This window comes from Gammaproteobacteria bacterium (assembly GCA_030680605.1).
GTDB lineage: Bacteria > Pseudomonadota > Gammaproteobacteria > SURF-13 > SURF-13 > JAQBXX01.
The window spans coordinates 115,344-172,278 of the sequence record JAUXUQ010000002.1 but is presented as its reverse complement, the minus strand read 5'-3'; the positions used below and the strand labels follow the sequence as shown (position 1 = coordinate 172,278).

The window sequence follows — 56,935 nt, the reverse complement described above, 5'->3', positions numbered from 1 at the left end:
AACACTTCCGTGTTTGAAAAATGGCGGTGCATCCCTGCACCGCAGGAACCTCTGACTTAATCAGAGGTTCCTTAATTATAATTTGGAGGGTTTCACCATGAATCAACTTAAATATGTTTCTACTTTCTTCCTCGTCATTCTGCTGGCTCCTATGCTCGGATGCACCTCGACGGCAAAACATGAAGGAGCCGGAGAGCATACGGTAAAACATGAAAGCACCGGAGAGTATATTGACGACACCATCATTACCACCAAAGTGAAGGCGGCAATTTTCAATGAACCTTCCCTGAAATCGGCCGAGATCAACGTCGAAACCTTCAAAGGCGTGGTTCAGTTAAGTGGCTTCGTCCATGACAAGGCCGACATTAACAAAGCGGTCGAAGTTGCGCGCCATGTCAAGGGTGTGAAATCCGTTAAGAATGACTTACTGCATAAACACTAAATCGGTCGGTCGCGACTCTTGCTGGACATAATGTCCAGCAAGAGTCGCTATTATTCGACCACTGGGCGGTTTCATACAGTAGTTTCTTGAAGGAGAAATGTCATGGGTAAATATCTGATTGCGTGGCTGCTCGGTGTTCCGGCGTTTGTGTTGGTGATTATTTATTTCTTTATGAACTAAACAAACGCTCAATGAACTTTGGCCTGTATAATCGCATGCTGAGGGTGAAGGCTTGACTCCAGCATCGGTGGGTTTACGCCTCGCTAATCCACGCTACTCTGTCCAAGACAAGACGCCATGAATATCACTGCTGTTTCATCTGTCGCACCCGTGAATCCTGAAACCCGGGACGGCGCAGAAAATCACGCTGAAGAACCCCTGGCTGGCCAGGGGACGGCCACGCCGGGCACTGCGGAGCAACCCACTACTGTCAGCATACCGGTTGACGTGCGCAGCCTGTCGCTGGTGCTGCTCACAGTGCTTGCGATTATCTTCACACTGCATTGGGCCAGTGCGGTTTTCATCCCGCTGATGTTTGGCGTGATGATCAGCTATGCTCTTTCTCCCCTCGTTGACTTGATGCAGAAACGGCGGATTCCTCGCGCCATCGGCGCCGCCGTATTGTTGATGGGTATCGTCGGTGGGATAAGCTCTCTGGCTTATTCTCTGAAAAATGAAGCCGCCGAAATGATAGCCAGCTTGCCTGAAGCGGCGCAGAAATTTCGCAAGACGCTGCGTATAAATCGGGGAACGTCCGAAAGTGCGATCGAAAAAGTGCAGAAAGCCACCACCGAGCTGCAGCAAGCAGCGAGCGATACACCAACCCCGCTGCCTGTCGCCCCGCGGGGGGTAGCCCGGGTACAAATCGAAAAGCCAAAATTTAATATCCAGGACTACCTTTGGGGCAGAACGATGAAGGCACTCGAGTTTGCTGCCAAAGCCACCATAGTGATGTTTCTCGCATATTTTCTGATGGTTTCAGGCGACAGTTTCAGGCGCAAACTGGTCAGAATCAGCGGCCCCACCTTTAGAAGAAAAAAAATCACCCTCCATGTGCTGGATGAGATCACCGGCCAGATTCAGCGTTATCTGCTGGTGCAGGTATTCACCAGTATTCTTGTGGGGGTGGCCACCTGGCTTGCGTTTATGTGGATCGGCCTGGAGCATGCCGCGATCTGGGGGATCGCCGCCGCGATATTAAATACTATCCCCTATCTCGGTGCACTGATCATTACCATCGGCACAGCACTGGCCGCTTTCCTCCAATTCGGAACAATAGGCATGGCGCTCTCGGTCTCCGGTATTGCACTGGTTATCACCAGTCTCGAAGGTTTTTGGCTGACGCCGTGGCTTACCAGCAAGGCCAGCCAGATGAATGCAGTAGTGGTTTTCGCAGGCGTACTGTTTTGGGGTTGGTTGTGGGGCGTGTGGGGTTTATTGCTGGGCATACCCATCCTCATGGCCATCAAGGCGGTATGCGACCATGTAGACGACTTGAAACCTGTCGGAGAGCTGCTGGGAAAGTGACCAGCGTACCTGGGTAACCCGGGCGGAGTGCGCGTGAACCTGCAGGGTGGATTTATAAGAATTTCTATGGATCAATGATTTTCAGGAACCATGGGGGTGGATCGGCTCGAGCGCCGGCCGGGACTTAGATTGAGAGTTGATGATGTTGTTATGTGAATGGCGACACAATCGCTGTTTTTATCAAACCTGAAAAAAAGACATAAAGGAGCAAGCGATGGCTACTAAAAAACAACCGATGGCTAATACAACACAACCTGCAAGGGATAGGCTGATCAAGGATTTCAAAGCGGTTATGCATGACGCTGAAGAACTGCTTAAGGTAACCGCCAACCAGGCCGGAGACAATATCGGCGCAGTGCGCGCACGGGCCGAGGAAAGCCTGCAAGCAGCGCGACGCAAGCTCGACGAAGTAGAGAACGACTTGGTTGACCGAGCCAAGGCGGCGGCTGAGACGGCCGATGAACTCGTCCATGAAAACCCCTGGCAGGCGGTTGCCATTGCCACCGCAGCGGGCTTTCTGCTCGGCATGCTGATCTCTCGGCGCTAGCCTCATGGTGCACGACGACGCCAGCCCAGAACCGGCACCCGGCAACACGACCGGGCTACTGGCCGCGTTGCAGCGGTTGCTGGCGACATTTACCGAGATACTGCATACCCGGGTAGAAATCCTTTCCACTGAACTGGAAGAAGAAGGAGAAAGGATCCGACAGCTATTCATGTACGGACTGGTGTCGGTATTTTTTCTCGGACTGGGCCTGCTGCTCTGTACCGCGTTCATCGTGGCGGCCTTCTGGGAAACTCACCGGCTGTATGTGCTGGCCGGCTTCACTGTCTTTTACCTGGGTATCGGCGCCATCGCCGCACTGGTGGTGCGTCACAAGATCAAGACCCGGCCACGGCTGTTTTCCGTCACCCTGTCGGAACTCAACAAGGACTGTGAACGATTGACATCCCGGCCATGAATACGCGTATGAAATTTCTGCGACGGCGGCGCGAGCTCCTGGTGTCGCAGGCGGCAGCCCAGCGCAGCGAAGTATCCTATGTCGCATCCAACCTGCAAAAATGCTTGTGGTGGCTGGACATGGGATTTGCCATCGTGCAGGCGGTGCGCATCCATCCGCTGCTGGCGGTAACAAGCGCCACACTGCTGTTGCGCGCACCCCGGAACAAGCTGCTGCTCTGGGCTGGCCGGCTGTTTACCACCTGGGAATTATTCGAAGCGGTGCGCAAGCAGTGGCCTCGGCGCCAGGCCTAGATCAAAATCAACCCCTGCCCAAAAAGATCGCGCCATTTCCCGCGTCGTAGCCTGGCAGGGTCGAACACTGCTGTGGCCGTTTAGCCGCAAAAAAGTACAGGCCTGACACCAAGCTCGCCGCAATCTTCACATTTCAAACGCCTTCAGCACTTCGTCTTTTGAGCGAGCGCTTCATGTGCTCCGGCAAGCTGGCGCACCAAGCTCGATTCACGCTTATAAAAACCCTCGGTGTGCAGTGAATCTGTGAGCTTGAGCCACTCGTAGTCCAGGTGGTGACAGAGCTCGTGGATCAGGGTTCGAAAGAAGGTGCGAAAGGCCACTACCTGGCGGCGTTCGACGGTACGCATCCACAGCTTGATGGTTGCCTTGGCGGTATCCGTACGCTCATAGATGCCGTGCAGCTCCCCGCCCTGCAGCTTGGGCCGCCGGGCAAGAACTTTTATCCGTAGCGACGTAACATTTAGCCGCTCGGCAATCCCGTCGGCAATACGTTGGCAGGTGGATTCTGCTGCAGCACGATCCTCCAGCTCCAGCGCTTGCGCCAGCGCTGCCGTTACGCTCTGCAACCCGGCACCCTCCGGCAACACGATGACGCTGATAGCGTCACTGCGCTGGTATACCTGCTGTTGACGCTTGCTTAAGCGATGATAATAGGAGAACACCATAGCCGGTACCGTATCTGAACCACCCTAGTCTTCGAGATAGGTATAACCGCTCAACCCCTCACGCAGTTCGTGCAAAAACAGTTGCCGCTCGTCCGGCGTCAGCTGCGCCGTCTCAATCTGCTTGCGAAACTTCTGTAACAGGTCTTCTGCATCGAAGTTAACATAGCGTAATACTGTCTCGGCCGTATCCCCCCGCAAGGGCTCCGCCAACCGATAGCCTCCATCAGCCGCCAGCTCGACATGTACTGAGTCAGTATCGCCAAACAGGTTGTGCATATCGCCCAGGATTTCCTGATAAGCACCCAGCAGAAAAATACCCAGCAGATAGGGCTGATCACTGTGCAAGGGGTGCAGCAACAGGCTGGTCTCCACCCCTTCGCCATCGACATACAAATCGATGCGCCCATCGGAATCACAGGTAATGTCCTGCAGCGCAGCGCGGCGCGTCGGGCGCTCATCCAGCCGGTGCAGCGGCATAATGGGGAATATCTGGTCTATTGCCCATGAATCGGGCATGGACTGGAACAGGGAAAAGTTGCAAAAGTATTTGTCGGCGAGCTTTTCGTTCAGCTCATCGAGCAGTTCGCGCTGCATGCGTGAACCGGCCTGGAAGAAATCACGTGCCCGCCAGCAGATGGCAGAGTATATCTGCTCAATACGCGCACGTTGCGCGAGGTCAAGCGTGCCCTGACTGAACATGACGTTGGCCTCGGACAGCCTGTGCACGGCGGCATGATACGCCTCAGCCGCACTGCGCGCGGATATCCGGTCCAGGACGCGCCACAACTCCTGAATCAGCGGATGCTCGTCGGCGGTGGCGGCCGCTATCTGCGCGGGTTGCGGCGCCTGCTCTACGTCAATGACATTGGTGATCAGCATGGCGTGGTGCGCCGTCATGGCGCGGCCAGATTCTGTAATAATGTTTGGCTGGGGAATATTCTGCTCGGCACATATCTCATGCAGCGCATGCACCACGTTGTCGGCATACTCCTGCACGCTATAGTTCATTGAACAGAAATTGCGCGAGCGGGTGCCATCGTAATCCACGCCCAGCCCACCCCCCACATCCACACAACGCAGATCCACACCTATATGCCGGAGTTCAGCGTAGTAACGTGCGCATTCGCGCATGCCGAGCTGGATGTCGCGGATGTTGGCGATCTGCGACCCGAGATGAAAATGCATGAGCTGGAAGGCGTCGAGCATACCTGCCTGCCGCAGCCGCTCAGTCACCCGCAGCACCTGGGTAGCGGAAAGTCCGAATTTTGACTTCTCACCCCCGGTGTTCTGCCACTTGCCCGCGCCGATGGAGGCCAGCCGCACACGCACGCCAATGAGCGGTGCAATATTCAGGGCACGCGACTCCGCTATCACCAGATCCAGTTCTGACAGCCGCTCGACCACGATATACACCCGGTGGCCCAGTTGTTTGCCGATCAGTGCCAGCCGGATATATTCACGGTCCTTGTAGCCGTTGCAGATTACGATACTGCCCTTGGCACTATTCATACCCGAGAGCGCAAGTACCGCCATCAGCTCGGGTTTACTGCCTGCCTCCAGCCCTACACGGCCGCCACCATGCCGGACAATCTCCTCTACCACGCGTCGCTGCTGGTTGACCTTGATGGGATAGACGGCTGTGTAGTCCGCCTTGTAGTTATCCGCCGCCATCGCGCGGGCAAAAGCCTCACATAGCGTGTCTACACGCTGGTGCAGAATGCCCGAAAACCGTACCAGTACCGGAAGAGAAAGTCCGGCCGCCCTGATTTCATCGCTCAGACGGTAAAGATCAACGCCCGCCCCTGTCCCAGGCTGTGGCAGAACCACCACATGGCCCTCATCATTGATATCAAAATAGCCACTGCCCCAGTAGGCGATGTTGTAAAACTCGCGCGCTTGAGCCACAGGCCAGGTCTCTTCCTTGCCCAAAAAATTTTCCGTGTGCGTAGTCATTTTGCTATTATCTCTGGTGTCCCCCACTATCCACAAAAGGACTTCACATTATGACGATGGACGGTCTCTGGTACACAGAAGTATGGGCGGGACAAGGATCGGCCATCTCGCTCAAGACCGCACGCAAACTGCATGACGAGCAATCCCCCTATCAACGCATCGAGATTTACGAAACCGAGGGATTTGGCCGGCTGATGACCCTCGATGGCCTGGTGATGGTAACTGACCGGGACAACTTTATCTACCACGAGATGATGTCGCACCCGGCGCTGTTTTCTCACGCCCAGCCCAAGACCGTGCTCATCATCGGCGGCGGCGACTGCGGCACGCTGCACGAGGTGCTGAAACATTCCGTAACCGAAGTCGTCCAGGTCGAACTCGACGAGCGCGTTACGCGCGTCGCCGAGCAATACTTCCCCGCGCTTACCGCCTCCAACCACGATGAGCGGGCCAAACTCCTGTTCGCCGATGGCATCGCGTGGGCAGCCGATGCCGAGGCTGGGCGGTTTGATGTGATTATCGTCGATGGTACGGATCCCATTGGTCCGGCCGCCGGCTTGTTTTCCGAGGACTTTTATAAAGACTGCTGGCGTGCGCTGCGACCCGGCGGCATCCTGGCGGCACAAAGCGAGTCGCCGCTGTTTCATGCCGACCTGATTTGCGCCATGCATGGCGCACTGCGGGCAGCGGGCTTCAGCGACGTGCGCACTCTGCCCTTTCCGCAGTGCACCTACCCATCCGGCTGGTGGAGCGCAACGCTGGCAGGCAAGGGTGCAGCACTCGACACCCTGCGCGAGCAGACCCTCCCCACGCGCTACTACAACCCTGCCATCCATCGGGCAGCCTGCGCCCTGCCGCAGTTCCTGCGCGAGCGACTGGATGCGCCGGCAGTCGCAGCATGAGGCCTGTCATTATTATTGGCACGGGCCTGGCCGGCTATACCCTGGCGCGCGAGCTGCGCAAACTGGATACTGATATCCCTCTGTACATCATTACCGCCGATGACGGGCGCTTCTATTCCAAGCCGATGCTCTCCAATGCGCTCAGCAAGGGCACACAGCCCGAACAACTGGCCACCGCAGACAACGCCAGGATGGCAGCAGACCTTCATGCCACCCTCTGGACCGAGACCCGCGTCACCGCCATTGACCCGGTCGCACACACCCTCCGGGCGCGCGATGAAACCCTGGCCTACAGCACGCTGGTGCTGGCACTGGGTGCCGACCCGGTGCGTCCACCCCTCGCGGGTGATGGCGCAGCGGACGTCTATGCCGTCAACGATCTCGCTGACTACACACGTTTCCGGCATGCGCTGACCGGCAAAAAACGGGTTGCCATCATCGGCGCCGGGCTGATCGGCTGCGAGTTTGCCAATGACCTGCAGGCTGCGGGCTTTCAGGTCGACGTCATCGGTTCCGGCAAGATGCCGCTGGATCGCCTGATACCGGAGCAGGCCGGACGCGCGCTGGAAAAGGCGCTCGCCGGGCTGGGCGTGAGCTGGCACCTTGGCAACACGGTGCAGGCCGTGGCCAAGCACGACACCGGATACCGTCTCACACTGGCAGACGCCTCCGTGCTCGAGGCCGATATCGTGCTTTCCGCTGTGGGCCTGCGCGCGCGCACCGATCTGGCCCAGGAGGCTGGGCTCGATGTGAACCGCGGTATCGTGGTGGATCGCCAGCTGCTCACCAGCCAATCCGATATCTACGCACTCGGGGACTGTGCGGAGGTAGCAGGGCTGGTATTGCCGTTCGTGATGCCGCTCATGTCCTGTGCGCGCGCACTCGCCAAGACGCTGGCCGGCGTGCCCACAGAGGTCAGTTACCCTGCCATGCCGGTACTGGTGAAGACACCGGTGCATCCGGTGGTGGTATCACCGCCACCGCACAGCGCGCAGGGACAGTGGGAGGTAGAGGAACTCGGCGATGGTGTGCGTGCGCTTTTTTATAGCGCCGATCATGCATTGCTCGGCATGGTGCTCACCGGCGCGGCCACAACGGAAAAAAATACCTGGCTCAAACAGCTCCCGGCGGTGCTGGCGTAGGGAGCTATTTTGTCGGTTCCGCCTTCGGCTTGAACCGATCTACTCACTAGTGGCGAGTAGCGAGTGGCGAGTAGCCAGGAACTACCATTAAGCAGGGTTATGAGTTGCTCGCCACTAGCAACTGATTCTAAATCAGCACCAGATTGTCGCGATGGATAAGCTCGGGTTCATCCACATACCCCAGCAGCTCCGCGATCTTGTCGCTGGGGTGACGCATGATTTTACGCACTTCGTCGGCGCCATAGTTCACCAACCCACGGGCGACCTCCTTGCCGTCAGGCGCCAGGCAGGCCACCGCCTCACCGCGGGCAAATACACCCTCCACAGCGACTACACCCACCGGCAGCAGACTCTTGCCCGCCTCGCGCAACACCTTGGCTGCACCTGCATCCAGCGTAAGCCGCCCGCGCAGTTGTAACTGCCCGGCCAGCCACTGCTTGCGCGCCGCCAGCGGATCCTCGCTGGAATAAAGCAACGTACCTCTTTCCTCACCCTGAACGATACGCAGCAGCACATTTGTCTCGCGTCCAGAGACTATCAGGGTAGAGGCCCCGGAACGCGCTGCCTGCGCTGCAGCCCGCACCTTGGTCAGCATGCCGCCACGCCCCAATGCCCCTGAGCCACCCCCCGCCATGGATTCCAGGCTGGCGTCCCCCGCCCGGGCCTCGTGGATGAGCTTGGCGTCCGGTTGAACACGTGGATCGGCCTCAAACATGCCAGGCTGATCGGTAAGAATCACCAGCAACTCCGCCTCAACCAGATTGGCTACCAGTGCCGCCAGGGTATCGTTATCGCCAAAGCGGATTTCCTCTGTCGCCACCGTATCGTTCTCATTCACCACCGGCACCACACCGAGTTTGAGCAAGGTTCGCAGTGTGCTGCGCGCGTTGAGATAACGCTTGCGGTTAGAAAGATCATCATGGGTCAGTAGTATCTGGGCGGTGTGCATGCCATGGCGCTGGAAGCAGGACTCGTAGGCCTGTACCAGCCCCATCTGTCCCACGGCAGCGGCGGCTTGCAGCTCATATAGCGCGCTCGGGCGCTGACGCCAACCCAGCCGCTTTACCCCTTCGGCCACTGCACCTGATGACACCAGCACCAGCTCGACATCTGCGCGCCTGAGTGCAACCATCTGCTCCACCCAGGCGCCGATGCCGGACAGGTCGAGTCCACGCCCCTCGTTGGTCAGCAGCGCACTGCCGATCTTGACCACCCAACGGCGTGACCGACCAAGTTGTTGCCTCTTTAACATAGGGACACGATACAAGGGAAAAGATACAAGATACAAGTCAAAGAGCAATGCAGGGCTGTGATTTTATCCCTGCACCTTGTCACTTGTATCTTGTATCCGCTTTTCCAGATACACCATCACTGCCTGTGCCAGTTCGCGGCAACCACCACCGTTAATGGCGGAAATCGGGTATGCTGGCCCCTGCCACCCGAGCTGCTTGACGACTGCGCGCACACGCCCAGCACGCTCATCCTCCGGCAGCATGTCGACCTTGTTCAATACCAGCCAGCGCTCGCGCGCGGCCAATTCGGGGCTGAATTTACTGAGTTCGGCCTCCACTGCGCGCACGGCCTGAACCGGGTCATCCGTGTCCGTCAACGGGGCAACATCCACCACGTGCAGCAACAGGTGCGTGCGCGACAGGTGGCGCAGGAACTGCAACCCCAGCCCGGCACCCTCGGCCGCACCCTCAATCACGCCGGGTATGTCGGCAACCACAAAACTCCGGTGCGCTTCTACACTGACCACCCCCAGGTTTGGGTGCAGGGTAGTAAACGGGTAGGCGGCCACCCTGGGCCGGGCCGCAGACACCGCACGGATCAATGTGGATTTGCCCGCGTTCGGCAGCCCCAACAAACCAACGTCCGCCAACAGCTTAAGCTCCAGGCGCAGCTTCCGCACCTCCCCCGGCGTACCCGGCGTGAACTGCCGTGGCGCCCGGTTGGTGCTGCTCTTGAAGCGGGCATTGCCCAGACCATGAAAGCCGCCGTGCGCCACGCACAGCCTCGTACCGGGCTCCGTCAGATCACCGATTTCCTCTCCGGTGTCGGCATCCATCACCAGGGTACCAGGCGGCACCTTGATCAACAGGTCGGCTCCACTCCTGCCGGTACAGTCGCTGCCCATCCCGGCCTGGCCACGCTCAGCGTGGAAGACACGCTTGTAACGGAAGTCGACCAAGGTGTTGATTTCCGGCGCAGCGACCAGATAGACGCTGCCGCCATCCCCTCCATCTCCGCCGTTGGGCCCGCCGAAGGGGATAAATTTCTCACGCCGGAAGCTCACACAGCCGCCGCCGCCGGCACCGCCCTCTACATGGATATAGGCTTCGTCAGTGAATTTCATGATCAGCAATGGTCTCGGCGCGCAGAATGCACGCCCACGCGACTCTCAAGCGGAGAATGGGTTAATACTGTGGGGGGAGATACGATCAAAAGCAAGGGGGTGGATCAGCCACCCCCTGACATGCAGGACAGCTGATACTGTTACTTCTTCGCGGCAGCCTTCTTCTTTGCGGCCGGCTTCTTCTTTGCAGCAGGCTTCTTCTTGACGGCAGCCTTCTTCTTCGCAGCTGGCTTTTTCTTTGCCACTGCCTTCTTCACGACCTTCTTCTTGGCTACCTTCTTGGCAGCAGGCTTCTTGGTTGCTTTCTTTGCAGCAGGCTTCTTGGTTGCTTTCTTCATTGATATCTCCTTTTTTGGTGTTGCCTTGATTGCAGTTGCTCTCTTGGGTACTGCCTTCTTCGGTACTACCTTCTTTGGAGCCGACTTCTTTCTCGCCACCGCTTTCGGTGTTATCGTCCTGGACGGATTTTTCTTTACTGCGCTCCGCGCACCAGACTTCTTAACACCTGCTTTCTTCGCCGCCACCTTCTTCGGTGCCGCCTTATCGCCCGCCTTCTTCTGCGCGAGCTTCACAGATACTTTTGCACCCGGCGAAATCGCTTGCGTCTTTCTTGATGCCGGCATTCTGCTCGCATCAACCTGTTTAGGCAAGAGTTTATTTTCGCTTGCTGGCACCTCTGCCATACCCTGCTTCAGCGTGCCGCTCTTCGCCCCCGCCTCAGCATCATCAAGAATCTTGCGCATGGCAGTGCAGATATCGTTGATCTCGCCTACGCCTTGCACCGTGCGCAGCTTGCCCTGATTGCGATAGTAGACAATCAATGGGGCAGTCTGAGCATCATAAACACGCAGTCGACTGCCAATAGTTTCCTCGTTATCGTCTGCACGATGCCGCAGATTCCCGCCGCACTTGTCGCACTTGTCGTCGAGTCTTGATGGCGAGGTATAGACATTGTAGGTCTCACCGCATAACTCACAGGTGCGCCGACCCGTCAGCCGCTGCATGAGGATGTCGAAGTCCACCTCAATAAGTAATGCAACCTGCAGGGGGTGCTCCAGTTGCGCGAGCATGGTATCGAGTGCCTCGGCCTGTGGAATATTGCGCGGGAAACCGTCCAGAATGAAGCCATTGCGGGCGTCCGGGCTACTCAGCCGTTCGGCGATCATGCCAAGCACGATATCGTCCGAGACCAGTTGTCCGGCATCCATAGCGGCACGCGCCTGCCTACCCAGTGGTGTACCCGCAGCAACTGCGGCCCGCAGCAGGTCGCCGGTCGAGATTTGGGGGATCTTGTATTTCTGCACCAGCAGCTTGGCTTGTGTCCCTTTGCCCGAGCCGGGTGCTCCTAACAGGACTATTCTCATGGCCTTCCTCGCTCTTGTTGTGGTGTCGTTATTGATCTTTTCCACCATGCTTATCCGCCATCCTTCAGTGACGATGAGTTTCGGCAAGCGTTAAGCTACCCTCAGCCTGCATCTAAGTCAACGTATCAGAAGAAAAAGTTAGCGCCCGCATCACGGCACCTCGGGCACTCAATGAGCGGCCTGCACATACCCGCCTCACACACAATTGCACCATCATGTTTTTAACAGCACCTCTTTGCCCAAGATGCATGATGCGTTACACTCTGGCGCGGTTTACTCAAAAAATATACGTGAGGGAGCATGCCAAAAAAAAATGCCTTTTACGCCCAGTCGGGCGGGGTCACTGCGGTAATCAACGCCTCTGCCTGCGGAGTGCTCGAAACCGCACGTCAGCACAAAGACAGGATGGGCAAGGTCTACGCGGGCCGTAACGGCATCATCGGCGCTCTCACAGAAGACCTGATCGACACCAGCAAGGAATCAGCCAAGGCCATCACGGCGCTGCGCCACACCCCCGCCGGGGCCTTCGGCTCCTGCCGTTTCAAGCTCAAGGGCCTGGAGCAAAGCCGTGCCGAGTACGAACGCCTGATCGAAGTGTTCAAGGCCCACAACATCGGTTATTTCTTCTATAACGGCGGCGGCGACTCCGCTGACACCTGTCTCAAGGTCTCGCAGCTCTCGGAAAAACTGGGCTATCCGCTACAGGCCATCCACGTGCCCAAGACCGTGGATAACGACCTGCCCATCACCGACACCTGCCCGGGCTTTGGCTCGGTGGCCAAGTACATCGCCATCTCTACCCGCGAGGCGAGCTTCGACGTGGCCTCGATGTGCAAGACCTCAACCAAGGTGTTCGTGATCGAGGTCATGGGCCGTCACGCGGGCTGGATCGCTGCAGCAGGCGGGCTCGCATCGAGCAAGGACTGCGATATTCCTATCGTCATCCTGTTCCCGGAGGTGGCCTTCGACCAGACCAAGTTCCTCGCCAAGGTGAATACCCTGGTAAAGAAGTTCGGCTACTGCTCGGTCGTGGTCTCGGAAGGCGTGAAGGGTCCGGACGGCAACTTTCTCTCTGACCAGGGGCTACGCGATGCCTTTGGCCATGCCCAACTCGGGGGGGTGGCACCGGTCGTGGCCAACATCATTAAAGAAGGTCTGGGGCTCAAGTATCACTGGGCAGTGGCAGACTATCTCCAGCGCGCTGCCCGCCATATCGCCTCCAAAACCGACGTGGCACAGGCCTACGCCATGGGCAAGGCGGCGGTGGAGTTCGCCCTCAAGGGCCACAACGCGGTAATGCCCACCGTGGAGCGCATCTCCAGCACACCCTATAAATGGAAGGTCGGCATGGCGCAACTGTCCAAGGTGGCGAACGTGGAAAAGATGATGCCCAAGAACTTCATCAGTCCGGACGGTTTTGGCATCACCGACAAATGCCGAGCCTATCTGGAACCGCTGATTTCCGGCGAGGACTATCCGCCATATAAAAATGGCCTGCCCCAGTATGTGCGCCTCAAGAATGCGGCCGTACCAAAGCGACTGAAAACCAGCTTCAATATTAAAAAGTAACCCTGCACCTTTAAAAAGCAGATGGTACGGGGAGTTTTACAGCTTTATATGCCAGATATACCAGGAGCTTCATTTCGTCCGACGGATCGGTAACTTTTGTTGACAACTATCCAAACCTTTAGGGAGAAAGTCTAATGTCAGCAGCACTTGTCATCAGTATTGTGTGCGCATTCGCCGCCATCGTTTACGGTGTGTGGTCGATGCAATGGGTACTCGCAAAATCCGACGGCAACGACCGCATGCGCGAGATCGCAGCCGCCATCCAGGAAGGCGCCATGGCCTACCTCAACCGTCAGTACAGCACCATCGCCCTCGTCGGGGCCGTATTATTCCTCGTTATCGGCTTTATACCGCTACTGGGATGGCAGACCGCCATCGGTTTTGCCGTCGGCGCCATCCTGTCCGGCCTCGCAGGCTATGCCGGCATGATCATCTCGGTGCGTGCCAACGTACGCACGGCCGAGGCGGCGCGCAGTGGTCTCAACGCCGCATTACAGGTCGCCTTCCGTGGCGGCGCGATCACCGGCATGTTGGTGGTCGGCTTCGGACTGCTCGGCGTGGCGGGTTATTACTCCATTCTGCAGTACATGACGCCCGCGGGTGAAGCGGTTAGTCTCGCACCGCTGGTGGGCCTTGCCTTCGGCGGCTCGCTGATCTCCATCTTCGCCCGTCTCGGCGGCGGTATCTTCACCAAGGGCGCGGACGTGGGCGCGGACCTGGTGGGCAAGGTCGAGGCCGGCATCCCCGAAGATGACCCCCGCAACCCGGCCGTGATCGCCGACAACGTGGGCGACAATGTAGGCGACTGCGCCGGCATGGCCGCCGATCTGTTCGAGACCTACGCCGTGACCATCATCGCCACCATGCTACTGGGCGGTCTGCTGTTCACTGGCGAGGCCGGCGTCAATGCCGTGCTGTATCCTCTGGTCATGGGCGCGGTGTCTATCATCGCCTCCATCATCGGCACCTTCTTTGTGAACGCACGCGAAGGTGGCAAGATCATGAACGCGCTCTACCGTGGCCTGATCGTCGCGGCCGTCCTGTCCGCAATCGCCTTTTACTTTGTCACCGACTGGCTGATGGCCGGTAACGGCAGCTACAGCGTACTCAACCTCTACGGCGCCGCCATCATCGGGCTGCTGGTGACTGCGGCACTGGTCGTGATCACCGAGTACTACACCGCGACCGAATATGGCCCGGTGAAGTACGTGGCCGAGGCCTCCACCACCGGGCACGCGACCAACATCATCGCGGGACTGGCGATCTCCATGAAGTCCACCGCACTGCCTGTGCTCTCGATCTGCCTGGGCATCTGGGGCGCCTATCAATTCGCCGAGCTGTACGGCATCGCGGTGGCTGTCACCTCCATGCTGTCGATGGCGGGCATCATCGTGGCGCTCGACGCCTACGGCCCCATCACCGACAACGCGGGCGGCATCGCGCAAATGGCGGGGCTACCGGAGGAGGTGCGCAACATCACCGATCCGCTGGACGCCGTGGGCAACACCACCAAGGCCGTGACCAAGGGTTACGCCATCGGCTCCGCCGGTCTGGCCGCGCTGGTGCTGTTCGCCGACTTCACACACGAACTGAGCAAGCACTCGGGCGGCATGCTTACCTTTGACCTCTCCAACCACATGGTCATCATCGGCCTGCTGATTGGCGGCCTGGTGCCTTATTTGTTCGGCGCGCTGGCGATGCAGGCCGTGGGGCGTGCGGCCGCGTCGGTGGTGGTTGAGGTGCGGCGTCAGTTCCGCGAGATCCCCGGCATCATGGCAGGCACCGCAAAACCGGACTACTCACGCGCGGTGGACCTGCTCACCAAGTCGGCGATCAAGGAAATGATCGTGCCCTCACTGCTGCCGGTGCTGGTACCGGTAGTGGTTGGTCTGGTTCTGGGCCCGCAGGCATTGGGTGGCTTGCTGCTCGGCACCATTATCACCGGACTGTTCGTAGCCATCTCCATGACCACCGGTGGCGGTGCATGGGATAATGCCAAGAAGTACATTGAGGAAGGCAACTGCGGTGGCAAGGGCTCTGAGGCGCACAAGGCAGCTATCACCGGTGACACCGTAGGCGACCCCTACAAAGACACCGCTGGCCCCGCCATCAACCCGATGATCAAGATCATCAACATCGTGGCGTTGTTGATTGTGCCACTGCTGTAATCCTACAGAGCTTTCTGCAGGCAAAAAAACGGGGGCTTTAAGCCCCCGTTTTCATTTGTGCCTTAAGTGACGTTACAGATTGTAGCCACGCTCCTCGTGCTGCGTGAGGTCGAGCCCTTCCGACTCTTCCTCTTCACTGACGCGCAGCCCCATCACCGCATCCAGCACCTTGAGGATGGCGAAGGTGACGATGGCGCACCAGACCACGGTCATCAGCACGCCTTGCGCCTGGATAAGCACCTGGCTACCAATGCTGAAGTCATCGCCCTGAGTACCACCCAGGCTCGCCGCCGCAAACACGCCGGTCAGCAAGGCGCCGACGATGCCCGCCACCGCATGCACGCCGAACACGTCCAGCGCGTCGTCATAGCCCAGCGCACGCTTCAGGCTGGTCGCCGCCCAGTAGGAGACCGCACCTGCGACAGCGCCGATGGCGATCGCACCCATGGGGCCCACGAAGCCAGAGGCCGGAGTGATGGCGACCAGGCCGGCCACCGCACCCGTGACAATACCGAGCACGGTGGGCTTGCCGCGCACCATCCACTCGGTAAACATCCAGCCCAGCGCCGCCGCCGCCGTCGCGATCTGTGTCACGGCCATGGCCATGCCGGCCGTACCGTTGGCAGCCACCGCACTACCGGCATTGAAGCCAAACCAGCCGACCCAGAGCAGACAGGCGCCGATCACCGTCAGTGACAGGTTATGCGGGGGCATGGCGACTGTACCGTAGCCCATGCGCTTGCCCAGCACCAGAGCCGCCACCAGGCCCGCAACGCCGGCATTGATGTGCACCACCGTACCACCGGCGAAATCGAGCACACCCCAGTCCCACATCAGGCCACCGTCACCGCCCCATACCATGTGTGCCATCGGTGCATACACCAGCGTCAACCACAGGGCTGTGAACCACAGCATGGCGGAGAACTTCATCCGCTCGGCGAACGCACCCACAATGAGTGCCGGGGTAATAATGGCAAAGGTCATCTGGAAGGTCATGAACACCGTCTCAGGCACAGTGCCGACCAGCGAGTCCACGCTCACACCGCTCAGAAAGGCCTTGCCCAGCGAGCCGAAGAAGGAGTTGAAGTTAGTCACCCCTTTTTCCATGCCGCCGGTATCAAATGCCAGACTGTAGACATACAGGGCCCACAGCACCGAGGCCAGGGCCGTGATGGCGAAACACTGCATCAGCACCGACAGGACGTTCTTGGAACGTACCATGCCCGCGTAAAACAGTGACAAGCCCGGAATGGTCATCAGCAACACCAGGGCGGTTGCAGTCAGCATCCAGGCGGTATCGCCTGAATCAAGGCTGGGCGTTTCTGCCGCCTCAGTGACAGCCTCGACTACCTCGCCAGCCAGCGCACCTATCTCCTCAGCCGCCACCAGCGGTGAGAACCCTACGCACGCCCCGAGCAGCAGCGCGCCCAACATCTTTCTGTATTTAAAAATCGTCATGGTGATAGTCCCCTTGATCACAGCGCATCCGGACCGGTTTCGCCGGTACGGATACGAATGACCTGTTCCAGGTTATAGACAAAGATCTTGCCGTCGCCGATCTTGCCGGTATTGGCCGACTTTTCGATGGCCTCGATCACGCGCTCCAGCACGGCGTCATCGACAGCGGTTTCGATCTTCACCTTGGGCAGAAAATCCACCACGTACTCCGCACCCCGGTACAGCTCGGTGTGCCCCTTTTGCCTGCCAAACCCTTTCACCTCGGTAACAGTGACGCCCTGCACCCCAATCTCGGACAGGGCCTCTCGCACGTCGTCGAGCTTGAAGGGCTTGATAATTGCGGTTATCAATTTCATGTCATCTCCTTACATTATAAATAAGTGCGGCGATGCAGTGATCGCATGAGTCATGCCTCTGTTAAAAGGTCTTACCGACAGACAGGAAGAATTTCTCGTCAGATGCGTCCGAGTCATAGTCCGTGTCGGTGTAGGCCAGACTAAAATCAAACCCGCCGAGCTCCTTGGACAGGCTCACTTTATAATCGGTATAGTCCGCATCACTCGAGTTCTTCACCTTCTGGTGACCGACGTGCAGTCCCAGACCGAAATCCTGCGGGAGATCAAAGTTGGCGTTGGCCTCCAAATAGCCCGAACCTTTCGAGTCATCGACTCCGAAGTAATCGGTAAGGGTGTGAGAGTATTTCACGTTCAAAAACTTGAATGTCGCTCCCGCATAGGCTTCCGAGGTATTGAACTCAGAACCGCCTGGGTAGTAGTACTGCAGCAACCCAACGTTGTAACTGAGATCATCATTGATCGTGCCGTTGTACCCGGCGTAGACATCCCATTCCATATTGGCACCCGTGTAGACGTCGCCCGATACATTCGACGCCCAAGTACCTAGGTAAACTCCGCTCTCGTGTGCATAATCAAACCCACCCTGGATGGCGGGATCATCTGTGGTCTGCGAGAAGCCGCGGAAGACATAATTGCTGGTAAAGCTGAGGTTACCGGTAACGCTATGTGGCGAGGCCGGCTCATCGGCCAATGCCAGCATCGGGCTGATCGCAAGCACGCCTGTCATCAGAGTCGTTGTTAGGCCTTTCATTAGCAAGTCTCCCTATATAAAGTATATAAATGAATGCGCCACAATAGCCTTGACCGAATTTTGAGCCAGATTATTGAGCCACACGATATAATGCAGTTCCCGTGCCATGCTATTATTTGCTTTTATTATCATATAGTTATATTGATGAATTAGTAAAAATGCAGTGCAAAGCGCACTATAATCAGGCTGATTTTGAATTTACGCACCATCATGGTGCCATTTAAAGGAAGGAACTCAGATGAGCGGGGCAACGACACTGGACGAGCTGGTGCGACGATTGACGGGCATTATCCCACCCGGCCTACACGAGACGCAGCGTGACGTGGAAAGAAGTCTGCGCGCCGCACTGAACAGCACCTTCGCCAAACTGAATCTGGTCACGCGCGAGGAATTCGACGTACAGACTGAAGTGCTGTCACGTACGCGTGCCAAGCTCAAGGCGCTGGATGATAAAGTGGCGGCGCTTGAGTCCGAATTGCTAAAACTACGTACGACAGAATAACGCCCCCGCATGTCGCTCGCTGTGGCCTACAGCCGTGCACAATCCGGCATTGATGCCCCACTGGTCACGGTGGAGGTACATCTCTCCAACGGCTTACCCAGCCTTTCTATCGTTGGCCTGCCGGAGGCGGCGGTCAAGGAAAGTAAAGACCGTGTGCGTAGCGCCTTACTGAACGCGCATTTCGACTTCCCCACACGCCGCATCACCATCAACCTCGCGCCCGCTGACCTGCCTAAGGAAGGCGGACGCTTTGATCTTGCGATTGCGCTTGGAATATTGGCCGCTTCGGGGCAAATCCCAAAACAAGCACTGGAAAACTACGAGTTTATCGGGGAATTGGCCTTGACGGGCGATCTGCGTTCGGTGCGCGGTGCGCTACCGGTGGCACTGAAGGTGCGCGAGGCAGGCCGCATGCTGCTAACGCCAATGGAAAATGCCGATGAAGCGGCTTTGGTGACGGGAGTAACGGTGATTGGCGCGCGCCACTTGCTGGAAGTGTGCGCGCATTTGACTGGAACCCAGGCGCTCACACCGCACGTGTTAAATGCGGCGCAGCTTGGAGAGGAGACTGGCGAGGATTTAGCGGAGGTGCGCGGTCAGCAACATGCCAAACGCGCGCTGGAGATAGCTGCGGCCGGAAGCCACAGCCTGTTGATGATCGGCCCACCCGGCACTGGAAAAACCATGCTGGCGAGCCGCTTACCGGGAGCACTACCGGAGATGACGGAGGAAGAAGCCCTGGAGTCGGCGGCGTTGCTGTCCGTCAGCGATCAAGGCTTTGCCACCCGGCTATGGCGCAAACGCCCGTTTCGCGCGCCGCATCACACGGCATCGGGCGTGGCGCTGGTGGGCGGAGGAAGCGTGCCGCGTCCGGGCGAGATCTCGCTCGCTCATCACGGCGTACTGTTTCTGGACGAGCTGCCCGAGTTCGACCGGCGCGTACTGGAAGTCCTGCGCGAACCCTTGGAATCGGGCCGCATCACTATCTCACGCGCTGCGCGCCAGGCCGAATTTCCTGCGCGTTTCCAGCTCATTGCCGCCATGAACCCCTGCCCCTGCGGCTATCTTGGCGACAGCAAGGGCCGTTGCCATTGCACCTTGGAGCAGGTGCAACGCTACCGCGCCCGCGTCTCCGGCCCGTTGCTTGACCGCATCGACATGCATATCGAAGTACCCAAGCTGCCGGAGGGAGGCCTGCGCGCCGCACCAGACGAACAAACCGAGACCAGCGCAACGGTGCGCCAGCGCGTGGAAGCCGCACGCAACCAGCAGATGCTGCGCAGCGCCAAACCCAACGCCGCCCTCAAGAACAAACAAGTGGAAAAATTTTGCCGTCTCGGCGACGGTGATCAACACCTGCTGGAGCAGGCCATAGAGCGCTTAGGTCTCTCAACCCGTGCCTATCACCGCATTCTCAAGGTCGCCCGCACCATCGCTGATCTGGCAGGCAGCGAAGACATCAAAACCGTCCATCTCACCGAGGCCATCTCCTACCGGCGCCTTGACCGCACACCAGGCCGCTAACCCTTGATCTCCACCCTGCAACGACAGCAGCATATCAGCCGGGCAATGTGCCAGCTTCATTACGGACCCCGATAAAGAATTTCGCCAAGGACGCGTCCACCATCCTCCCGATCGTTAGATAGCACTAGAAGCTATCGATCCCGGTATGGCTAGAAAATACCCTGCCGCTCCCATTGCGACATTCCAGCGAAATTTCATGAAAATCCTGCACACCGTTCCATGGTGCAAGTCTCGCACTGACGGGGAACGCCTACCGGCAGCACATGTCGACCTTACGGGAAACCATACTGCGGCAACGCTGACACCTTTGGTATAATGGCAGTTCATTCAGCACCCCATACCGCATGAAAAAATACACCCTTCTCTTCAGCACCCTTTGTCTGTTCGGGGCCAGCGGGCAGAGCGCCGCTGAAACCCGGCAGGACGCCTGCGCGCCTGTTGCCACGTGGACATCACTACAACACCCGCAAGGGGCGACCTTGCTTGCGCCCGCCTTCATGGAAAAACTCAGCCGTCGTCAGGTGGTACTGCTGGGCGAGAATCACACCAGCTTCGAGCACCATCGCTGGCAATTGCAGACTATCGCGGGGCTACACACATGGCGTTCTGATCTGGTGCTGGGATTTGAAATGTTCCCGCGCCGCACACAGGCGGCACTCGACCGCTGGGTGGCGGGCAAGCTCTCCGAAGCTGAATTTCTGGAACAAACCGAGTGGTACAAGGTATGGAGTTACGACCCGGCCCTCTACATGCCGCTGTTCCATTTCGCCCGCATGAACCGCATTCCGATGGTAGCACTGAACGTGGATCGCAGCTTTACCAGTGCCGTCCGCAAAGGCGGCTGGGATGCCGTGCCCGAGAGTCAGCGCGAAGGCGTATCGCGCCCGGCGCCCGCGAGCCCGGGTTATCGGGAAGAACTCACCGAGGTCTACCGCGCCCACAGCAAAGCTCGCACCGAGGCGGATCACGACAAGACCGCAGATGCCACGCCCGATCCCGATGACGCCGGGTTCCGTCGCTTCAGTGAAGGCCAGTTGACGTGGGATCGTGCCATGGCCGAAGCCATCAACAGTGCCGTGCGCCAACCAGGTGCGCCGCTGGTGATCGGCATTATGGGCGCCGGCCATGTGATGAACCGCTACGGCGTACCGCACCAGTTGGCCGACCTTGGCGTACACGATGTGGCCGTATTGCTCGCTTGGGATGCCGGGCAGGCTTGTGACGCGTTGACATCCACCATTGCGGATGCCGTGTTTGGTATAGCAACGCCGGCTGTCGCGGCCAATAGCGACAAACCACGGCTGGGCGTGCAGCTGCAGGATGACAAAGACGGCGTACGCATCGCTGAGGTCACACCAGCCAGCATTGCCGAAGACACGGGCCTGCGTAATGATGACTTGCTGCTGGAAGTGGCGGGCGTAACGGTAAAAGCCGCCGCTGAGGTAAGCAAGATCATACAGCGCCAGGCACCCGGTACGTGGCTACCCATCAAGATCAGACGCGGCGCGCACACGCTTGAGGTGGTCGCCAAGTTCCCCGCGCAGCAATGAGGACACTCACCGGGCTGCTGCTGTGGTGCACCATCACGGTTACGGCACAGGCAGGCGTCACGGACATCCACCATGACCTCGGCATCGAGCTCGACCCTGCGACGCGCTTACTGAAGGCCACGGATACCATCACCCTCACGGGCACACCTGACGCTGGGCCACGAGTTTGTGCTGGAGTATCTGGCGCTCAACGGTCGCGAGCTGCCTAACACGAGCGCCGGCACGACAGATGGCCTGTCACACTGGCACATCCCGCTGGGCAAGCAAGCTGCGCCGCATGTCATCACCGTGCGCTACACGGGCACATTGGCGCCCCTCAAGGCGACGGCTGACGAGCGTGATGTGTTACAGCGGCTGCCTGCGATGGCGGACAGCAGCGGCAGCTATCTGCCCGCCTCCAGCGCCTGGTACCCGCAACTGGACGATGTGCCTTTCACCTACACACTTACACTCGACCTCCCCGACCCGCAGCGCGGCATCGTGCCGGGCACGCTGACGGAAGAGACACTGCGCCAGGGGCGTTACCGGGCACGCTTCGCCTTTAACCATCCCGCCGAAGGCATCACCCTCATGGCCGGTCCATATCGTATTGAAGAGCGCATTGAAAACGGTCTGCGCCTGCGCACTTATTTCCACCCCCCTGTCGCAGAGCTCGCACAGGATTATCTGGACTCCATCAATGCTTACATCGACTTGTACAGCACATGGATCGGGCCCTATCCGTTCAGCGAGTTCAGCATCGTCTCCAGCCCGCTACCTACCGGCTTTGGCATGCCCACGCTTACCTATCTTGGCAGTAATGTGCTGCGCCTGCCGTTCATCCGCTTTGGATCGCTCGGCCATGAAATATTGCACAACTGGTGGGGCAACGGCGTCTATGTGGACTGGCAGCGCGGCAACTGGTCAGAGGGGCTCACCACCTTCATGGCCGATTACACCTACAAGGAGCGCGCTGACGCAGACGCAGCGCGCACGCTGCGTCTTTCCTGGCTGCGTGACTTCGCCGCGATACCGCAAGGCCAGGATATTGCCTTGAGCGATTTCACTGCACGCCACCACAGCGCCTCACAAACCATCGGCTACCACAAGGCCGCCTTCCTGTTTTTGATGCTACGCGATCAGATTGGCACGGCGGCCTTCGATACCGGGTTGCGGCAGTTCTGGCAACAACATGCCTTCACCACGGCGGGCTGGGACGAGATGCGGCATGCCTTTGAGCAAAGCTCCGGCAAAAATCTCGCGACCCTGTTTCAGCAATGGCTCGATCGCACGGGCGCACCCCGGCTCGCGCTGCAAAATATTGAAACAACCGCATCAGGTGCCCGCCACGCCGTCAGTTTTACCTTGCGCCAATCCGCACCGGCATACACCCTGCGCGTACCTGTACTCGTCAATACCGAACGCGGAGTAGAGCATCACATGCTCGAGCTGGCGGAGATGAGTACCGATTACACACTGGAAACCCTTGCCCCGCCGATCTCGCTGGTACTGGATCCCGATGTCAGGCTGTTTCGCCGGCTGGCGCCTGCCGAGGCACCCCCTATACTGCGTCAGGTCATCAACGACCCGGCGACGCAAACAGTGGTACTCACGGCAGATCCATCACTACGCCAACCCGCGCTGGCGCTCGCCGGAAAACTATTAGATCACCCGCCGCAAATCGCAACCGCACTGCCTGCCACCGCATCTGCGCTGGTGATTGGACTGCACGCTGACATCAATCACTTTCTCAGCGCGCAAAAGCTCGCCGAGCGTCCACCGAACCTGCGCAACAAGGGCACTGCACAGGTATGGGTCACGGAGCGCAACGGCAAGACCATCGCCATTGTGTCCGTGACTGACACGGCCGCCCTGCAACTACTGCTCCGTCCGCTGCCACACTACGGCACGGCGAGCTTTCTGGCCTTTGACCACAACACAGTAATCGAGCATGGCGTGTGGCCCGCGCAAAGCCCGGAATGGAAAATACCGGCACCCGGATAACGGCATGGACATCTCCGTCACACCCCGCCTTGACAACATCGCCGCCGCCGCATGGAACGCTCTCGCCGGCAACGACAACCCGTTTTTACGTCACGAATTTCTGGTTGCGCTCGAACGCCATGGCTGTGTCGGGCGACATGCCGGCTGGGTGCCACAGCACATCACCGCATATGACCGTGGCCAGCTGGTAGGTGCCGCGCCGATGTATCTCAAATACAATTCTCACGGCGAGTTTGTGTTCGACTGGGCGTGGGCAGAGGCCTACGAGCGCAATGGCATGCCCTATTACCCCAAGCTGGTCGTCGCAGTGCCCTATACCCCTGCCACCGGCCCCCGGTTGCTGCTGGCAGATAGCATCGATCAGGAGGTCGTGGCTGGCGGACTGGTGGAGGCTATACTCGACCATGCCCGCCGCCTCCAGACTTCCTCAGTACACTGGTTGTTCACCACCGAACACGACACTACACTGCTTGAGCGGCATGGCTTCATGCGCCGCAGCGGCTTCCAGTTCCACTGGCACAATCCGGGTTACCGGGACTTTTCCGATTTTCTTTCCAGCCTCAGCGCCGAAAAGCGCAAAAAGATCAAGCAGGAGCGCCGACGCGTGCGCGAGGCCGGGATTGAGATTGAGATACTGAGTGGCCACCAGGTCAGCGCTGAGCAGTGGAAACTATTCCATGCTTTCTATTGCTCCACCTTCGACAGGAAGGGTGGCAGTGCATCACTGACACTGGAGTTTTTCATGGAGATCGGGCGCTCACTGGCAGAGCACGTTGTGCTGGTGCTGGCGCAGCACGATGGAAAGTACGTGGCCGGCGCGTTCAATCTGCGTGGCGGCGACACACTGTATGGCCGCCACTGGGGCTGCGCCGCCGACTTTCACGGCCTGCACTTCGAGTGCTGCTATTATTCACTTATGGAGTACTGCATCAGTCACAGGCTGGTCCGTTTTGAGGCGGGGGCGCAGGGCGAACACAAGCTCGCACGCGGGTTTCTGCCTACGCCCACCTGGTCGGCGCACTGGTTCGCGCACCCGGCATTCAGCGCTGCGGTACAAGACTTTCTGACGCGTGAAACATTTGCCCTCCAGCCTCATCTTGAGGAGCTGCACGCACACTCGCCATTTAAACCGGTCTGCCGCTGATGCAGACTCCCTATTATATTCAACCTCACGACACCGGCTTTCCTGACGCAACGTTGGCGCTACGCGATCCTGACGGCCTGCTCGCCGTAGGCGGCGATCTCGCGCCGCAACGCCTGATCGAGGCCTATCGCAATGGCATCTTTCCCTGGTATGCAACAGGCCAACCTGTGCTGTGGTGGTCACCTGACCCACGGGCGGTATTGTTCCCGGAGCATTTCAGGATAGCGCGCAGCCTGCGCAAGCTGTTGCGGCAGCACCGCTACAGCGTCACGTATGACACCTGCTTTACTGCCGTGATGGAGGCCTGTGCCGCACCGCGCAATGCAGACACAGACACGTGGATTACAGTGGACATGATTGATGCCTACAGCGAACTACATCGGCTTGGCCATGCCCACTCCACAGAGGTCTGGCACCGGGGCGAGTTGGTGGGCGGCCTCTATGGCGTGGCGCTGGGGAGGGTATTCTTTGCCGAGTCCATGTTCAGCCGTCACGCCAATACCTCCAAAGTAGCGCTGGCACATCTGACTGCACGCCTGCACCAGCAAGGCTACCGATTGATCGACTGCCAGATGCACACACCACATCTTGCCAGCCTGGGCGCGGAGAAATTGCCGCGCCATGAATTCATCCGCTTGCTGCAACAGTGGCGCGATATGCCGCCACTGGCAACCCCCTGGGATAACCCCGGTTACCGACCTCATGAGCACGCTTGATTTTTACCTGACGCCGCCTCACGCCTGCCCCTATCTCGCCGGACGCAGCGCAAGCCTGCTGTTTGCTGATCCTGCCCACACCCTCACCAGCGCCCTCTACGGCAACCTGATTGAGAAGGGGTTCCGTCGCAATGGCCCACACCTGTATCGCCCGCATTGTGACGCGTGCGAGGCCTGCATCCCGGTACGCGTACCCGTCAATGAATTTCAGCCACGTCGACGTCACCGGCGGGTCTGGCAACGCAACCGGGATATCGAGGTCGGCTGTCTCAGCCCGCTGTATGATGCCAAGCACTTTCAACTCTACCAGCACTATCTCGCCCACCGGCATGCTGATGATCACACAGGCCCATCGACGCCAGAACAATATCAGGAACTGTTCAACGCCCCCGGCATCGACACCCGCCTATACACCTTGCACCGCAGACAGCAACTGCTTGCCGTCGCCATCACTGACCATCTGCCACAGGGGCTTTCGGCCGTATATACATTTTTTGAGCCGGCAGAGAGTGCCCGTAGCCTCGGCGTGTATGCCGTGCTGTGGCAGATACAGGAGGCGCGACGCCTCGGACTGCCCTGGCTCTATCTCGGCTACTGGCTCAGGCAGTGCCGCAAAATGGACTATAAAGGCCAGTACCGACCGCTGGAGATATACCGCCACAACCGCTGGCTGCGGCTTACAGGAGATGACCCATAGGGATACGGCTTTTGTAGTATAATGGCCGCGCTTTGAACGCTGCTTGCAGCATCAGTCACGGGTAAACGAACGGCATGGCAAAAGAAGAGCACATTGAAATGGAAGGCACGGTAGCAGAGACGCTGCCCAATACCATGTTCCGCGTCAAGCTGGATAACGGCCACATGGTGACCGCACATATCTCCGGCAAGATGCGCAAGCACTATATTCGCATTCTCACCGGTGACCGGGTAACCGTGCAACTCACGCCGTATGATCTTACCAAAGGCCGCATCAGCTTCCGCGCACGCTAGTCCCTGCCAGCCCCGTCCCAACCGGCCGTTCTCCGGCACCCCCGGTACCACAGAAGCCCGCATACAGGTCAGCGCACCTTACCCTACTGCTTCAACCTGTTCGAGATTCTCCTTTGCCGCAACCGAAAAGACCAGTTCGCCGTCCTTCTCGCTGATGTACACATGGCCCCCACCGGCCAGCTTTCCGAACAACAGTTCCTCGGCCAGCGGGCGCTTGATCTTCTCCTGAATCAGGCGCGCCATGGGGCGCGCGCCCATCACACGGTCAAATCCGTGAACGGCAAGCCATGCGCGTGCTTCATCATCCACGTCTATCGTCACATGCTTATCTTCCAGCTGGGCCTCGAGCTCCAGGATGAATTTATCCACCACGCTGGCGACTGTCATGCTCCCCAGCGCCTTGAACTGAATAATGGCATCGAGGCGATTACGGAATTCGGGGCTAAACGTGCGCTTGATCACCTCCATACTGTCACCGCTGTGATCCTGCTCGGCGAAACCGATGGAGGAGCGGCCAACCTGATCCGCACCCGCGTTGGTGGTCATCACAATTACCACGTTACGAAAGTCGGCCTTGCGCCCGTTATTGTCGGTCAGCGTGCCATGGTCCATCACCTGCAGCAGCAGGTTGAACACATCGGGATGCGCCTTTTCGATCTCGTCCAGCAACAGCACGGCGTGCGGATGCTTGGTAACCGCTTCGGTGAGCAGGCCACCCTGGTCAAAGCCGACATAGCCGGGCGGCGCGCCTATCAGGCGTGACACCGTATGTCGCTCCATGTACTCCGACATGTCGAAGCGAATGAGTTCCACGCCCATGACTTTGGCCAGCTGACGCGTCACTTCGGTCTTGCCAACACCTGTCGGACCGGAAAACAGGAACGATCCGATCGGCTTTTGCGCATGACCCAGCCCCGAACGCGCCATCTTGATCGCAGCGGCAAGCCCCTCTATCGCCTCGTCCTGGCCAAACACCATGAGCTTCAGGTTTTTTTCCAAATGGCGCAGCATGTCCTTGTCGGAGGTCGACACCGTCTTGGGCGGAATGCGTGCCATCTTGGCCACCACATTTTCAATCTCCACCACACCGATGGTCTTCTTGCGCTTGGAGGCCACAATGATGGCCTGGCTGGCACCCGCCTCATCGATCACATCGATGGCCTTGTCCGGCAGATGGCGGTCATTGATGTAGCGCTCTGCAAGCTCGGCCGCCGTGCGCAATGCCTTGTGCGAGTATTTCACCTTGTGATGCTTCTCGAAGCGAGACTTGAGGCCCTCCAGAATGGCCACAGTTTCGTCTATGCTGGGCTCGTTGACCTCAATCTTCTGGAAGCGGCGCGCCAGTGCGCGGTCTTTCTCGAAGATGCCGCGGTACTCCTGATAGGTGGTAGAACCGATACAACGCAATTCGCCTGATGCCAGCATCGGCTTGAGCAGGTTGGAGGCATCCATCACCCCTCCGGAGGCCGCCCCTGCGCCAATAATGGTGTGAATCTCGTCAATGAACAGTATTGCGCCGGGCTCCTTGTGCAACTGGTTCAGCACCGCCTTGAGGCGCTTCTCGAAATCGCCTCGGTATTTGGTACCCGCCAGCAGAGCGCCCATATCAAGCGCGTAAATGGTGCTGTCTTCCAGCACCTGCGGTACATCGCCGTCTACAATCATCTTGGCCAGGCCTTCGGCGATGGCGGTCTTACCAACACCGGCCTCGCCCACGTAGAGCGGATTATTCTTGCGCCGGCGGCACAGTATCTGGATGGTGCGCTCGACTTCATTTTTGCGTCCGATCAGCGGGTCGATCTTGCCCTGACGCGCAAGCTGGTTGAGGTTGGTGGCAAAATTCTCCAGCGCAGTACGGGCAGGCGCTTCGGCACCCGTCTCGTCGTCGGCTGCCGGAGGTGGCACCTGCGCATCATCATCGCCATGCACCTTGGAGATGCCGTGGGAGATGTAATTCACCACATCAAGGCGGCTGATGCTCTGTTTTTTCAGGAAATACACAGCCTGCGAGTCCTGCTCGCCGAACACTGCCACCAGCACATTGGCACCGGTGACCTCTTTCTTGCCGGAGGACTGCACGTGCAATACCGAGCGCTGCAGCACACGCTGAAAACCGAGGGTGGGCTGGGTGTCGCGTGCATCCTGCATCGGCAACAACGGCGTAGTCTCGGTCAGGAAACCGTTCAGATCCTTGCGCAATCGGTCCACGTCAGCACCGCAGGCCCGCAGCACCGTAACCGCAGTAGGGTTGTCGAGCAAGGCCAGCAGCAAATGCTCCACGGTCATGAATTCGTGCAGTTTCTCGCGTGCCTCGCGGAACGCCGTATTGAGTGTGACCTCGAGCTCCTTGCTTAACATGCTGTTACCCTCTTGGTGTCGCTGTATGCAGCCGCATCTGGTCAGTGAGTAGCAATATTCAGGCCTTTTCCAGGGTGCACAGCAGGGGGTGCTGATTACGCTCAGAGTATTCATTCACCTGAGCCACCTTGGTTTCCGCAATGTCGCGCGTGTACACCCCACATACCCCCTTGCCGCGCGTGTGCACATGCAGCATGATCTGGGTCGCCTTTTCCAGGCTCATGGCAAAAAACAGCTCCAGCACCTGCACCACGAACTCCATCGGCGTGTAATCATCATTCAGCAACACCACCTGGTAGAGCGGCGGCTTGGCAAGCTTGGGCTTCGCCTCTTCCAGCGCTACGCCATCATCCCTGTCCTCATCCGGAGTGTACGCCATAACTGTATATCGGTCGAAATAGCAGAAGTGGGCATGCCTGCTAGCCATCCAGCGGCAAGAGTTGCCGCATTTCATGCCTCATGAGACCTAGGTTAGGCAGTTACAGTTCAATTTTCAATAGCTGGCCTGCGCCACCCCAGCCGCCACGAAAAACCTGCCTTGAGCAACGGAATATGGGACAATGATCTGCTACATTCACCCTCACCTGATGACCCGCACAGCACCGGAAACAGCCTTAGTGGCGGCAGACGCCGTGCCCGCACTGAATGTGCTGCTGCATGCGCCACTCCCTGCGGAGGCGGGCGCCTGCACGCACTGGGCGCAACTGGCCGGCAGCAGTCATGGGCTGGCCCTCTGCGAAGCCGCGCGACACCACCGCGGGCCACTGCTGGTCATCACCCAGGACAGTCAGCACGCCACCCGGCTGGAGCATGAGGTACGCTTCTATGCCGGAGGGGCGCAGACCGGATTCCCCGTGCTCACCTTTCCCGACTGGGAAACATTGCCGTACGACACCTTCTCGCCCCATCAGGACATCATCTCGCAACGTCTGACCACGCTCTACCAGCTCCCCACGCTGGAGCGCGGCGTCCTGATTGTGCCGGTAGAGACGCTACTGCACCGCACCGCACCGTCTGAGTATGTGCAGGGGCATAGCCTGCTGCTCGAAACCGGCGCGCGCTTCGATCTCGCGACCATGCGCACCCGACTGGAGGCAAGCGGTTATCGCTGCGTATCTCAGGTCATGGAGCATGGCGAGTTTGCCGTGCGTGGCAGCCTGCTGGATCTGTTCCCCATGGGCAGCAGTCAACCCTATCGCATCGATCTGTTTGATGACTGCATCGACAGCCTGCGCAGCTTCGATGCCGAGAGCCAGCGCTCCAATGGCACGGTGCCGTCCATCCGCCTGCTGCCCGCGCGCGAATTTCCGCTGGATGAAAAGGCGATCACCCTCTTCCGCCAGAACTACCGCACCCGCTTCGAGGGCGACCCACAGCAAAGCCCTCTGTATCGTGATGTGAGCAGCGGCTTTGCACCGCCCGGCATCGAGTATTACCTGCCGCTGTTCTTCAACCACACCCATAGCCTGCTCGACTACCTGCCGCCGGCCAGCCGTGTATTCATCATGGAAGGGGTGGAGCAGGCGGCACACGCCTTCTGGCGCACAGCGGGCGAGCGCCATGAACAGCGCCGCCACGACCGGGAACGCCCGCTGCTGACGCCGGAGTCGATATTTATCCCGCCCGAGGTGTTACTGACGGGACTACAAAATTTCCCGCAGATACAGCTGCAAGCTGCGCCACACACTGCTGCGCTCAATTTCCCCACCGCCAGCCCCCCGGAGCTCACGCTTGATGGGCGCGCCGCACAACCCGCCGCGCGGTTACTGGAGTTTCTGGCTACATTTTCCGGCCGCGTCCTGCTGGCCGCCGAGACTTCAGGCCGACGCGAGACACTGGTCGACCTGCTGAAAAACGCCAGCCTGCACCCCGCCTTGTTTCCCGGCTGGCACGACTTTCTCGCCGCCGATGCGCCACTCGGTATCACCGTGGCGCCACTGGAGCATGGCCTGCTGCTGCCGGAGACGCACATCGCGGTCATTGCCGAGCAACAACTCTTCGGCGAGCAGGTATTGCAACGCCGCCGCCGCAAGGCACGCACCCGTGACGCCGAGGGGCTGGTCCGCAACCTGGCTGAACTTTCGCTAGGCAGTCCGGTGGTGCATGAAGATCATGGTGTCGGTCGCTACCTCGGCCTGCAAATCCTCGACGTCAGTGGCCTGCAAATGGAGTTCCTCGCCCTGGAATATGCGGGGGGTGACAAACTCTATGTGCCAGTGGCCTCGCTGCATCTCATCAGCCGCTACACCGGGGCTGCACCGGAGCAGGCGCCGTGGCACAAACTCGGCGGAGAACAGTGGGCGCGCGCCAAGCGCAAGGCGGCAGAGCGAGTGCGCGATGTTGCCGCCGAATTACTCGAGATACACGCCCGGCGCGCGGCACGTGAAGGCCACGCCTTTACGCTCGACGCCCATGATTATCACGCCTTCGCCGCCGCGTTCCCATTTGAAGAAACCCCCGACCAGCACGACGCCATCGACAGCGTGCTTGCCGACCTGCAAAGCGGCAAACCCATGGATCGGCTGGTCTGCGGCGACGTCGGCTTCGGCAAGACCGAGGTCGCCATGCGCGCGGCCTTCGTCGCAGTGCAGGGTGGACGTCAGGTCGCCATACTGGTGCCGACCACCCTGCTTGCCCAGCAGCATTACCAGAACTTCAAGGATCGCTTTGCTGACTGGCCGGTACGCATCGAGCCCATCTCGCGCTTCCGCTCCAAAAAAGAACAGGATGCCGTCCTCAAGGGGCTGGATGAAGGCACGATTGACATCGTCATCGGCACCCACAAACTGTTGCAGGAAGGCATCACCTTCAAGCGCTTGGGGTTAGTCATCCTCGACGAGGAACACCGCTTCGGCGTGCGCCAAAAGGAACGCTTCAAGCAACTGCGGGCCGAGGTCGACGTGCTTACCCTCACCGCCACACCCATCCCGCGCACGCTCTCGCTCTCGCTCTCCGGCCTGCGTGATCTCTCCATCATCGCCACCCCGCCTGCGCGCCGGCTCGCGGTCAAGACCTTCGTGCGCGAATGGGACAAGCCACTGATACATGAAGCCATGCTGCGCGAGATCAAGCGCGGCGGCCAAGTCTATTTTCTGCACAACGATGTCGATACCATCGAGAAAATGGCACGCGACCTCACCGCACTGGTGCCGGAGGCCAGCGTGCGGGTAGCGCACGGACAGATGCGTGAGCGCGAACTGGAACAGGTCATGCTCGACTTTTATCATCAGCGCTTCAATATTCTGGTGTGTACCACCATCATTGAGACCGGTATCGACGTGCCGAGCGCCAATACCATCATCATCAACCGCGCCGACAAATTCGGTCTGGCACAGCTGTACCAGTTGCGCGGCCGCATTGGGCGCTCACACCACAGCGCCTATGCCTACCTCATCATCCCACACCGCGACGCCATCAGCGCCGATGCGCACAAACGGCTGGAGGCCATCGAATCGATACAGGAACTGGGTGCGGGCTTCACTCTCGCCACGCACGACCTCGAAATTCGCGGCGCAGGCGAGCTGCTGGGCGAAGACCAGAGCGGGCAGATGCAGGAGATTGGCTTTACTCTCTACAGTGAATTATTGGAGCGCGCCGTGGCCTCACTCAAGGCCGGGCGGGCGCCGGAACTGGATCGCCCGCTCGACCACGGTGCCGAGGTCGAGCTGCGCCTGCCCGCACTGATACCGGACGACTACCTGCCCGACGTACACGCCCGCCTCATGCTTTATAAACGCATCGCCAGCGCCGTGACCGAAGACGAGCTGCGCGAATTGCAGGTAGAGATGATCGATCGCTTCGGCCTGCTGCCCGAGGCCGCCAAGAACCTGTTCGCCCTCACAACCCTCAAGCTCAAGGCGCAACCACTCGGCATCCGCAAAATTGAAGCCGGTGAAAATGGCGTACGCGTGATCTTCAATGACCAACCCGCCGTCGACCCCGGCCAGATCATCGCCTTGATCCAACGCGAGCCAAAAGTGTATAAACTGGACGGGCAGAACAAGCTGCGTATGATTAAACCACTGCCGGAGGCTGCTGCGCGCATTCACGCTGTCGAGCAGTTGTTACAGACATTAGGATAAGTTTCGCAGATTGGGACAAGTGCGTCGTTGGATCCGTCGCTTCGCTCCTTGATCCAACCTACTCCACTGACAGATGATCCGCCGCGTCGACAGTATTTTGCAGCAGTGTCGCGACTGTCATCGGGCCGACGCCGCCGGGCACCGGGGTAATCCAGCCCGCACGCGCTTTCGCCGTCTCAAACTCCACATCGCCGCAGAGTGTACCGTCGGGCAGACGGTTGATGCCGACGTCAATGACAATGGCACCGGGTTTGATCCATGCACCCTGTATCAGGCCGGGCTTGCCGACGGCGGCCACCACGATGTCGGCGCGCGCGACGTGCGCATCAAGGTCTTCGGTAAAGCGGTGACAGAGGGTGACCGTACAGCCCGCCAGCAGCAGCTCCAGCCCCATTGGCCGACCGACGATGTTGGAGGTGCCCACCACCACCGCATGCTTGCCCCGCAGCGCCACCCCGGTGTGCTCCAGCAGCGTCATCACCCCGCGCGGTGTACAGGGCCGCAAACGCGGCATGCGCAGGGCAAGCAGACCGACATTGCAGGGGTGAAAGCCATCCACGTCCTTGGCCGGGTTGATGCGCTCAATCACGGCATCGGCCAGGATGTGCTCCGGTAGCGGCAATTGCACCAGGATGCCGTCCACGTCGGTGCGTGCGTTCAGTTCATCGATGAGGGCGAGCAGTGCCTGCTGGGACGTGGCAGCGGGAAGATCGTACGCCAGCGAGCGTATCCCGGCCTCCTCGCAGGCCCTGCGCTTGCTGCGTACATAGACCTGGGACGCAGCCCCCTCACCCAGCAGGATGACTGCCAGCGCCGGCGCACGCCGTCCTGCCGCCAGCCGTGCCTGTACGCGCTGCTTCACGACCTGCTGCAGGCCCGCAGCAAGGGTCTTGCCGTTGATGATGTGTGCGCTCATGGTGGGGAAGCGAGTGATCCCAATAAGGGTTCAATGATCGCATGCCCAACGCATTTCACCAAGCAGGGGGCGGGGGGATTATAATTGACCCTCGCCGGTGTGGCGCGTATCATCGCCAACCTTGTGCTGGAGTCCGGTCCAGGTGTAGCGTCTGGCGAGTGCGAGGGACTTTCGGGGTATAGCGCAGCCTGGTAGCGCACCTGCTTTGGGAGCAGGGTGTCGGGGGTTCGAATCCCTCTACCCCGACCATTTCGCCGGGAACGGAACAGGCCTGCGGGACACCCCAAGGGCACCCGCGCAACCCACTGCCCGCGCCCGTAGCTCATCCGGATAGAGCACCGGCCTTCTAAGCCGGGGGTAGCAGGTTCGAGTCCTGCCGGGCGCACCAGACTATGCAGGAATGTAGTACAATAGCGACCAGTTATGGTGGGCGTAGCTCAGTTGGTAGAGCCCCGGATTGTGATTCCGGTGGTCGTGGGTTCGAGCCCCATCGCTCACCCCATAATATAACCAGCGCTGGCCGGTGAAACAGGCACATACAGCCAAATCGACAACGTGACTACCAGACCAGGCATTACAGCAAACCAGTTTAGTACCGGGCCGTTAGCTCAGTTGGTAGAGCAGCTGACTCTTAATCAGTAGGTCGTAGGTTCGACCCCTACACGGCCCACCACTTCCCTCCACCACGCCGGTCACGCGGCGTGGGCAACTCCTCTGTCTACTCTCTGCGCTCAGGCGTTGTGCGTGTCGCGCACGGGCTGCGGCTTGCCTGCCAGGTGCACCAGCCTGGTGAGCGGAAAATCACAGTGGAAGGTGCTGCCATTGCCCTGCTCGCTCTCAATCTGTAACTGTGCAGCATGCCGGTTGAGCACGTGCTTGACAATGGCCAGGCCGAGGCCGGTACCACCACTCTGGCGGGAGCGGCCCGTGTCCACACGGTAAAAGCGCTCCGTCAGGCGCGGGATATGATGCTCGGCGATGCCCATGCCGGTATCACTCACCACCAGATGGGCGCCCGCCGCATCGCGAAACCAGCGCACCCGGATAACGCCATACTCCGGCGTGTATTGCACGGCGTTGAACACCAGATTGGAAAATGCGCTGCGCAACTCATCTGCATTGCCACTCAGGCCAAGATCCGGGTCGGCATCAAGCTGGATATTGTGGCTACGTGCACCACTCAACCCACGCGCCTCCTGCACCACATCCTCCAGCAACCCCGGCACCTCCACATCGCCCATCAGCGACGGCTGCTCCATCTCCAACCGTGACAACAACAGCAGATCCTGCACGATGTTCTGCATGCGCTGCGCCTGCTGCCGCATCAGCTGCAGCGGACGCTGCCAGTCGGGCGGGCACTCCGGCGCTGTTTCGTTCGCCGTTTCGAGAAAACCATTGATTACGGTGAGCGGCGTACGCAGCTCATGCGACACATTGGCAATGAAATCGCTGCGCACCTGCTCAAGGCGGCGAATATGCGTGATATCACGCGCCACCAGCAGGCGCCGCTCATTGCCATAGGGGACGATCAGCGCCGCCAGCATCACCTCGGCGTTCGCGGGCGCCGCCAGCTCAACCCCGCCAGAGTAGTCGTTGGCGGCCAGAAACTCGATAAACTCCGGGTGCCGCACCAAATTGGTAATGCGCTGCCCAACGTCTTGTGGCCAATGCAGGCCCAGCAGATTTTGCGTGGCATCATTAAACCATTCGATTTCGTCATGCAGCCCCAATATCACCACCGCATCGGGCAGCGCGGCAGCGGCATCTTCAAAGCGGGTGAGGATGCGCGTCAGTTTGCGTTTGCGCTTGCGATTACGTGCCTGCAACCGCCCCAGATCGTTAAAGGTCGCATCCCATATTCCGCTGGCCAGCGGAGGGTAAGCATCCTCACCCTCTGTCAGCCAGCGCTGCAGGCGCCGTAAATTAATGAAATGCCAGCCGAGATAGCCCAGCGTCGCGAGCAACAGCAGCAGCAGGACGCTGTCCGCAATCAGCCCGATCACGAACGCGACGAACGCAATTCCGGCAAAACGCCATAATTCGCTTATCCAGACCTGACGCACATGTCGCTCCAAAATATTCTGCCCAGGCTGCGCCCAACCAAGGGCCTAATATAACCTGTGGGCGCAGTTGATTCCTAGTTTGCTACACTGGGCATGATGCGCCAGAAACGCCAACTGCTGGATTTGCTGCGTGACGGTCATTTTCATTCCGGCACTGCGCTGGGGCTACAACTGGGCATAAGCCGCAGCGCAGTCTGGAAGGAAATCCGCCAGCTTGTCCGTCTCGGCCACGAGATACATGCCGTGCCCGGTCGCGGCTATCGGCTTGCCCACCCCATCGAGGCACTGGACGAGGCGGCGATCCGTGCGGCGCTCAGCCCGGCGACACTGAAACTACTGGGCAACATCGATATTCTGGACGCGACCGATTCCACCAATTCCTACTTACTGCATCAGGCCAACAACGGTGTGGCGAGTGGCACGGCCTGCTTTGCCGAGCAGCAACACGCCGGGCGTGGCCGGCATGGGCGCAACTGGATATCCCCACCGGGTGGGAACATCTACCTCTCACTGCTGTGGCGCTTCAGTATGGCGCCGACGGCCGTGGGCGGCGTCAGCCTCGCCGTGGCCATAGGCGTGATGCGGGCATTGCGTGCCGCCGGGCTCAAAGATGCCGGGCTGAAGTGGCCCAATGATGTGCTGTGGCAGGGCCGCAAACTGGCGGGCATCCTGCTCGACATGGCGGGTGAAGTCACCGGCCCCTGCCATCTGGTCGCAGGCGTTGGCCTCAATGTCGCCATGCCTGCACAGGCAGCCACTGCCATTGAGCAACCCTGGGTAGATTTGCGCACAGCGCTTGATACTGTGCCGTCACGCAATCTGCTCGCTGGCCTGTTACTGCAACATCTGCTGCTGGCCTTGCACGAATTCCAGCAGCGCGGTCTCGCACCTTTTATGCAGGAGTGGGAACAGCTTGATCTCATCAAGGGCACCCGCGTCACACTGAACCACGGCGGACAGCCTGTGCATGGCGTGGCCCAGGGCGTCGCGGCCGACGGTGCGCTGAATCTGTTGGTGAATGGCGTGACCCGGCGTTATTATTCCGGTGAAGTGAGCCTACAGAAATCAACATGAATCGTGACAACATCCTGCTGCTCGACATCGGCAACACGCGCATCAAGTGGGCGTGGCTATCCACCGCCGGGCTGGAGCACACCGGCAGCGTAGTACATGCCGGGCTGGATCTGCGTGCACACGCAGACGCGGTCTGGGGCAAGGTCGCCACACCCGCACGCATTGTGGCATCGAATGTGGCTGGCGCCGAGGTGCGGGCACGCCTGTCGGAAGTCACTCAGGCCCTGTGGCAACGGGAGCCGGAGCTCGTCTGTGCACAGGCCAGCGCCTGTGGCGTCAGCAATGGCTATGCCGAGCCCGGCACGCTGGGGGCGGACCGCTGGCTGGCGCTGATCGCGGCACGCAGCCATACCTCCAATGCGGTGTGCGTGATTGATTGCGGCACCGCCATCACCCTGGATACCCTGATGGACGATGGTGATCACGTGGGCGGCATCATACTGCCAGGGCTGGCTCTGATGCAGCGCGCCGTGTGCGATCACACGCAGCTCATCGCGACTGACGTGGCTCAGGCCCCCTACCCGCTCACGCCGCATGCGCGCTCAACCCATGCTGCGGTACAATGTGGCGCACTGTATGCTGTTGTCGGGGCCATCGAACGCGCGGTTGCCGATACGGAGGCCGCCCTCGGCACCGAGGTCAGCCGCATCATCACCGGCGGCGATGCGCAAGCAGTGCTGGCCCACCTCAACGGTCACTATCAGCACCAGCCTGATCTGGTGCTGCAAGGGCTGGCAATCGTCGCAGGAGAACGATCATGAAAGCGCTCTTTCTGTTACTGGTGCTTTTGAATCTGGGCGCACTGGCTTGGCAATTCATGGATGCGCCCACCGAAACCCCAGCAGCCGTTGAGGGGGACGAGCCGAAAACCCTCGTGTTGTTACGCGAACTCAGCCCTGAGCAGCTCAAACAACTGGCCCCTGTCACCGAGCCGCCCCTACTCCCGGAAGAACTGCCTTGAATTGCCTTCGTTACCCGAATTACCTACAATGAGCCTGCCGTTTCCGCACAGATCGTACCTCCTATGCTGGCGTAGGCTCAGCTGGGTGAGCTTGTGAAACAAGCGAACACTCAGACACGGATGGCTGAGCAGGTGGCCCAATAAAAGGTGATGCCTAGCTAAGGATGGCACCACTGAAGTTCTTGTAATGCTGGCGTAGCTCAGTTGGGTGAGATTGCGAAGCAAGCGAACGCTCAGCCACGGATGGCTGAGCAGGTGATCCAATTAAAGGTGATGCCCAGCCAGGGATGGCACCACTGAAGTTTTTGTAATGCTGGCGTAGCTCAGTTGGTAGAGCAGCTGATTTGTAATCAGCCGGTCGGGGGTTCGACTCCTCTCGCCAGCTCCAACAATCCAATCATCCTCCCTTAATACTAAACGCGCACAGCGTCAGGCGGAAAGTCCGGCCTGCAGATCAGCCTTCAAGTCCTCCACATCTTCCAAACCCACGCCAATTCGCACCAGCCCGTCGCTGATGCCGGCGGCGGCACGCGCTTCCGGCGTCAGGCGCCAGTGGGTGGTGGTGGCGGGATGCGTAATGGTACTCTTGGTATCGCCGAAGGTGGCGGTAATGGAAATGATCTGGGTAGCGTCGATCAGTTTCCACGCCGCGTCTTTACCGCCTGCTAGTTCAAACGACAGCACGCCGCCGCCTGCGGTCTGCTGCTGCATGGCCAGCGCATGTTGCGGGTGTGACGGCAGGGCCGGGTAATGCACGCGCTTGACGGCGGGTTGCTGCTCCAGCCACTCGGCAAGCTGCAACGCGCTGCGACTGTGTGCGTCCATGCGCAGGCGCAGGGTTTCCAGTCCCTTGAGATAAATCCATGCATTGAACGGACTCATGCTTGGCCCGGCGGTACGCAGAAAGGCATAGATGTCGCCACCCACCAGTTTGTCACTGCCGACGATCGCGCCACCCACTGCACGACCCTGGCCGTCGATGTATTTGCTCGCCGAATGCACGACGATGTCCGCCCCCAGCGCCAGCGGAAGTTGCAACGCGGGTGTGCAAAAGCAGTTGTCCACCACCAGCAGGCTGTCGTTTTTGTGTGCGATCTTCGCCAGCGCCGCGATGTCGGCGATCTCGGTGAGCGGATTGGACGGCGTTTCCACAAACAGCAGCCGCGTGTTGGGCCGCAACGACGCCTGCCACGCGGCGAGGTCGGTCAGCGGCACAAAGCTGGTCTCAATGCCCAGGCGCGCAAGCAGGGTATTGAACAGAATGACCGTGGGGCCGAAGATGCTGCGCGAGGCCACGATGTGATCACCACTCTTCAGCAGACCCAGACAGGTGGTGAGGATGGCGGACATGCCGGAGCCGGTGGCCACGCAACGCTCACCGCCTTCCAGGCTCGCCAGACGCTGCTCAAAGGTGCGCACCGTAGGATTGGTGAAGCGTGAATAAATATTACCCTGCTCCGCGCCGGAAAAGCGCGCGGCGGCCTGTGCAGCGCTGTTGGCCACAAAGCTCACGGTAGGAAAGATCGGCTCGGACTGTTCGTCTTCCGCCGTACGTCTCTGACCTGCACGCACGGCGCGCGTGTCGAAGCGCAGGCCTTCAGGGTCGCTTTTTTTTCTGTCTTTGGTCATGTGCTCAGGCGTCGTTATGTAAATCCATAATCTCGGTCTGCCCTACAGACTCGCGGCCATTCTTGGCCTGGTCGTTGCGCGATTGCTCCAGCGCGTCAAGGTAGCCACGGTCTACACTACCCGTGACATACTCGCCGCTAAAACAGGAGGCATCAAACCGCTTTACCCTGTCATGGTCACCACTGGTCGCCTCGATCAGATCGTCGAGGTCCTGGTAGACCAGACCGTCGGCGCCAATGGCCTCTGCTATTTCGTCCTCATTGCGACCATGCGCAATCAACTCATGCACCGAAGGCATGTCGATGCCATATACGTTGGGGTAGCGTACCGGCGGAGCCGCAGAGGCAAAATACACCTTGCGTGCGCCCGCGTCACGCGCCATCTGGATAATTTGTTGCGACGTGGTACCACGCACAATGGAATCATCCACCAGCATGACGTTCTTGCCTTCGAACTCCATGCCGATGGCGTTGAGCTTCTGGCGCACCGACTTCCGGCGCTGGCCCTGGCCCGGCATGATGAAGGTACGCGCGATGTAGCGGTTTTTAACAAAGCCCTCGCGGTAGGGCAGGCCCAGCTCCTGCGAGAGCTGTAGCGCGGCGGTGCGACTGGTGTCGGGGATGGGAATCACCACGTCGATGTCGTTGTCGGGCCATACCCGCCGTACTTTCTGCGCCAGCATTTCGCCCATGCGAATGCGCGCCTGATACACGGAAATACCGTCGATGATGGAGTCGGGCCGCGCCAGATAGACATACTCGAAAATACAAGGTGCATACACCGGATGCTCGGCACACTGGCGCGTATGCAGCTTGCCCTGGACGTCGATCAACACGGCCTCACCCGGCGCCACATCCCGCACCAGCTCAAACTCCAGCGCGTTGAGCGCCACGCTCTCCGAGGCAATCATGTATTCCGGCCCCTGCTCGGTGTCGCGCTTGCCGAATACCACCGGGCGTATGCCGTAGGGGTCACGGAACCCCACTACACCGTAGCCGGTGATCATGGCAATGGCGGCATAACCCCCATGACAGCGCTGGTGTACGCGGGCGATGGCGGCAAAGATGTCGTCCTGGTCGATGCGCAGTTTGCCGCAACGCTGCAATTCCTGAGCGAATACGTTCAGCAGCACCTCGGAATCGGAATCCGTGTTGACGTGACGCAGACCCTCGCGAAACATTTCCTGTTTGAGCTGCTCAGCGTTGGTGAGATTGCCGTTGTGCGCGAGGCATATGCCGTAGGGTGAGTTGACATAAAACGGCTGCGCCTCCGCCGAGCTCGAACAACCGGCAGTCGGGTAACGCACATGGCCGATACCGATATTGCCGCGCAAACTGCGCATGTGCCGGGTATGGAAAACGTCACGCACCAGACCATTATCCTTGCGCATATAGAGCCGCCCGTTATCGCTGGTGACAATGCCTGCGGCATCCTGTCCGCGATGTTGCAACACCGTGAGGCCGTCGTATAATGCCTGATTCACGGCAGACTTGCCGACAATGCCAATAATCCCGCACATGCACGCTACCTCACAAAGGGCTGTCGACGTACTCGAATTTCTGCGCAAACTCCGGTGGCAACATGCCGCGCAGCCATAAAGACAGGGTCTGGAACTGATCGATGAGCAACGAGTCCTGCCACCACTGATCCTGGGGCAGTGGTGTGGCTCCGGCCAGCAACACCAGTATTGCCACCACGGCCACACCACGCGCCACACCGAATATCACACCCAGCATGTGATCGGTACCCTTGAGGCCGGTCTTGTCCACCAGCCGCGTAATCAGATAATTCACAATGGCCGCACAGATCAGCGTGACCACAAACAGGCTGACAAACGCCGCCGCCAGTTGCATGGACGGCGCCGGAATATAGGCGGCAAACAATTCAGCGCCATACGACGAAAAAGTTATTGCAACCCAGAAAGCCACAACCCAGGCGACCAGCGACAAGGCCTCACGTATCAGGCCGCGAATCAGACCGATCAGCGTGGAAAGGGCAATAATCCCGATGATGGTATAGTCAACCCAGATCATGCCGTCACTGACCTATGCCTGCGTACTATACAGACGGCATTTTAACACAGACCCGTTTGGCCGCCTAAGCATCTGCGGTCAGGGATACTGCACCACGCCACCCTTGAGATTGATCTCCTGCAACAGCTTGTCGCGCACCGCCTCGGCCCGCTTGCGATCGGGCTCCGGCCCCACACTCACGCGCAACAGTGTGGCGCCGTTGGCCGTGATCTTCTCCACCAGCGGCTGGTAGCCTTTGCTGCGCAACTGGTCACGCAGGGCATGTGCATTCTGCTCATTGGCAAAGCTGCCCAGCCGCACCACCCAGCCGGTTGCAGTGGCGGAGGGTGCCTTGTCGACACGACTCCCCGGCATCGACAGCACTTGCGCCGGTGCCTTCTGGGCCGCTGGCGGCGCAGGCGCAAGAGGTACGGGTTTAACGACGGGCGCCAGCTCGGCCGGCACCGGGTTAAGACTGCCGGTAGGGGGGATATCCTCCAGCGGGATGATCTTGGAACTGAATTCGGACGCAGGCGGCGGCGGAATATTGCTCTTGGTCAGCGGGCTGTGACCTTCCCCGCTCAGCAGCATGGGAATGACAATCACCGCCAGTATGACCAATACGACGGCGCCCACCAGACGCTGCTTCAATCCACCATCTTCCATGTATCGGCCTTGTTGTGACATGCGCCTATTATAACGCCGCCTGCATGGCCTCAGCCACGGTATAAAACGAACCAAACACCAGCACACGGTCACCCGGCCGGGCCTGACTCCAAGTGGCACGCCAGGCCTCGCCGACGCTGGCGCTGCCTGCAACGCTGGCCGCAGGTGCGTTTTCGCGCACGGCCTGCATGATTTGCGCCGCAGTGGCCGCACGTGGCGTCGGGAGTGCCGCCACCTGCCAGTGGTGCACGCTCCCACGCAGGGCGCCCACCACGCCGGCGATATCCTTGTCAGCCAACATGGAAAACACCGCCAGCGTACGCCCCGCACAGGGGTACTCCTGCAGCGTGCGCGCCAGCACCGCTGCACCGTGTGGATTATGGGCGACATCAAAGATGCGTGTCACCGGCCCCGCCTGCACCTGAAACCGGCCCGGCAGACTGACCGTAGTCAACCCCCGCTGCAGGGCCTCCACACTCACCGGCAAGCGCGCCATGAGCACCTGCATGGCCATCACGGCGGTGGCCGCATTTTGCAGCTGAAACGCACCGCGCAGGGCGGGAAACGGCAGCTGCTCGTAACGTGTATTGGCACCCGCGAACCTGCCCCACCAGGTCCAGTCGTCACCGCTGACTTCATAGCCGAAATCATGCTGGATACGGTACAAAGGCGTCGCCAGTTCGTCGGCCCGGACTTGCAGGCTGTGAGGCGGGGCTGGATCGCCACAGATCGCGGGCCGCCCGGCGCGGAAGATGCCGGCCTTTTCGCGGCCGATGCTTTCCCGGTCCGGACCCAGCCATTCCACATGATCGATGCCGATGCTGGTCACTACGGCGACGTCAGGGTCCACTATATTCACTGCATCGAGCCGACCACCCAGACCGACCTCCAGTATGGCCACATCCAGCTGCGCATCCTGCAGGATGCGCAGCGCCGCCAGTGTACCAAACTCAAAATAACTGAGGGAGATCCCGGCGCGTGCCGCATCGACGCGCTCAAAGGCCGCGCACAAACGCGCATCATCCACCTCCGCGCCCAGCATGCGGATACGCTCGTTGTAGCGCAGCAGATGAGGGGAACTGTAACTGCCGGTACGGTAACCGGCGGCCCGGTATATCGATTCCAGCAAGGCGACGCACGACCCTTTACCGTTGGTGCCCGCCACCGTGACGACGGCGTGCGGCGGCTGCGCGAGACCCATGCGCCGGAGTACGGCGCTGACCCGCTCCAGGCCAAGGTCGATCAGTACAGGATGCTGGGTTTCCTGCCAGGACAACCAGTCGGCGAGTGAGTTAAAACGCATTTAATGAAGCAATCGCTATTGGGCCAGCTAACACCCTTGTTGCGGTCCACATCCTGCCCTAATTACTTGCCACCGGTCTATGCATCAACAGCGCCAGCAGGCGTGCCACCCGGTCGCGCATTTCGTGGCGGCTGATGATCATGTCGATGGCGCCGTGATCAAGCAGGAACTCGGCACGTTGGAAACCCTCCGGCAACACCTCCCGCACGGTCTGCTCAATGACACGCGGCCCGGCGAAACCGATCAGTGCCTTGGGTTCCGCCACGTTCACATCGCCCAGCATGGCCAGGCTCGCCGATACCCCGCCCATGGTGGGATCGGTAAGTACGGAGACAAATGGAATGCCACGCTCGCGCAGGCGGGCCAGGGCGGCACTGGTCTTGGCCATCTGCATCAGCGAGAGCAGGCCTTCCTGCATGCGCGCGCCGCCGGAGGCGGAGAAACAGACCAGCGGCACGCCCTGTTCCAGACAATAATTCACCGCGCGCACAAAACGCTCGCCCACCACCGACCCCATCGAGCCCCCCATGAAGCGAAACTCAAATGCACAGGCGACGATCGGTTGCTTTTTGAGCCGGCCTGCAACGACTATCATGGCATCCTGCTCGCCCGTGTCTTTTTGCGCCTGTGATAATCTATCCTTGTAGCGCTTGCTGTCACGAAACTTGAGGATGTCCACCGGCGCCAGCGTCGCGGCCAGTTCTTCGCGCGGTTCGGCATCCAGAAAATGATCCAGCCGTTTGCGCGCACCAATACGCATGTGGTGATTGCATTTCGGACAGACGTGCAGGTTACGCTCGAGTTCGGCACGAAACAATACGGCGCTGCATAGCTCGCATTTGGTCCACAACCCTTCCGGCACCGTTTTTTTCGGGCCGTTGCCTTCGGTCTTGATCTTGGACGGCAGCAGTTTTTCGAACCAGTTCATGGCGTTTTTCCGGCAGTTTCATCGAGCGCTTGGCGCATCCCGGCCAGCAGCATGCAGACTTCAGCGGCAATCTTTTCCGGTGCATGCTGTAACTGCTCGATCTTTTGCACCAGCGCACTGCCGACTATCACGGCATCGGCGAGGCGACCCACTGCGGCGGCCGTGACAGCATCCTTGATACCGAAGCCAACACCCAGCGGCAGATCGGTCAGAGCGCGAATCTCGCCCAACTTGTCTTGCACTGCGGCAATATCCAGCGTTGCGGCACCGGTTACGCCCTTGAGCGAGACATAGTAGATATACCCCTGTGCCACTGCGATGACCTTGGCGATACGCTCGCGGGTGCTGGTGGGGGCGAGCAGAAAGACCGGCGCAAGCGCATGCGCGTGCAATGCCGTGACCAGGTCATCGGCCTCTTCGGGCGGCATGTCCACCGTGAGCACACCATCAACACCTGCGGCGGCGGCGGCGCTGGCAAACTGCTCATAGCCCATCACCTCCACCGGGTTGAGATAGCCCATGAGTACCACCGGTGTGGTGGTATCACTGGCGCGGAACGTGCGCACCATGTCGAGCACGCGACGCAGGCTGACATGGTGCTTGAGCGCGCGCTCAGAGGCGCGCTGTATCACCGGGCCATCGGCCATCGGATCGGAAAATGGTACACCGAGCTCGAGGATATCCGCTCCGGCACCCACCATGGCATGCATCAGCGGCACAGTCAGCTCCGGACTCGGGTCACCGGCAGTAATAAAAGGAATCAGCGCCTTGCGTTTTTGCACGCGCAACCGATCGAAACAGTGCGTGATACGGCTCACGCGTGTTTCCTGCAGCTGTATTTTTTGCTCTGGCTGGGCGCGGTTCATGCCTTGATCCCTTCGCGCGCCGCCACGGTATGGATGTCCTTGTCGCCACGGCCCGACAGGTTGACGATGATGCTCTCGCTCTGCTTCAGCGTCGGCGCCAGTTTGGTGGCGTAGGCCAGTGCGTGGCTCGACTCCAGCGCCGGCATGATGCCTTCGATGCGCGTGAGGTCATGAAACGCCTGCAGCGCCTCGTCATCGGTGATGGCCACGTACTGGGCGCGGCCGCTGTCCTTGAGCCAGGCGTGCTCCGGGCCGACGCCGGGGTAGTCGAGGCCGGCCGAAATCGAATGGGTCTCGATGATCTGGCCGTCGTCGTCTTCTATAAGATAGGTGCGGTTGCCGTGCAACACGCCGGGCCGGCCCCTGCACAGCGTGGCGGCATGGTGCGCGGTGTTGAGTCCTTCACCTGCCGCCTCCACACCGTAGATCGCTACGCCCTCGTCTTCAAGAAAGGGGTGAAACAGGCCGATGGCATTGGAGCCGCCGCCGACACAGGCGACGAGCGCCTGCGGCAGACGCCCTTCCTGCTCCAGTATCTGCGCCCGCGCCTCGCGCCCGATGACACACTGGAAATCGCGCACCATCATGGGGTACGGGTGCGGCCCGGCCACCGTGCCGATGATATAAAAGGTATTGTCGACGTTCGTGACCCAGTCGCGCATCGCCTCGTTGAGCGCATCCTTCAGCGTCTTGGAGCCGGACTCGACCGGCACCACGGTCGCCCCCAGCAGCCGCATGCGGTACACATTGAGCGCCTGGCGCTTGATGTCCTCCGATCCCATGTAGACCACACACTCCAGCCCCAGCCGGGCAGCCACCGTCGCGGTCGCCACGCCATGCTGGCCAGCACCGGTCTCGGCGATGATGCGGGTCTTGCCCATGCGTTTGGCCAGCAGCGCCTGACCGATGGTGTTATTCACCTTGTGCGCGCCGGTATGGTTCAGGTCTTCGCGCTTGAGATAGATCTTTGCCCCGCCGAGCTGCCTGCTCCAGCGCTCGGCCAGATACAACGGCGAGGGGCGGCCCACATAGTACTTGAGATCGTGATCGAATTCGGTAATGAAGGCAGGGTCGTCTTTATAGCGCTCATAGGCGCGCCGCAGTTCTTCGAGCGGCTGCATCAGCGTCTCGGCGACAAAGCGGCCACCATACGGCCCGAAATGGCCGTTGGCGTCGGGTAATACCTCACGCACCGCTGCCTTAGCCGTTGACACTGTTCACCGCCTGTATGAATGCCGCCATTTTCTGCTGATCCTTGATACCTTTCGTTGCTTCCACACCGCCGCTCACATCCACGGCGTAAGGCCGCACCTGCCGCACCGCCGCCGCCACGTTCTGCGGCATGAGGCCACCCGCAAGTATCACCGGCACATCCAGGCCAGTCGGTATCCGCGCCCAGTCAAATGCTTCACCGGTACCGCCCGCAAGCTGCTCGTGATGCGTGTCCAGAAGCACGCCACTCGCCCCGGCAAAGTCACGCACACTGGTCGCCACATCCAGGCCCTCGCGCATACGCAAGGCCTTGATGTAAGGCCGTCCGTAGCCGCCACACTGTGCGGCCGTCTCGTATCCGTGAAACTGCAGCGTGTCTACACGCACCGCCTGCAGCACGGCCTCGATTTCAGCCGCTGCGGCATCCACAAACAGGCCCACGACCGTGACAAACGGCGGCAGTGTGCCCACGATCGCCTGCGCCTGCGCTATCGTTACCGCGCGCGGGCTGGGCGCATAAAACACCAGGCCGATGGCATCCACTCCCAGTCCGGCGGCTGCGCGTGCATCCTCCGGGCGGGTAATACCGCAGATTTTAACCCGTGTGCGCATATAAAACCGATAAAAGTGTCACATTGCCCGGGTTGCAAGGGGGAAGACCCGACGTGGGCACGGAACGGCTCCGGAGCAAAGCCGTATTGTAGCTAAAAACACAGGGCTGCGGTGGGCCGGGGCAAGCCAAACCGGGCCGGATAGTCCACGGCCATCAGCGTCAGTCCATGCGGGGTGGCCGTTACCCCACCCAACGTACGATCACGCGCCTCCAGCACCTCGCGCGCCCACTCGGGCGGGCGCTCGCCTGCACCTATCGTCATCAACACGCCGGCGATATTCCGCACCATATGCTGCAAAAAGGCATTGGCAACGATATCGATCACCACCAATTCCCCCTGACGCACAACATCCAGCCGCTGCACCGTACGCACAGCATGTTTCGCCTGACACGACAGCGCGCGATAAGAGGAAAAATCGTGTTCGCCCACGAGATGGTGCGCCGCAGCCTGCATCCACTCCACCGTCAACGGACGGTAACACCAGCTCACCTGGGTGCCAAATGCACCTGGGCGCACAGCGCGATTGAAGATCACATAGCGGTAATGCCGCGCCGTGGCGGAAAAGCGGGCGCTGAAGTCGTCGTCCACGCGCCGCGCCCACACCACGCCACAGTCATCGGGAAGATGGGCATTGGCACCAAAGACCCAGGAGTGCTCCTCACGCACGGCATCGGTGTCAAAGTGGATTACCTGCCCCAGGGCATGCACACCGGTATCAGTACGGCCTGCGGTAATAACACGCAGCGGATGATCGGCAACCTTCGACAAGGCCCGCTCGATACACCCCTGAACCGTACGCGTACCAGGCTGTACCTGCCAGCCATAAAAGCGCGTACCGTCATACTCAACCCCGAGCGCGATGCGCATCAGATACGGTCTGCGGCCCGCAGCAACTCCTCCTCAAAACCGAACAGGCGCGTATCAGCGATGCGCAGCGGATACAAAATGCCGTCGAGATGATCGCACTCGTGCTGCACCACGCGGGCGTGGAAATCCCGCACCTCGCGCTCGATACGGTTGCCGCGCTGGTCGAAACCCGAATAACGCACCTGGGTTGGGCGCCGCACCAGGCCGCGCATGCCGGGCACACTCAAACAACCCTCCCACAATTCGTCGTCCTCATCACCCGTCACCTCTATCACCGGGTTGATCAGCGCTGTGGTCGGCACCGGCTCGGCGTCCGGGTAGCGCGGGTTGTGCTCCACACCAAAGATCACTACGCGCAGGCTGACACCTATCTGGGGGGCGGCGAGTCCAGCGCCATTGCGCGCCGCCATGGTGTCGAACATGTCGGCAATAAGGCCATCGAGATCAGGGGTATTAAACGCGGTCACCGGCTGGGCCACTTGCAGCAGCAGCGGGTTACCCATACGCAGGACCTCCCTGACGGCCATGTCAGGTCAGCGGAATCACATGCTCAAGCAGTGTGCGCACGTTCTCCATCGCCTGCTTGAGCGTGTGCTCAATCTCGGCCATGGAAATGGACTCCGCGCCCCGCCCCGCCGCCATGTTCGCCACCACTGCACAGGAGGCGTAGGCCAACCCGAGTTCGGCCGCCAACCCCGCCTCCGGCATGCCTGTCATGCCCACAATGTCGCAGCCATCACGCTCCATGCGATTGATCTCGGCGGCGGTCTCCAGCCGTGGCCCCTGTGTCGCACCGTAGGTCGCCTGACCATTACATGCCAGCCCGGCGTCGGCGCAGCCGCGCATTAGCAATGCACGCAATTCGGCACTGTAAGGCTGGCTAAAATCAATATGTGTAACAGGCACCTCGCCACCCTCGAAAAACGTATGCGCCCGCCCCCACGTATAGTCGACGATCTGATCCGGAATAACGATACTGCCCGGCAACACGTCGGCACGGATGCTGCCCACCGCCGCGATGGCAATGATCTGCTTCACGCCTATCTGCTGCAGTGCCTGCAGATTTGCGCGATAGTTGATCAGGTGAGGCGGGATGGTGTGGCCATAGCCGTGACGCGGAAGAAATACCACCTCCTTGCCGCATAGCCTGCCATGCGTCAGTGGGCCGGAGGGCTCACCGTAGGGGGTATATACCACCTCGCGCCGCGTGACTTCCAGATTTTTCAGCGAGGTCAGCCCGCTGCCGCCGATAATGGCCAGTTGGGTCATTTAAATATCTTCCTCCCGTACTGCAAAGATGCCGGGTGCGTTGCGCCAGTAACTCTTGTAATCCATGCCGTAACCAAACACATAGCGGTCCGGCACTGTCAACCCGACAAAGTCGGCGTGCACATCGCATTTGCGGTCATGCAGCTTGTTCGCCAGCACCGCGCTATACACCTCCCGCGCCCCTTCCGTCTTGCAGTACTCCAAAATCTCTGCCAGCGTATTGCCTTCATCCAGGATGTCATCCACCACCAGTACCGTGCGATCACGCAAGGGGGTTACGGGCCGTGCATTCCATTGTAGCGCACCGCCCTGTGTACTGCTCGCATAGCGCGTGGCGTGCAGATAGTCGATCTGCAACGGGAAATCGAGCCGCGTCAGCAAATGTCCCGTCACCACCACACCACCGGTCATGGTGCACAAGAGCAGGGGGTTACTGCCCTTGAGGCGATCCGCGATCTCGCCCGCCATGCGCGTCAACGCTGCCTCAACCGCCGCCTGGTCGTACAGACACTCGGCATGTGCGTAAACATCAAGCGCCTTACTTACATTAACCGGCATTGGCATTCCTCGCGGAGGTCATCGTAGTGAAGTATAGGGGGGCAAATGGACACTGGCCAGAGTGCGCGCGACTTACACGAATCTGACATCTCAAGCAGGCCCTGTCAGACGACTATCTGTAGGCAAGCCTGCACCCATCCCCTGTCACAAAGGCACATGATGCAGACGCTTGCCGGATCTCATCATCTGGATGGCCTGATCTTCCGGAACGGCGGCACTGAAAAGATAGCCCTGTATTTCCTCACATTGTATAGAGCGCAAAAAGTCGAGCTGTTCACTGGTTTCCACACCCTCCGCGACCACCTTCAGGCCCATACTATGGGACATGGCAATAATGGCCGTCACAATGGCGGCGTCGTCCGAATTGAAGGTGACATCACGTATGAATGAGCGATCAACCTTCAGAATATCTATGGGGAAGCGCTTCAGATAGTTCAGCGAGGAATAACCTGTGCCGAAATCATCGATTGACAGTCTGACGCCAATTTTATGCAGGGCATCAAGGGTAGCGGTGGTAGCTTCGATATCTTTCATCATGGTACTTTCGGTAATCTCCAGCTCCAGATGGCGCGCTGGCAACTTGACGTCATCCAGAATCGAAACAATAAGCTCAAGCATATTCTTCTGCAGGAACTGTTTGGCCGACAAGTTTACCGAAATACAAATATCCGAAAACCCGTCATCCAGCCACACTTTTGCCTGACTGCAGGCGGCATGCAACACCCATTCGCTGATGGTTGTTATGAGTCCGGTATTTTCTGCAATGGGAATGAACCCGCTTGGCAGCACCACCCCTATGTCCGGATGGCGCCAGCGGATAAGGGCTTCCCAACCGCTGATATTGCCCGTACAGATATCAACCTTGGGCTGGTAATGAAGCATCAGCTCATTGTTCCCAACAGCATGACGCAGGCTGTTTTCCAGCAAAAGTTGCTGCAATGAAGCAGAGTTCATTTCCTCGGCATAAAACAGATATCTGTCGCCGCCATCCTGTTTTGCATGCTGCATAGCAGCATTGGCATTCTTGAGCAGGGTTTCAGGGTCAGCACCGTCGGCAGGGTACAAACTTATGCCGACGCTACTGGTAACATGTATCTCGTGTCCGTTGATGCGCAACGGCATGGAAAGGGCTTCGATAATGCACTTGGCTATATGCGGAATGGACTCAACATCGCCCAGACTGGTCAGCAAAATTCCGAACTCATCACCGCCCAGATGTGAAACTGTTACGCTCACGTGCGGGGCCAGAAGATCGGTTTCTTCCATTGCCCTGAGCAGGCGCCGACCCTCTTCTGTAAGCAGCTTGTCACCCGACTCATGCCCCAGGGTGTCATTAATGCGCTTAAACATATCAAGATCGACAACCATTACCGCGACCATTCTTTTGTAGCGTGCAGCACTCGATATGGCCTGCCTCATTCGGTCGTGGAAAAGCAGCCTGTTAGGCAGGCCGGTTAGACTGTCATGCCCATATTGATATTCAAGCTCACGTGTACGCTGCTGTATGATTTTCTTGAGCCCCTTGTTGTGCGCGCTGACCAGATTGTAAAGCGCCGAACTTTCCAGGGCCTGAGCACAGTTATGGAGCACGATCGATATGAAGTTCAGAACGACAGAGGAGGGTGATTTGCTGCCCTCAGCCATAAAGCCGACGAATACGCCTCGCACACGCGTTTTTGAAGCAAGTACGTGGAGCAATATCAGTGACCCGTTGACGCCCGCTTTCAGCACCACTGGATGATTCCGATTCAGAACCCAGGCAAATTTCCCCTGATCAATGAGCCTGTCGACTTCCTGATTAATTTCTTCAAACCTGGATTGTGGCTCACAATCATCCAGCGCGAAGGAAGAGTCTTCCTCGTTGAGCCCTACAAACGCAGTAACATCAAAATCAATCAACCGCGCCAGGTGTCGGCGGGTAACACTGTATATATAGTGGGGTGTGCGGCTGCGACTGGCATCTCGGTGCATGTCGCCCATGGAAGCCAGCATGTCCAGGGCCTGCATATGCCAGCGGTTAACCTGCTCCAGATGCTCAATACGCTCCTGCAGATGGTGTACTACTTCATCCCTGCTGCTGTCTGTCGGGTGCATGGTCAGGCAAGAAACAACTCTACGACATCATTGTATTGCAGATCTATTTGCTGGGTTATGTCATTGATCATGCTGGTCTGGAGACCTATGCGCGCCCATGCCTCGGCCTCAATCGGGGGTACCCTGTGCTCACCGCCATCCCCCATTTGCATGGCAGTCGCCAGGATGTCAGCGACATGTATGAGGGCGGCCTCGTCCGGATAGGAAGTGGCAAGCCGCGGACAATGATGACACCCTACCGCCTCCTGCGCCGACTCCGGGAGTTTCCACGCCTTGAGCAGTAGCCTGCCCACCAGGGCGTGATTGTAGCCCAGCACCTCCTCCTCTGCGGCATACAAAAGTAATTCTTCTTGGCGGCATTTCTTGAGTATTGTGCTGGCAACACTCGGGATCTCCTGATAAAGGATAAGCAGGCCTATATCATGCAGCAACCCCAGCACATAAAAGCGCTCTATGTTAGGCTCACGCTGGTAGGTTGCCAGCACACGTGCCGCGATTCCGCAGGCGATGCTATGCTGCCAGAATGATCTCATGTTAACCAGGTCACCCGAAATGTCCTTGAATGTCTTTATGGCATAGGTTGCCAGCACGATATCCCTCAGCTGCCTTGTCCCCAGAATCGTAATGGCATGACTGATGGTGAGGACTGGTGATGGGAAATTGAACATCGCACTATTGGCAATCCTCAGCATTCTGGCTGCCAGACCCGTGTCCTCGGAAATGATGTCGGCTATGTCAGACAGGTTGCTGTAAGGGTTATTGACCTCTTCATTCAAGCGTATGAAGATTTCCGGCAGCGATGCAACACTTATGGCCCCTTTAACCAGGCTTTCTGCGGAGCGTGGCATATTATTTCTCTTGTTGGATGCGCAGGGAAGTTTTTGTCACACAGATTTCAAATAATTCCCGAATCAGGGGATGCTCAAGGTTTGAAAGTGCGAAAAACTTCGATGCCTCATCCCTTGCCGCCTCAAGGATGGCTGGGGTAATGTCGGGCACTGGGAGGGCATCGGTGGATGAGACCGCATCAGCGACGTCCTTGATGCGCACCCAGGTAACACCCCAGGCCTTGAGCGTACGCAAGGATTTTTCGGTAATTTGAGCATTCAATCGCAACAGCAACCGGCCGCTACGATCCCTGACATCACTCTCCAGTGTCATGCCAGGTGCCAGGTTGACGGTTTTTACAATCCCCATTAAAGAACCCCTGTTCTGTATAATATCCATGCCAAACAATGGCTTGTGGAATAGGCAGGATGCGCATCGGCACTACCCTTGACGCGCCCATGCACCCGGGGGATATTTCCCAAGGTCGAGGTTAGCTGACAGGTTATCGGCAGATGGCGCGCTGACTTTAATGGCATGCAAGCCTGTATTTGGATATTCGTGATGACCGGCGATGTCGGCTCAAATGACGGCAGCAGCGACCCGCATACTACACCATGGCGTGGCCGATGACGGCCTGCACCGCCTGCTGCCAGGCTGGTGTCTGTTGCAGTTGCAGGCGGTCAGGGGCGGTACGGCCGCGCATGCGCAACAGGCGGGCGTGTGAGGCAGGACTGTGATGATCGACGAGTGCTTCCGCGACTTGCGCTGCCGCCTCGGGATTGTTGCACACCAGCGCCATGTCACAACCCGCATTCAGTGCGGCATGGGCACGCTCGACATAGCCGCCCGCCACGCTGGCGCCCTCCATGCTCAAATCATCACTGAAAATCACGCCCTGAAAATCCAGGCGCTTGCGCAGTACTTCCTGCATCCAGAACGGTGAAAATCCCGCAGGGTGCGGATCAACGCGCGGATAAATCACATGGGCTGGCATCACGGCCGCCAATCCGAAGTGAATCATGCGCTCGAACGGCAATATGTCTTCGGCGTAGATGTCTTCATAGCGCCGATTATCCATGGGGATGGCGATGTGTGAATCAGCCTCTACTGCGCCATGGCCGGGGAAGTGTTTGCCGGTCGCCGCCATGCCTGCACGCGCCATGCCGCTCATATAGGAATGCGCCAGATCAGCAACCCGCTCCGGATCACAATGAAAGGCACGGTCGCCGATGATGGTGCTCACACCCCGGTCGAGATCGAGCACCGGCGCGAAACTGAAATCAATGCCCACGGCACGCACCTCCGCCGCCATCAACCAGCCATGGGTCTCTGCAAGACGTTTGGCACGTTTGCGGTCGCTGTCATACAACGCACCCAGCTGACGCACGGCGGGCATGGCCGTGAAACCTTCCCGGAAGCGCTGCACCCGCCCGCCTTCGTGATCCACCGCCACCAGCAGGCGCGGCTCACGCAAGCGGTGTATCTCGGCCACCAGCATCGCGACCTGATCGGCCGACGCATAATTGCGGGTAAACAGAATCACGCCCCCCACGGCGGGGTGCTGAAGCAGCTCGCGCTCGACCGGGCTGATTTCGAGCCCTGCCAGATCAAGCATTACCGGGCCTAGCGGCATGGCGTAGTCCTTGTGCTCACTCACGTATAATGACGCGGGCGCCCACAGGCACACGCTCAAAGAGTTTGATCAGATCCCGGTTGCGCATCTTCACGCAGCCGTGCGAACTGGGCACACCCACCGCGTCTTCCTCAGGGCAACCGTGAATATAGATGTAGCGGCGCATCGTGTCGACATTGCCCCGCCGGTTTGTTCCAACCTCCAGCCCACTCAGCCACAGGATACGTGTCAGTATCCAGTCGCGCTGCGGGTAGTGTTGGCGCAGCGCAGGCGTATACATTTCTCCGGTCGGGCGGCGGCTTACGAAGACCGTATTGACTGCACAGCCGGCGCCGATTTTTGCCCGAACGACGTGTGCACCACGCGGCGTGCACTCGCTGCCATTGATTTCACCCGCGCCGTTTTTGGCTGTGCTCACGGCAACGTCCAGCGTGATGCGATTCTGCTCACGCAGGCGCAGGCGCTGTTCGCTGATGCTGACTTCAATCACGGGAGCGTTATCGGTCATGGGTATTCAGTGCCCAAGGTTGAACCATGCCAGCCTGTCGTGCAAGCGCACCACATCGCCCACGATAATCAGCGTCGGTGCGTGCACGTCGGTATTGCTGATAATGCCCGGCAAGGTCTCGAGGGTACCAGTCAGCACACGCTGCCGGGGCGTGGTGCCCTGCTCGACCAGCGCACTCGGCGTCGCAGCAGGCAGCCCATGCGCTATCAGTTCGCGACATAATATATCGACGCCCGCCAGCCCCATATACACGACGATGGTCTGCTGTGGCTGTATCAGCCCGGCCCAGTTCAAGGCCATACCGCCGTCTTTCAACTGCCCGGTGACAAATACACACGACTGCGCGTACTCCCGATGCGTTAGTGGAATGCCGGCATAGGCCGCACAGCCCGACGCCGCAGTAATACCCGGCACGACCTGAAACGGTATACCCTCTTCCGCCAGCGTGGCAATTTCTTCACCGCCGCGCCCGAATATAAACGGATCGCCGCCCTTCAACCGCAGCACACGCTTGCCTGCCCTGGCATGCTGCACCAGCAACTGATTGATCATCTCCTGCCGCAGCGTATGCTCGCTGCGACGCTTGCCCACGTAGATGCGTTCGGCATCGGTGCGCACCAGATTGAGAATGACATCGGGTATGAGGCGGTCATAAAGCACGACATCCGCCTGCTGCATCAGCCGCAAGGCGCGGAACGTGAGCAGGTCCGGGTCGCCCGGCCCGGCACCCACCAGATAGACTTCGCCACGGGCCGTATCAGTACTCGCCTGCTCCAGTGCCGCCTGTAGCGCCGCCTCAGCGGCCCGCTCCTGACCGGCAAAGACCTGCTCCGCCACCGGGCCCTGCAGGATATTTTCCCAGAAACGGCGACGCAGTATTGCATCGCCAATCTGCTGTTTCACTGCGGCACGAAATTTCGCGGCCAGTGTAGCGAGCCGTCCATAGGCTGCCGGGATCAGTGTTTCCAGCCGGGCGCGCAACAGACGCGCAAGCAGCGGCGCCGCCCCGCCGGAAGACACCGCAATCAGCACCGGCGAGCGATCGACCACGGCAGGCATGATGAAGCTGCACAGGGCGGGATTGTCCACCACATTGACCGGGATATTGTGTTGCACGGCGGCGGCATGCACGGCTTTATTCACGGTCATGTCATCCGTCGCGGCAATGACCAGCGCGCAACCTGCAACATCATTCGGCTCGAACTGACCCTTGCGCCAGACAACAGCGTGCTGCGCTACCTGCTCCTGCAACCGCTGACACAACGCAGGCGCTACTACATGCACTTCGCCACCCGCGCGCAATAGCTGCCGCGTCTTGCGCGCAGCCACCTCACCACCCCCTACCACCACGCAGGGTCTGGCGTTGATCTTCATGAAAACCGGAAAAAAATCCATAGCGATGGGTGCGCGGTATCAGCAAATTGCAAAACTTTCGTGCTCTGCCAGCGGCGCCGGTGTCATCTCTACCGCCGTCACTGCTGCCAGTGCGGGCCCGCTGCGCAGCCAGACCTGCATGGCCTCCAGCGCACTGTCTTCACCACAGGCCAGCAACTCAACTGCACCGTCGTCACGGTTGCGCACCCAGCCGGCCAAACCGAGTGCCCGTGCCTGCGTCCGTGCGCCAACCCGGAAACCTACGCCCTGCACCCGACCCGACACGACATAGCGCCTGCAGGCCGTCATGCACGCTGCTATCTGGGCACCGGTTTTCCGGCAGGAGGCGCACCGGCCTTGACCCGGAAGTGTGCAGGCGCGGAAGCGATAAAGCGCTCGATCATGGCGGCGTCTATTCGCCCCAGGTGCGTGGCGGCAATCTCGCCGTTGGGGGCAATGAGAAAGGTCACCGGCAAACCTCGTACCGGCCCCAGCGGTGATTCGTAGGCTGCCCCCCCCAGCAACACCGGGTAATCCATCATGCGTTCATCCATAAATCTGCGCAGGGCGGGCACACCGATGTCTTCCACAGATACCCCCAACACCAGGGCATCCTTGTTTTTGTGCTTGTCATGAAACATCACCAGTTCAGGAATTTCCTCCAGACAGGGTGGGCACCAGGTAGCCCAGTAGTTCACCACCACCCATTTACCCCGGTAGTCCGACAGGCTGTGATTCACGCCATTGACATCCGGCAGGGTAAAATCCTGGCCGTCGCCGCCCTTGGCCTGCACAGCGGATAC

General features: G+C 59.5%; 54 protein-coding genes, 5 tRNA genes and 1 pseudogene (1 of these 60 running past the window's edge). 27 read left to right on the top strand and 33 right to left on the bottom strand.

What is annotated here, in order from left to right; translation table 11 throughout:
* Positions 1–97: 97 nt before the first annotated feature.
* The 5 genes from Q8L89_02290 (at position 98) to Q8L89_02270 (ending at position 3,224) form a co-directional block, all read left to right on the top strand.
* Positions 98–442, top strand: a complete 345-nt coding sequence (locus Q8L89_02290; protein MDP1707888.1) for a BON domain-containing protein — start codon at positions 98–100, stop codon at positions 440–442.
* A gap of 297 nt (positions 443–739) precedes the next feature.
* Positions 740–1,969 (top strand): AI-2E family transporter, encoded by a 1,230-nt coding sequence (locus Q8L89_02285; GenBank protein ID MDP1707887.1) that lies wholly within the window; start codon positions 740–742, stop codon positions 1,967–1,969.
* Positions 1,970–2,183: 214 nt separating this feature from the next.
* Positions 2,184–2,516, top strand: coding sequence for a DUF883 family protein (locus tag Q8L89_02280; GenBank protein MDP1707886.1), 333 nt, complete (start codon positions 2,184–2,186; stop codon positions 2,514–2,516).
* 4 nt (positions 2,517–2,520) lie between these two features.
* A complete protein-coding gene (locus Q8L89_02275; protein MDP1707885.1) occupies positions 2,521–2,931 on the top strand; it encodes a phage holin family protein in 411 nt (136 codons plus the stop codon).
* Positions 2,932–2,939: 8 nt separating this feature from the next.
* Positions 2,940–3,224 carry a YqjK family protein gene (locus Q8L89_02270; GenBank protein ID MDP1707884.1) on the top strand — a complete coding sequence of 95 codons (285 nt, stop codon included), beginning with the start codon at positions 2,940–2,942 and terminating at the stop codon, positions 3,222–3,224.
* A gap of 143 nt (positions 3,225–3,367) precedes the next feature.
* Here the strand turns inward: Q8L89_02270 and Q8L89_02265 are convergent, their stop codons facing one another.
* Positions 3,368–3,889, bottom strand: coding sequence for a hypothetical protein (locus tag Q8L89_02265; GenBank protein ID MDP1707883.1), 522 nt, complete (start codon positions 3,887–3,889; stop codon positions 3,368–3,370).
* Between the two features lie 24 nt (positions 3,890–3,913).
* Positions 3,914–5,842: a biosynthetic arginine decarboxylase gene (speA, locus tag Q8L89_02260; protein MDP1707882.1), complete on the bottom strand. Its 1,929-nt coding sequence runs from the start codon at positions 5,840–5,842 to the stop codon at positions 3,914–3,916.
* 50 nt (positions 5,843–5,892) lie between these two features.
* Between speA and speE the strand changes: the two genes are divergently transcribed.
* Both speE and Q8L89_02250 read left to right on the top strand, forming a co-directional pair.
* Complete coding sequence (speE, locus tag Q8L89_02255; protein MDP1707881.1) at positions 5,893–6,744, top strand: polyamine aminopropyltransferase; 852 nt, start codon at positions 5,893–5,895, stop codon at positions 6,742–6,744.
* Positions 6,741–7,886: an FAD-dependent oxidoreductase gene (locus tag Q8L89_02250; GenBank protein ID MDP1707880.1), complete on the top strand. Its 1,146-nt coding sequence runs from the start codon at positions 6,741–6,743 to the stop codon at positions 7,884–7,886. Before speE ends, Q8L89_02250 begins: the two co-directional genes overlap by 4 nt.
* Positions 7,887–8,013: 127 nt before the next feature.
* Here Q8L89_02250 and proB read toward each other — a convergent pair whose 3' ends face one another.
* The 3 genes and pseudogenes from proB to Q8L89_02235 all read right to left on the bottom strand — a co-directional run bounded on the left by proB (position 8,014) and on the right by Q8L89_02235 (position 11,606).
* Positions 8,014–9,138, bottom strand: a complete 1,125-nt coding sequence (gene proB / locus Q8L89_02245; GenBank protein MDP1707879.1) for a glutamate 5-kinase — start codon at positions 9,136–9,138, stop codon at positions 8,014–8,016.
* A gap of 63 nt (positions 9,139–9,201) precedes the next feature.
* Positions 9,202–10,242, bottom strand: a complete 1,041-nt coding sequence (obgE, locus tag Q8L89_02240) for a GTPase ObgE (GenBank protein ID MDP1707878.1) — start codon at positions 10,240–10,242, stop codon at positions 9,202–9,204.
* Between the two features lie 725 nt (positions 10,243–10,967).
* A pseudogene (locus tag Q8L89_02235) lies at positions 10,968–11,606 on the bottom strand (adenylate kinase).
* 300 nt (positions 11,607–11,906) lie between these two features.
* On the opposite strand from Q8L89_02235, the gene Q8L89_02230 reads away from it, so the two are divergent.
* Entirely contained in the window at positions 11,907–13,175 is a 1,269-nt protein-coding gene (locus Q8L89_02230) for a 6-phosphofructokinase (protein MDP1707877.1), read from the top strand.
* Between the two features lie 134 nt (positions 13,176–13,309).
* Positions 13,310–15,343, top strand: a complete 2,034-nt coding sequence (locus tag Q8L89_02225; GenBank protein MDP1707876.1) for a sodium-translocating pyrophosphatase — start codon at positions 13,310–13,312, stop codon at positions 15,341–15,343.
* A gap of 72 nt (positions 15,344–15,415) precedes the next feature.
* On the opposite strand, the gene Q8L89_02220 is transcribed toward Q8L89_02225, so the two are convergent.
* From Q8L89_02220 to Q8L89_02210, 3 genes are all read right to left on the bottom strand, one after another.
* The gene (locus tag Q8L89_02220; protein ID MDP1707875.1) at positions 15,416–16,630 is read right to left on the bottom strand and encodes an ammonium transporter; all 1,215 of its coding nucleotides are present in this window, start codon (positions 16,628–16,630) and stop codon (positions 15,416–15,418) included.
* A 188-nt stretch (positions 16,631–16,818) separates the two neighbouring features.
* Positions 16,819–17,157, bottom strand: coding sequence for a P-II family nitrogen regulator (gene glnK / locus Q8L89_02215; GenBank protein MDP1707874.1), 339 nt, complete (start codon positions 17,155–17,157; stop codon positions 16,819–16,821).
* A gap of 61 nt (positions 17,158–17,218) precedes the next feature.
* Positions 17,219–17,908, bottom strand: a complete 690-nt coding sequence (locus tag Q8L89_02210) for a TorF family putative porin (GenBank protein MDP1707873.1) — start codon at positions 17,906–17,908, stop codon at positions 17,219–17,221.
* 238 nt (positions 17,909–18,146) lie between these two features.
* Here Q8L89_02210 and Q8L89_02205 point away from each other — a divergent pair, with 238 nt between their 5' ends.
* The 9 genes from Q8L89_02205 to infA all read left to right on the top strand — a co-directional run bounded on the left by Q8L89_02205 (position 18,147) and on the right by infA (position 26,317).
* The gene (locus tag Q8L89_02205) at positions 18,147–18,410 is read left to right on the top strand and encodes an accessory factor UbiK family protein (protein ID MDP1707872.1); all 264 of its coding nucleotides are present in this window, start codon (positions 18,147–18,149) and stop codon (positions 18,408–18,410) included.
* A 9-nt stretch (positions 18,411–18,419) separates the two neighbouring features.
* On the top strand, positions 18,420–19,934 hold the full coding sequence (locus Q8L89_02200; GenBank protein MDP1707871.1) for a YifB family Mg chelatase-like AAA ATPase: 1,515 nt from the start codon (positions 18,420–18,422) through the stop codon (positions 19,932–19,934).
* Positions 19,935–20,278: 344 nt separating this feature from the next.
* The gene (locus Q8L89_02195; GenBank protein ID MDP1707870.1) at positions 20,279–21,484 is read left to right on the top strand and encodes a ChaN family lipoprotein; all 1,206 of its coding nucleotides are present in this window, start codon (positions 20,279–20,281) and stop codon (positions 21,482–21,484) included.
* Positions 21,481–21,693 carry a hypothetical protein gene (locus Q8L89_02190; protein MDP1707869.1) on the top strand — a complete coding sequence of 71 codons (213 nt, stop codon included), beginning with the start codon at positions 21,481–21,483 and terminating at the stop codon, positions 21,691–21,693. Before Q8L89_02195 ends, Q8L89_02190 begins: the two co-directional genes overlap by 4 nt.
* On the top strand, positions 21,653–23,467 hold the full coding sequence (locus Q8L89_02185; protein ID MDP1707868.1) for a M1 family aminopeptidase: 1,815 nt from the start codon (positions 21,653–21,655) through the stop codon (positions 23,465–23,467). Before Q8L89_02190 ends, Q8L89_02185 begins: the two co-directional genes overlap by 41 nt.
* Positions 23,468–23,471: 4 nt before the next feature.
* Complete coding sequence (locus Q8L89_02180; protein MDP1707867.1) at positions 23,472–24,611, top strand: GNAT family N-acetyltransferase; 1,140 nt, start codon at positions 23,472–23,474, stop codon at positions 24,609–24,611.
* Positions 24,611–25,327 (top strand): leucyl/phenylalanyl-tRNA--protein transferase, encoded by a 717-nt coding sequence (gene aat / locus Q8L89_02175; protein ID MDP1707866.1) that lies wholly within the window; start codon positions 24,611–24,613, stop codon positions 25,325–25,327. The genes Q8L89_02180 and aat overlap by 1 nt, the downstream gene beginning before the upstream one ends.
* On the top strand, positions 25,314–26,024 hold the full coding sequence (locus tag Q8L89_02170; GenBank protein MDP1707865.1) for an arginyltransferase: 711 nt from the start codon (positions 25,314–25,316) through the stop codon (positions 26,022–26,024). The genes aat and Q8L89_02170 overlap by 14 nt, the downstream gene beginning before the upstream one ends.
* 74 nt (positions 26,025–26,098) lie before the next feature.
* Positions 26,099–26,317: a translation initiation factor IF-1 gene (gene infA, locus Q8L89_02165; protein MDP1707864.1), complete on the top strand. Its 219-nt coding sequence runs from the start codon at positions 26,099–26,101 to the stop codon at positions 26,315–26,317.
* Between the two features lie 78 nt (positions 26,318–26,395).
* Here infA and clpA read toward each other — a convergent pair whose 3' ends face one another.
* Positions 26,396–28,675, bottom strand: a complete 2,280-nt coding sequence (clpA, locus tag Q8L89_02160) for an ATP-dependent Clp protease ATP-binding subunit ClpA (GenBank protein MDP1707863.1) — start codon at positions 28,673–28,675, stop codon at positions 26,396–26,398.
* A gap of 58 nt (positions 28,676–28,733) precedes the next feature.
* Positions 28,734–29,054: an ATP-dependent Clp protease adapter ClpS gene (gene clpS, locus Q8L89_02155; GenBank protein ID MDP1707862.1), complete on the bottom strand. Its 321-nt coding sequence runs from the start codon at positions 29,052–29,054 to the stop codon at positions 28,734–28,736.
* Positions 29,055–29,235: 181 nt separating this feature from the next.
* On the opposite strand from clpS, the gene mfd reads away from it, so the two are divergent.
* The gene (mfd, locus tag Q8L89_02150; protein MDP1707861.1) at positions 29,236–32,757 is read left to right on the top strand and encodes a transcription-repair coupling factor; all 3,522 of its coding nucleotides are present in this window, start codon (positions 29,236–29,238) and stop codon (positions 32,755–32,757) included.
* Positions 32,758–32,815: 58 nt separating this feature from the next.
* Here the strand turns inward: mfd and folD are convergent, their stop codons facing one another.
* A complete protein-coding gene (gene folD, locus Q8L89_02145) occupies positions 32,816–33,673 on the bottom strand; it encodes a bifunctional methylenetetrahydrofolate dehydrogenase/methenyltetrahydrofolate cyclohydrolase FolD (GenBank protein ID MDP1707860.1) in 858 nt (285 codons plus the stop codon).
* Positions 33,674–33,845: 172 nt separating this feature from the next.
* On the opposite strand from folD, the gene Q8L89_02140 reads away from it, so the two are divergent.
* The 4 genes from Q8L89_02140 to Q8L89_02125 all read left to right on the top strand — a co-directional run bounded on the left by Q8L89_02140 (position 33,846) and on the right by Q8L89_02125 (position 34,346).
* A tRNA-Pro gene (locus tag Q8L89_02140) sits at positions 33,846–33,922 on the top strand.
* 62 nt (positions 33,923–33,984) lie between these two features.
* A tRNA-Arg gene (locus Q8L89_02135) sits at positions 33,985–34,061 on the top strand.
* 38 nt (positions 34,062–34,099) lie between these two features.
* Positions 34,100–34,175: transfer RNA gene (locus Q8L89_02130), tRNA-His, on the top strand.
* Positions 34,176–34,270: 95 nt separating this feature from the next.
* A tRNA-Lys gene (locus tag Q8L89_02125) sits at positions 34,271–34,346 on the top strand.
* 58 nt (positions 34,347–34,404) lie between these two features.
* Here the strand turns inward: Q8L89_02125 and phoR are convergent.
* Positions 34,405–35,736: a phosphate regulon sensor histidine kinase PhoR gene (phoR, locus tag Q8L89_02120; protein ID MDP1707859.1), complete on the bottom strand. Its 1,332-nt coding sequence runs from the start codon at positions 35,734–35,736 to the stop codon at positions 34,405–34,407.
* 93 nt (positions 35,737–35,829) lie between these two features.
* Between phoR and birA the strand changes: the two genes are divergently transcribed.
* From birA to Q8L89_02100, 4 genes are all read left to right on the top strand, one after another.
* Positions 35,830–36,810 carry a bifunctional biotin--[acetyl-CoA-carboxylase] ligase/biotin operon repressor BirA gene (birA, locus tag Q8L89_02115; GenBank protein MDP1707858.1) on the top strand — a complete coding sequence of 327 codons (981 nt, stop codon included), beginning with the start codon at positions 35,830–35,832 and terminating at the stop codon, positions 36,808–36,810.
* A complete protein-coding gene (locus Q8L89_02110; protein ID MDP1707857.1) occupies positions 36,807–37,571 on the top strand; it encodes a type III pantothenate kinase in 765 nt (254 codons plus the stop codon). Before birA ends, Q8L89_02110 begins: the two co-directional genes overlap by 4 nt.
* Positions 37,568–37,771: a hypothetical protein gene (locus Q8L89_02105; protein ID MDP1707856.1), complete on the top strand. Its 204-nt coding sequence runs from the start codon at positions 37,568–37,570 to the stop codon at positions 37,769–37,771. The genes Q8L89_02110 and Q8L89_02105 overlap by 4 nt, the downstream gene beginning before the upstream one ends.
* A gap of 312 nt (positions 37,772–38,083) precedes the next feature.
* Positions 38,084–38,159, top strand: a tRNA-Thr gene (locus Q8L89_02100).
* A gap of 41 nt (positions 38,160–38,200) precedes the next feature.
* Here the strand turns inward: Q8L89_02100 and Q8L89_02095 are convergent.
* The 21 genes from Q8L89_02095 to Q8L89_01995 all read right to left on the bottom strand — a co-directional run.
* Entirely contained in the window at positions 38,201–39,400 is a 1,200-nt protein-coding gene (locus Q8L89_02095) for an O-succinylhomoserine sulfhydrylase (GenBank protein MDP1707855.1), read from the bottom strand.
* Positions 39,401–39,404: 4 nt separating this feature from the next.
* Positions 39,405–40,919 carry an amidophosphoribosyltransferase gene (gene purF / locus Q8L89_02090; protein MDP1707854.1) on the bottom strand — a complete coding sequence of 505 codons (1,515 nt, stop codon included), beginning with the start codon at positions 40,917–40,919 and terminating at the stop codon, positions 39,405–39,407.
* A 10-nt stretch (positions 40,920–40,929) separates the two neighbouring features.
* Entirely contained in the window at positions 40,930–41,433 is a 504-nt protein-coding gene (locus Q8L89_02085) for a CvpA family protein (protein ID MDP1707853.1), read from the bottom strand.
* A 78-nt stretch (positions 41,434–41,511) separates the two neighbouring features.
* The gene (locus Q8L89_02080) at positions 41,512–42,099 is read right to left on the bottom strand and encodes an SPOR domain-containing protein (GenBank protein MDP1707852.1); all 588 of its coding nucleotides are present in this window, start codon (positions 42,097–42,099) and stop codon (positions 41,512–41,514) included.
* A 7-nt stretch (positions 42,100–42,106) separates the two neighbouring features.
* A complete protein-coding gene (gene folC / locus Q8L89_02075) occupies positions 42,107–43,381 on the bottom strand; it encodes a bifunctional tetrahydrofolate synthase/dihydrofolate synthase (protein ID MDP1707851.1) in 1,275 nt (424 codons plus the stop codon).
* A 58-nt stretch (positions 43,382–43,439) separates the two neighbouring features.
* Positions 43,440–44,309 carry an acetyl-CoA carboxylase, carboxyltransferase subunit beta gene (gene accD / locus Q8L89_02070; GenBank protein ID MDP1707850.1) on the bottom strand — a complete coding sequence of 290 codons (870 nt, stop codon included), beginning with the start codon at positions 44,307–44,309 and terminating at the stop codon, positions 43,440–43,442.
* Positions 44,306–45,127, bottom strand: coding sequence for a tryptophan synthase subunit alpha (trpA, locus tag Q8L89_02065; GenBank protein ID MDP1707849.1), 822 nt, complete (start codon positions 45,125–45,127; stop codon positions 44,306–44,308). The genes accD and trpA overlap by 4 nt, the downstream gene beginning before the upstream one ends.
* 44 nt (positions 45,128–45,171) lie before the next feature.
* Positions 45,172–46,389: a tryptophan synthase subunit beta gene (trpB, locus tag Q8L89_02060; protein ID MDP1707848.1), complete on the bottom strand. Its 1,218-nt coding sequence runs from the start codon at positions 46,387–46,389 to the stop codon at positions 45,172–45,174.
* Positions 46,376–46,999 carry a phosphoribosylanthranilate isomerase gene (locus Q8L89_02055; protein MDP1707847.1) on the bottom strand — a complete coding sequence of 208 codons (624 nt, stop codon included), beginning with the start codon at positions 46,997–46,999 and terminating at the stop codon, positions 46,376–46,378. Before Q8L89_02055 ends, trpB begins: the two co-directional genes overlap by 14 nt.
* Before the next feature lie 92 nt (positions 47,000–47,091).
* Positions 47,092–47,868 (bottom strand): tRNA pseudouridine(38-40) synthase TruA, encoded by a 777-nt coding sequence (truA, locus tag Q8L89_02050; protein ID MDP1707846.1) that lies wholly within the window; start codon positions 47,866–47,868, stop codon positions 47,092–47,094.
* Positions 47,868–48,395, bottom strand: coding sequence for a peptide deformylase (def, locus tag Q8L89_02045; GenBank protein ID MDP1707845.1), 528 nt, complete (start codon positions 48,393–48,395; stop codon positions 47,868–47,870). Before def ends, truA begins: the two co-directional genes overlap by 1 nt.
* A 1-nt stretch (position 48,396) precedes the next feature.
* Positions 48,397–49,137: an S-methyl-5'-thioinosine phosphorylase gene (locus Q8L89_02040; protein ID MDP1707844.1), complete on the bottom strand. Its 741-nt coding sequence runs from the start codon at positions 49,135–49,137 to the stop codon at positions 48,397–48,399.
* Complete coding sequence (locus Q8L89_02035; protein ID MDP1707843.1) at positions 49,138–49,695, bottom strand: hypoxanthine-guanine phosphoribosyltransferase; 558 nt, start codon at positions 49,693–49,695, stop codon at positions 49,138–49,140.
* A 144-nt stretch (positions 49,696–49,839) separates the two neighbouring features.
* Complete coding sequence (locus tag Q8L89_02030; GenBank protein MDP1707842.1) at positions 49,840–51,789, bottom strand: bifunctional diguanylate cyclase/phosphodiesterase; 1,950 nt, start codon at positions 51,787–51,789, stop codon at positions 49,840–49,842.
* A gap of 2 nt (positions 51,790–51,791) precedes the next feature.
* Positions 51,792–52,637, bottom strand: a complete 846-nt coding sequence (locus Q8L89_02025; GenBank protein ID MDP1707841.1) for an HDOD domain-containing protein — start codon at positions 52,635–52,637, stop codon at positions 51,792–51,794.
* Between the two features lies 1 nt (position 52,638).
* Complete coding sequence (locus Q8L89_02020; GenBank protein MDP1707840.1) at positions 52,639–53,016, bottom strand: hypothetical protein; 378 nt, start codon at positions 53,014–53,016, stop codon at positions 52,639–52,641.
* A gap of 208 nt (positions 53,017–53,224) precedes the next feature.
* Entirely contained in the window at positions 53,225–54,250 is a 1,026-nt protein-coding gene (gene nagZ, locus Q8L89_02015) for a beta-N-acetylhexosaminidase (GenBank protein ID MDP1707839.1), read from the bottom strand.
* A 16-nt stretch (positions 54,251–54,266) separates the two neighbouring features.
* Complete coding sequence (locus tag Q8L89_02010) at positions 54,267–54,758, bottom strand: L,D-transpeptidase (GenBank protein ID MDP1707838.1); 492 nt, start codon at positions 54,756–54,758, stop codon at positions 54,267–54,269.
* Between the two features lie 6 nt (positions 54,759–54,764).
* A complete protein-coding gene (gene cysG, locus Q8L89_02005) occupies positions 54,765–56,153 on the bottom strand; it encodes a siroheme synthase CysG (protein MDP1707837.1) in 1,389 nt (462 codons plus the stop codon).
* A gap of 18 nt (positions 56,154–56,171) precedes the next feature.
* On the bottom strand, positions 56,172–56,441 hold the full coding sequence (locus tag Q8L89_02000; protein ID MDP1707836.1) for an acylphosphatase: 270 nt from the start codon (positions 56,439–56,441) through the stop codon (positions 56,172–56,174).
* 8 nt (positions 56,442–56,449) lie between these two features.
* Positions 56,450–56,935: the 3' portion of a TlpA disulfide reductase family protein gene (locus tag Q8L89_01995; GenBank protein ID MDP1707835.1), read on the bottom strand. The gene runs 51 nt beyond the window's last position; only the last 486 of its 537 coding nucleotides appear in the window; the start codon falls outside the window, past its right edge — the gene reads right to left on this strand; the stop codon is at positions 56,450–56,452.

Excerpts from the sequence above, each read along its gene's own strand:
- Q8L89_02290 (MDP1707888.1), top strand. The coding sequence starts at position 98 with ATGAATCAACTTAAATATGTTTCTACTTTCTTCCTCGTCATTCTGCTG.
- Q8L89_02285 (MDP1707887.1), top strand. The coding sequence starts at position 740 with ATGAATATCACTGCTGTTTCATCTGTCGCACCCGTGAATCCTGAAACC.
- Q8L89_02280 (MDP1707886.1), top strand. The coding sequence starts at position 2,184 with ATGGCTACTAAAAAACAACCGATGGCTAATACAACACAACCTGCAAGG.
- Q8L89_02275 (MDP1707885.1), top strand. The coding sequence starts at position 2,521 with ATGGTGCACGACGACGCCAGCCCAGAACCGGCACCCGGCAACACGACC.
- Q8L89_02270 (MDP1707884.1), top strand. The coding sequence starts at position 2,940 with ATGAAATTTCTGCGACGGCGGCGCGAGCTCCTGGTGTCGCAGGCGGCA.
- Q8L89_02265 (MDP1707883.1), bottom strand. The coding sequence starts at position 3,889 with ATGGTGTTCTCCTATTATCATCGCTTAAGCAAGCGTCAACAGCAGGTA.
- speA (MDP1707882.1), bottom strand. The coding sequence starts at position 5,842 with ATGACTACGCACACGGAAAATTTTTTGGGCAAGGAAGAGACCTGGCCT.
- speE (MDP1707881.1), top strand. The coding sequence starts at position 5,893 with ATGACGATGGACGGTCTCTGGTACACAGAAGTATGGGCGGGACAAGGA.
- Q8L89_02250 (MDP1707880.1), top strand. The coding sequence starts at position 6,741 with ATGAGGCCTGTCATTATTATTGGCACGGGCCTGGCCGGCTATACCCTG.
- proB (MDP1707879.1), bottom strand. The coding sequence starts at position 9,138 with ATGTTAAAGAGGCAACAACTTGGTCGGTCACGCCGTTGGGTGGTCAAG.
- obgE (MDP1707878.1), bottom strand. The coding sequence starts at position 10,242 with ATGAAATTCACTGACGAAGCCTATATCCATGTAGAGGGCGGTGCCGGC.
- Q8L89_02230 (MDP1707877.1), top strand. The coding sequence starts at position 11,907 with ATGCCAAAAAAAAATGCCTTTTACGCCCAGTCGGGCGGGGTCACTGCG.
- Q8L89_02225 (MDP1707876.1), top strand. The coding sequence starts at position 13,310 with ATGTCAGCAGCACTTGTCATCAGTATTGTGTGCGCATTCGCCGCCATC.
- Q8L89_02220 (MDP1707875.1), bottom strand. The coding sequence starts at position 16,630 with ATGCTGACTGCAACCGCCCTGGTGTTGCTGATGACCATTCCGGGCTTG.
- glnK (MDP1707874.1), bottom strand. The coding sequence starts at position 17,157 with ATGAAATTGATAACCGCAATTATCAAGCCCTTCAAGCTCGACGACGTG.
- Q8L89_02210 (MDP1707873.1), bottom strand. The coding sequence starts at position 17,908 with ATGAAAGGCCTAACAACGACTCTGATGACAGGCGTGCTTGCGATCAGC.
- Q8L89_02205 (MDP1707872.1), top strand. The coding sequence starts at position 18,147 with ATGAGCGGGGCAACGACACTGGACGAGCTGGTGCGACGATTGACGGGC.
- Q8L89_02200 (MDP1707871.1), top strand. The coding sequence starts at position 18,420 with ATGTCGCTCGCTGTGGCCTACAGCCGTGCACAATCCGGCATTGATGCC.
- Q8L89_02195 (MDP1707870.1), top strand. The coding sequence starts at position 20,279 with ATGAAAAAATACACCCTTCTCTTCAGCACCCTTTGTCTGTTCGGGGCC.
- Q8L89_02190 (MDP1707869.1), top strand. The coding sequence starts at position 21,481 with ATGAGGACACTCACCGGGCTGCTGCTGTGGTGCACCATCACGGTTACG.
- Q8L89_02180 (MDP1707867.1), top strand. The coding sequence starts at position 23,472 with ATGGACATCTCCGTCACACCCCGCCTTGACAACATCGCCGCCGCCGCA.
- aat (MDP1707866.1), top strand. The coding sequence starts at position 24,611 with ATGCAGACTCCCTATTATATTCAACCTCACGACACCGGCTTTCCTGAC.
- Q8L89_02170 (MDP1707865.1), top strand. The coding sequence starts at position 25,314 with ATGAGCACGCTTGATTTTTACCTGACGCCGCCTCACGCCTGCCCCTAT.
- infA (MDP1707864.1), top strand. The coding sequence starts at position 26,099 with ATGGCAAAAGAAGAGCACATTGAAATGGAAGGCACGGTAGCAGAGACG.
- clpA (MDP1707863.1), bottom strand. The coding sequence starts at position 28,675 with ATGTTAAGCAAGGAGCTCGAGGTCACACTCAATACGGCGTTCCGCGAG.
- clpS (MDP1707862.1), bottom strand. The coding sequence starts at position 29,054 with ATGGCGTACACTCCGGATGAGGACAGGGATGATGGCGTAGCGCTGGAA.
- mfd (MDP1707861.1), top strand. The coding sequence starts at position 29,236 with ATGATCTGCTACATTCACCCTCACCTGATGACCCGCACAGCACCGGAA.
- folD (MDP1707860.1), bottom strand. The coding sequence starts at position 33,673 with ATGAGCGCACACATCATCAACGGCAAGACCCTTGCTGCGGGCCTGCAG.
- birA (MDP1707858.1), top strand. The coding sequence starts at position 35,830 with ATGATGCGCCAGAAACGCCAACTGCTGGATTTGCTGCGTGACGGTCAT.
- Q8L89_02110 (MDP1707857.1), top strand. The coding sequence starts at position 36,807 with ATGAATCGTGACAACATCCTGCTGCTCGACATCGGCAACACGCGCATC.
- Q8L89_02105 (MDP1707856.1), top strand. The coding sequence starts at position 37,568 with ATGAAAGCGCTCTTTCTGTTACTGGTGCTTTTGAATCTGGGCGCACTG.
- Q8L89_02095 (MDP1707855.1), bottom strand. The coding sequence starts at position 39,400 with ATGACCAAAGACAGAAAAAAAAGCGACCCTGAAGGCCTGCGCTTCGAC.
- purF (MDP1707854.1), bottom strand. The coding sequence starts at position 40,919 with ATGTGCGGGATTATTGGCATTGTCGGCAAGTCTGCCGTGAATCAGGCA.
- Q8L89_02085 (MDP1707853.1), bottom strand. The coding sequence starts at position 41,433 with ATGATCTGGGTTGACTATACCATCATCGGGATTATTGCCCTTTCCACG.
- Q8L89_02080 (MDP1707852.1), bottom strand. The coding sequence starts at position 42,099 with ATGTCACAACAAGGCCGATACATGGAAGATGGTGGATTGAAGCAGCGT.
- folC (MDP1707851.1), bottom strand. The coding sequence starts at position 43,381 with ATGCGTTTTAACTCACTCGCCGACTGGTTGTCCTGGCAGGAAACCCAG.
- accD (MDP1707850.1), bottom strand. The coding sequence starts at position 44,309 with ATGAACTGGTTCGAAAAACTGCTGCCGTCCAAGATCAAGACCGAAGGC.
- Q8L89_02055 (MDP1707847.1), bottom strand. The coding sequence starts at position 46,999 with ATGCGCACACGGGTTAAAATCTGCGGTATTACCCGCCCGGAGGATGCA.
- truA (MDP1707846.1), bottom strand. The coding sequence starts at position 47,868 with ATGCGCATCGCGCTCGGGGTTGAGTATGACGGTACGCGCTTTTATGGC.
- def (MDP1707845.1), bottom strand. The coding sequence starts at position 48,395 with ATGGCCGTCAGGGAGGTCCTGCGTATGGGTAACCCGCTGCTGCTGCAA.
- Q8L89_02040 (MDP1707844.1), bottom strand. The coding sequence starts at position 49,137 with ATGACCCAACTGGCCATTATCGGCGGCAGCGGGCTGACCTCGCTGAAA.
- Q8L89_02035 (MDP1707843.1), bottom strand. The coding sequence starts at position 49,695 with ATGCCGGTTAATGTAAGTAAGGCGCTTGATGTTTACGCACATGCCGAG.
- Q8L89_02030 (MDP1707842.1), bottom strand. The coding sequence starts at position 51,789 with ATGCACCCGACAGACAGCAGCAGGGATGAAGTAGTACACCATCTGCAG.
- Q8L89_02025 (MDP1707841.1), bottom strand. The coding sequence starts at position 52,637 with ATGCCACGCTCCGCAGAAAGCCTGGTTAAAGGGGCCATAAGTGTTGCA.
- Q8L89_02020 (MDP1707840.1), bottom strand. The coding sequence starts at position 53,016 with ATGGATATTATACAGAACAGGGGTTCTTTAATGGGGATTGTAAAAACC.
- nagZ (MDP1707839.1), bottom strand. The coding sequence starts at position 54,250 with ATGCCGCTAGGCCCGGTAATGCTTGATCTGGCAGGGCTCGAAATCAGC.
- Q8L89_02010 (MDP1707838.1), bottom strand. The coding sequence starts at position 54,758 with ATGACCGATAACGCTCCCGTGATTGAAGTCAGCATCAGCGAACAGCGC.
- cysG (MDP1707837.1), bottom strand. The coding sequence starts at position 56,153 with ATGGATTTTTTTCCGGTTTTCATGAAGATCAACGCCAGACCCTGCGTG.
- Q8L89_02000 (MDP1707836.1), bottom strand. The coding sequence starts at position 56,441 with ATGACGGCCTGCAGGCGCTATGTCGTGTCGGGTCGGGTGCAGGGCGTA.